The organism is Muriicola sp. E247 (genome assembly GCF_041358175.1).
Classification (GTDB): Bacteria; Bacteroidota; Bacteroidia; order Flavobacteriales; family Flavobacteriaceae; genus Muriicola.
The window spans coordinates 1-57,671 of sequence record NZ_JBGKBE010000013.1 but is presented as its reverse complement, the minus strand read 5'-3'; the positions used below and the strand labels follow the sequence as shown (position 1 = coordinate 57,671).

At 43.2% G+C, this 57,671-nt stretch carries 55 protein-coding genes and 1 tRNA gene (1 of these 56 running past the window's edge); 29 read left to right on the top strand and 27 right to left on the bottom strand.

Annotated elements, in window-relative coordinates; genetic code table 11:
- Both ACA086_RS14335 and ACA086_RS14330 read left to right on the top strand, forming a co-directional pair.
- Positions 1–953, top strand: the 3' portion of a protein-coding gene (locus ACA086_RS14335; RefSeq protein WP_371004031.1) for a hypothetical protein. The gene continues 247 nt to the left of window position 1, outside the view; only the last 953 of its 1,200 coding nucleotides appear in the window; the start codon falls outside the window, past its left edge; it ends in the stop codon at positions 951–953.
- Between the two features lie 77 nt (positions 954–1,030).
- Positions 1,031–1,249, top strand: a complete 219-nt coding sequence (locus ACA086_RS14330) for a hypothetical protein (RefSeq protein ID WP_371004030.1) — start codon at positions 1,031–1,033, stop codon at positions 1,247–1,249.
- A 1-nt stretch (position 1,250) separates the two neighbouring features.
- Here the strand turns inward: ACA086_RS14330 and ACA086_RS14325 are convergent, their stop codons facing one another.
- Together ACA086_RS14325 and ACA086_RS14320 are read right to left on the bottom strand one after the other, a co-directional pair.
- Positions 1,251–2,153, bottom strand: coding sequence for a universal stress protein (locus tag ACA086_RS14325; RefSeq protein ID WP_371004029.1), 903 nt, complete (start codon positions 2,151–2,153; stop codon positions 1,251–1,253).
- Positions 2,154–2,300: 147 nt separating this feature from the next.
- Positions 2,301–2,990: a Crp/Fnr family transcriptional regulator gene (locus tag ACA086_RS14320; protein ID WP_371004028.1), complete on the bottom strand. Its 690-nt coding sequence runs from the start codon at positions 2,988–2,990 to the stop codon at positions 2,301–2,303.
- A 181-nt stretch (positions 2,991–3,171) separates the two neighbouring features.
- On the opposite strand from ACA086_RS14320, the gene ACA086_RS14315 reads away from it, so the two are divergent.
- The 13 genes from ACA086_RS14315 to ACA086_RS14255 all read left to right on the top strand — a co-directional run bounded on the left by ACA086_RS14315 (position 3,172) and on the right by ACA086_RS14255 (position 15,650).
- On the top strand, positions 3,172–5,547 hold the full coding sequence (locus ACA086_RS14315; protein WP_371004027.1) for a heavy metal translocating P-type ATPase: 2,376 nt from the start codon (positions 3,172–3,174) through the stop codon (positions 5,545–5,547).
- Positions 5,548–5,616: 69 nt separating this feature from the next.
- Positions 5,617–5,835 (top strand): cbb3-type cytochrome oxidase assembly protein CcoS, encoded by a 219-nt coding sequence (gene ccoS, locus ACA086_RS14310; protein WP_371004026.1) that lies wholly within the window; start codon positions 5,617–5,619, stop codon positions 5,833–5,835.
- 2 nt (positions 5,836–5,837) lie between these two features.
- Positions 5,838–8,039: a cytochrome-c oxidase, cbb3-type subunit I gene (gene ccoN / locus ACA086_RS14305; RefSeq protein WP_371004025.1), complete on the top strand. Its 2,202-nt coding sequence runs from the start codon at positions 5,838–5,840 to the stop codon at positions 8,037–8,039.
- Positions 8,040–8,042: 3 nt separating this feature from the next.
- Positions 8,043–8,222 carry a CcoQ/FixQ family Cbb3-type cytochrome c oxidase assembly chaperone gene (locus tag ACA086_RS14300; RefSeq protein ID WP_129602018.1) on the top strand — a complete coding sequence of 60 codons (180 nt, stop codon included), beginning with the start codon at positions 8,043–8,045 and terminating at the stop codon, positions 8,220–8,222.
- Positions 8,223–8,228: 6 nt separating this feature from the next.
- A complete protein-coding gene (locus tag ACA086_RS14295) occupies positions 8,229–9,173 on the top strand; it encodes a cbb3-type cytochrome c oxidase N-terminal domain-containing protein (protein ID WP_371004024.1) in 945 nt (314 codons plus the stop codon).
- Between the two features lie 20 nt (positions 9,174–9,193).
- Positions 9,194–10,609, top strand: coding sequence for a cytochrome c oxidase accessory protein CcoG (gene ccoG / locus ACA086_RS14290; protein WP_371004022.1), 1,416 nt, complete (start codon positions 9,194–9,196; stop codon positions 10,607–10,609).
- A 21-nt stretch (positions 10,610–10,630) separates the two neighbouring features.
- Complete coding sequence (locus tag ACA086_RS14285; RefSeq protein WP_371004021.1) at positions 10,631–11,077, top strand: FixH family protein; 447 nt, start codon at positions 10,631–10,633, stop codon at positions 11,075–11,077.
- 8 nt (positions 11,078–11,085) lie between these two features.
- Positions 11,086–11,793, top strand: coding sequence for a sulfite exporter TauE/SafE family protein (locus ACA086_RS14280; RefSeq protein ID WP_371004020.1), 708 nt, complete (start codon positions 11,086–11,088; stop codon positions 11,791–11,793).
- A gap of 49 nt (positions 11,794–11,842) precedes the next feature.
- Positions 11,843–13,114 (top strand): acetyl-CoA hydrolase/transferase family protein, encoded by a 1,272-nt coding sequence (locus ACA086_RS14275; protein WP_371004019.1) that lies wholly within the window; start codon positions 11,843–11,845, stop codon positions 13,112–13,114.
- A 12-nt stretch (positions 13,115–13,126) separates the two neighbouring features.
- Positions 13,127–13,768, top strand: coding sequence for a deoxyribose-phosphate aldolase (gene deoC, locus ACA086_RS14270; RefSeq protein ID WP_371004018.1), 642 nt, complete (start codon positions 13,127–13,129; stop codon positions 13,766–13,768).
- A 10-nt stretch (positions 13,769–13,778) separates the two neighbouring features.
- Entirely contained in the window at positions 13,779–14,477 is a 699-nt protein-coding gene (gene deoD, locus ACA086_RS14265; protein ID WP_371004017.1) for a purine-nucleoside phosphorylase, read from the top strand.
- A 38-nt stretch (positions 14,478–14,515) separates the two neighbouring features.
- A complete protein-coding gene (locus ACA086_RS14260; RefSeq protein WP_371004016.1) occupies positions 14,516–15,022 on the top strand; it encodes a DUF1643 domain-containing protein in 507 nt (168 codons plus the stop codon).
- A gap of 184 nt (positions 15,023–15,206) precedes the next feature.
- Positions 15,207–15,650 carry an Rrf2 family transcriptional regulator gene (locus ACA086_RS14255; RefSeq protein WP_369746839.1) on the top strand — a complete coding sequence of 148 codons (444 nt, stop codon included), beginning with the start codon at positions 15,207–15,209 and terminating at the stop codon, positions 15,648–15,650.
- A gap of 99 nt (positions 15,651–15,749) precedes the next feature.
- Here ACA086_RS14255 and nrdD read toward each other — a convergent pair whose 3' ends face one another.
- Both nrdD and nrdG read right to left on the bottom strand, forming a co-directional pair.
- Complete coding sequence (nrdD, locus tag ACA086_RS14250; RefSeq protein WP_369746838.1) at positions 15,750–17,642, bottom strand: anaerobic ribonucleoside-triphosphate reductase; 1,893 nt, start codon at positions 17,640–17,642, stop codon at positions 15,750–15,752.
- Between the two features lie 8 nt (positions 17,643–17,650).
- The gene (gene nrdG, locus ACA086_RS14245; RefSeq protein WP_369746837.1) at positions 17,651–18,100 is read right to left on the bottom strand and encodes an anaerobic ribonucleoside-triphosphate reductase activating protein; all 450 of its coding nucleotides are present in this window, start codon (positions 18,098–18,100) and stop codon (positions 17,651–17,653) included.
- A gap of 659 nt (positions 18,101–18,759) precedes the next feature.
- Here nrdG and ric point away from each other — a divergent pair.
- Both ric and ACA086_RS14235 read left to right on the top strand, forming a co-directional pair.
- Positions 18,760–19,509 carry an iron-sulfur cluster repair di-iron protein gene (gene ric, locus ACA086_RS14240; RefSeq protein ID WP_369746836.1) on the top strand — a complete coding sequence of 250 codons (750 nt, stop codon included), beginning with the start codon at positions 18,760–18,762 and terminating at the stop codon, positions 19,507–19,509.
- Positions 19,510–19,578: 69 nt separating this feature from the next.
- Positions 19,579–20,457, top strand: coding sequence for an alpha/beta hydrolase family protein (locus ACA086_RS14235; RefSeq protein WP_371004015.1), 879 nt, complete (start codon positions 19,579–19,581; stop codon positions 20,455–20,457).
- Between the two features lie 175 nt (positions 20,458–20,632).
- Here the strand turns inward: ACA086_RS14235 and ACA086_RS14230 are convergent, their stop codons facing one another.
- The 10 genes from ACA086_RS14230 to ACA086_RS14185 form a co-directional block, all read right to left on the bottom strand.
- A complete protein-coding gene (locus tag ACA086_RS14230; protein ID WP_369746834.1) occupies positions 20,633–21,841 on the bottom strand; it encodes a hypothetical protein in 1,209 nt (402 codons plus the stop codon).
- Positions 21,842–21,870: 29 nt separating this feature from the next.
- Positions 21,871–22,653 carry an ABC transporter permease gene (locus ACA086_RS14225; protein ID WP_371004014.1) on the bottom strand — a complete coding sequence of 261 codons (783 nt, stop codon included), beginning with the start codon at positions 22,651–22,653 and terminating at the stop codon, positions 21,871–21,873.
- Positions 22,646–23,356 (bottom strand): ABC transporter ATP-binding protein, encoded by a 711-nt coding sequence (locus ACA086_RS14220; RefSeq protein ID WP_369746832.1) that lies wholly within the window; start codon positions 23,354–23,356, stop codon positions 22,646–22,648. Before ACA086_RS14220 ends, ACA086_RS14225 begins: the two co-directional genes overlap by 8 nt.
- Positions 23,353–24,588 (bottom strand): nitrous oxide reductase family maturation protein NosD, encoded by a 1,236-nt coding sequence (locus ACA086_RS14215; protein ID WP_371004011.1) that lies wholly within the window; start codon positions 24,586–24,588, stop codon positions 23,353–23,355. Before ACA086_RS14215 ends, ACA086_RS14220 begins: the two co-directional genes overlap by 4 nt.
- A 74-nt stretch (positions 24,589–24,662) precedes the next feature.
- Entirely contained in the window at positions 24,663–24,857 is a 195-nt protein-coding gene (locus tag ACA086_RS14210; RefSeq protein ID WP_369746830.1) for a hypothetical protein, read from the bottom strand.
- Between the two features lie 130 nt (positions 24,858–24,987).
- Positions 24,988–25,419, bottom strand: coding sequence for a nitrous oxide reductase accessory protein NosL (locus ACA086_RS14205; RefSeq protein ID WP_369746829.1), 432 nt, complete (start codon positions 25,417–25,419; stop codon positions 24,988–24,990).
- Entirely contained in the window at positions 25,416–26,060 is a 645-nt protein-coding gene (locus ACA086_RS14200) for a hypothetical protein (RefSeq protein WP_371004010.1), read from the bottom strand. Before ACA086_RS14200 ends, ACA086_RS14205 begins: the two co-directional genes overlap by 4 nt.
- Before the next feature lie 128 nt (positions 26,061–26,188).
- On the bottom strand, positions 26,189–28,144 hold the full coding sequence (gene nosZ, locus ACA086_RS14195; RefSeq protein WP_369746827.1) for a Sec-dependent nitrous-oxide reductase: 1,956 nt from the start codon (positions 28,142–28,144) through the stop codon (positions 26,189–26,191).
- A 35-nt stretch (positions 28,145–28,179) separates the two neighbouring features.
- A complete protein-coding gene (locus ACA086_RS14190) occupies positions 28,180–28,764 on the bottom strand; it encodes a fasciclin domain-containing protein (RefSeq protein WP_371004009.1) in 585 nt (194 codons plus the stop codon).
- 11 nt (positions 28,765–28,775) lie between these two features.
- Positions 28,776–29,279 (bottom strand): cytochrome c, encoded by a 504-nt coding sequence (locus tag ACA086_RS14185; protein ID WP_369746825.1) that lies wholly within the window; start codon positions 29,277–29,279, stop codon positions 28,776–28,778.
- A gap of 114 nt (positions 29,280–29,393) precedes the next feature.
- Here ACA086_RS14185 and ACA086_RS14180 point away from each other — a divergent pair, with 114 nt between their 5' ends.
- The gene (locus ACA086_RS14180; protein WP_369746824.1) at positions 29,394–29,843 is read left to right on the top strand and encodes an Rrf2 family transcriptional regulator; all 450 of its coding nucleotides are present in this window, start codon (positions 29,394–29,396) and stop codon (positions 29,841–29,843) included.
- A 98-nt stretch (positions 29,844–29,941) separates the two neighbouring features.
- Here the strand turns inward: ACA086_RS14180 and ACA086_RS14175 are convergent, their stop codons facing one another.
- The 3 genes from ACA086_RS14175 to ACA086_RS14165 form a co-directional block, all read right to left on the bottom strand.
- Entirely contained in the window at positions 29,942–30,763 is an 822-nt protein-coding gene (locus ACA086_RS14175; protein WP_371004007.1) for a universal stress protein, read from the bottom strand.
- 17 nt (positions 30,764–30,780) lie between these two features.
- Entirely contained in the window at positions 30,781–32,142 is a 1,362-nt protein-coding gene (gene hemN / locus ACA086_RS14170; RefSeq protein ID WP_371004006.1) for an oxygen-independent coproporphyrinogen III oxidase, read from the bottom strand.
- A gap of 95 nt (positions 32,143–32,237) precedes the next feature.
- The gene (locus tag ACA086_RS14165) at positions 32,238–33,599 is read right to left on the bottom strand and encodes a Gfo/Idh/MocA family protein (protein WP_371004005.1); all 1,362 of its coding nucleotides are present in this window, start codon (positions 33,597–33,599) and stop codon (positions 32,238–32,240) included.
- Positions 33,600–33,699: 100 nt separating this feature from the next.
- Between ACA086_RS14165 and ACA086_RS14160 the strand changes: the two genes are divergently transcribed.
- Both ACA086_RS14160 and ACA086_RS14155 read left to right on the top strand, forming a co-directional pair.
- A complete protein-coding gene (locus tag ACA086_RS14160; RefSeq protein WP_371004004.1) occupies positions 33,700–34,584 on the top strand; it encodes an NDP-sugar synthase in 885 nt (294 codons plus the stop codon).
- Positions 34,585–34,604: 20 nt separating this feature from the next.
- Positions 34,605–35,657, top strand: coding sequence for a phosphotransferase enzyme family protein (locus ACA086_RS14155; protein ID WP_371004003.1), 1,053 nt, complete (start codon positions 34,605–34,607; stop codon positions 35,655–35,657).
- 6 nt (positions 35,658–35,663) lie between these two features.
- Here the strand turns inward: ACA086_RS14155 and ACA086_RS14150 are convergent, their stop codons facing one another.
- The 5 genes from ACA086_RS14150 to ACA086_RS14130 all read right to left on the bottom strand — a co-directional run bounded on the left by ACA086_RS14150 (position 35,664) and on the right by ACA086_RS14130 (position 40,141).
- Complete coding sequence (locus ACA086_RS14150; RefSeq protein ID WP_371004002.1) at positions 35,664–36,842, bottom strand: acyl-CoA dehydrogenase family protein; 1,179 nt, start codon at positions 36,840–36,842, stop codon at positions 35,664–35,666.
- Positions 36,843–36,919: 77 nt separating this feature from the next.
- Complete coding sequence (locus ACA086_RS14145) at positions 36,920–38,023, bottom strand: SRPBCC family protein (RefSeq protein ID WP_371004000.1); 1,104 nt, start codon at positions 38,021–38,023, stop codon at positions 36,920–36,922.
- A 135-nt stretch (positions 38,024–38,158) separates the two neighbouring features.
- Positions 38,159–38,818, bottom strand: coding sequence for a tRNA1(Val) (adenine(37)-N6)-methyltransferase (locus ACA086_RS14140; RefSeq protein ID WP_371003998.1), 660 nt, complete (start codon positions 38,816–38,818; stop codon positions 38,159–38,161).
- Between the two features lie 88 nt (positions 38,819–38,906).
- Positions 38,907–39,437: a ribosome maturation factor RimM gene (rimM, locus tag ACA086_RS14135; RefSeq protein WP_371004056.1), complete on the bottom strand. Its 531-nt coding sequence runs from the start codon at positions 39,435–39,437 to the stop codon at positions 38,907–38,909.
- A gap of 14 nt (positions 39,438–39,451) precedes the next feature.
- The gene (locus tag ACA086_RS14130) at positions 39,452–40,141 is read right to left on the bottom strand and encodes a 30S ribosomal protein S16 (RefSeq protein WP_371003997.1); all 690 of its coding nucleotides are present in this window, start codon (positions 40,139–40,141) and stop codon (positions 39,452–39,454) included.
- A gap of 281 nt (positions 40,142–40,422) precedes the next feature.
- On the opposite strand from ACA086_RS14130, the gene ACA086_RS14125 reads away from it, so the two are divergent.
- From ACA086_RS14125 to ACA086_RS14095, 7 genes are all read left to right on the top strand, one after another.
- On the top strand, positions 40,423–40,878 hold the full coding sequence (locus tag ACA086_RS14125) for a PA2169 family four-helix-bundle protein (RefSeq protein WP_371003996.1): 456 nt from the start codon (positions 40,423–40,425) through the stop codon (positions 40,876–40,878).
- A gap of 140 nt (positions 40,879–41,018) precedes the next feature.
- Positions 41,019–45,401 carry a DNA polymerase III subunit alpha gene (gene dnaE / locus ACA086_RS14120; RefSeq protein ID WP_371003995.1) on the top strand — a complete coding sequence of 1,461 codons (4,383 nt, stop codon included), beginning with the start codon at positions 41,019–41,021 and terminating at the stop codon, positions 45,399–45,401.
- A 99-nt stretch (positions 45,402–45,500) separates the two neighbouring features.
- On the top strand, positions 45,501–45,818 hold the full coding sequence (trxA, locus tag ACA086_RS14115; protein ID WP_371003994.1) for a thioredoxin: 318 nt from the start codon (positions 45,501–45,503) through the stop codon (positions 45,816–45,818).
- 78 nt (positions 45,819–45,896) lie between these two features.
- Complete coding sequence (locus tag ACA086_RS14110) at positions 45,897–46,826, top strand: DUF58 domain-containing protein (RefSeq protein ID WP_371003993.1); 930 nt, start codon at positions 45,897–45,899, stop codon at positions 46,824–46,826.
- Positions 46,827–46,999: 173 nt separating this feature from the next.
- Positions 47,000–47,073: transfer RNA gene (locus ACA086_RS14105), tRNA-Asp, on the top strand.
- A 461-nt stretch (positions 47,074–47,534) separates the two neighbouring features.
- Positions 47,535–48,575 carry a PfkB family carbohydrate kinase gene (locus ACA086_RS14100; protein ID WP_371003992.1) on the top strand — a complete coding sequence of 347 codons (1,041 nt, stop codon included), beginning with the start codon at positions 47,535–47,537 and terminating at the stop codon, positions 48,573–48,575.
- A 5-nt stretch (positions 48,576–48,580) separates the two neighbouring features.
- The gene (locus ACA086_RS14095) at positions 48,581–49,249 is read left to right on the top strand and encodes a bifunctional 4-hydroxy-2-oxoglutarate aldolase/2-dehydro-3-deoxy-phosphogluconate aldolase (RefSeq protein ID WP_371003991.1); all 669 of its coding nucleotides are present in this window, start codon (positions 48,581–48,583) and stop codon (positions 49,247–49,249) included.
- 59 nt (positions 49,250–49,308) lie between these two features.
- Here ACA086_RS14095 and ACA086_RS14090 read toward each other — a convergent pair whose 3' ends face one another.
- From ACA086_RS14090 to ACA086_RS14070, 5 genes are all read right to left on the bottom strand, one after another.
- Positions 49,309–50,214 carry an alpha/beta hydrolase fold domain-containing protein gene (locus ACA086_RS14090; RefSeq protein ID WP_371003990.1) on the bottom strand — a complete coding sequence of 302 codons (906 nt, stop codon included), beginning with the start codon at positions 50,212–50,214 and terminating at the stop codon, positions 49,309–49,311.
- An 86-nt stretch (positions 50,215–50,300) separates the two neighbouring features.
- Positions 50,301–53,354 carry a DNA polymerase III subunit alpha gene (locus ACA086_RS14085; RefSeq protein ID WP_371004055.1) on the bottom strand — a complete coding sequence of 1,018 codons (3,054 nt, stop codon included), beginning with the start codon at positions 53,352–53,354 and terminating at the stop codon, positions 50,301–50,303.
- Between the two features lie 58 nt (positions 53,355–53,412).
- Entirely contained in the window at positions 53,413–53,790 is a 378-nt protein-coding gene (locus ACA086_RS14080) for a four helix bundle protein (RefSeq protein WP_371003988.1), read from the bottom strand.
- A gap of 39 nt (positions 53,791–53,829) precedes the next feature.
- Positions 53,830–55,044 carry a DNA polymerase IV gene (dinB, locus tag ACA086_RS14075; RefSeq protein WP_371003986.1) on the bottom strand — a complete coding sequence of 405 codons (1,215 nt, stop codon included), beginning with the start codon at positions 55,042–55,044 and terminating at the stop codon, positions 53,830–53,832.
- Positions 55,045–55,311: 267 nt separating this feature from the next.
- The gene (locus tag ACA086_RS14070; RefSeq protein WP_369746795.1) at positions 55,312–55,482 is read right to left on the bottom strand and encodes a DUF6747 family protein; all 171 of its coding nucleotides are present in this window, start codon (positions 55,480–55,482) and stop codon (positions 55,312–55,314) included.
- Between the two features lie 355 nt (positions 55,483–55,837).
- On the opposite strand from ACA086_RS14070, the gene ACA086_RS14065 reads away from it, so the two are divergent.
- The gene (locus tag ACA086_RS14065; protein ID WP_371003985.1) at positions 55,838–56,224 is read left to right on the top strand and encodes a hypothetical protein; all 387 of its coding nucleotides are present in this window, start codon (positions 55,838–55,840) and stop codon (positions 56,222–56,224) included.
- 314 nt (positions 56,225–56,538) lie between these two features.
- Complete coding sequence (gene fabD, locus ACA086_RS14060) at positions 56,539–57,417, top strand: ACP S-malonyltransferase (protein WP_371003984.1); 879 nt, start codon at positions 56,539–56,541, stop codon at positions 57,415–57,417.
- Positions 57,418–57,671 lie beyond the last annotated feature (254 nt).

Here is a 57,671-nt window from a genome sequence, read left to right as displayed (position 1 = left end):
ATGCCCTGGCTGCGCTGGCTTTTACAGCAGATGGAAACCTCTCTGGTGCAGAACAAATACTCGACTATTTCGATAATCGTCTGCAGAGTGAATTCAACGCAAATAATGGCGGATTTTTTCAATATCGTGACACTTCAGGTGAACAAAGTTCGCGAATCTGGATGGGCGATAACGCGTGGTTACTGCTTGCCGTAAATCATTACCACGAAAAGACACAGTCTAACAAATATGAAAACCTTGCCCGGGAATTGGAAACCTGGTTGCGTTCATTGCAGGAGGAAGATGGGGGATTAAAAGGTGGAATTAATGAAGATGGATCCTTAATCCCTAAAGTGACAGAAGGTATCATTACAGCTTTTAATGCTGTAAAGGGATTTGACGATTTCCACAGAAAAATCCTCTTATTTCTGCAGCAACAGCGATGGGATGTAAACGAAAAGGTATTGATAACGGACACTGAAAATCCTGCTTATAATCACGCTTTGGATCTTTACACTCTGGGGTATATGATTCTGGAAGATTTCCCGGAAGAAGTATTGAACAAAGCCCATCGATTCTATAACTCCCAGAATTCTACAACCCATGAAAAGCTTATCAGCGGATACTGTTTTGACGATGATAAAGACGTTGTATGGCTAGAAGGTACGGCCCAGATGGCTATGGCCTTCAATGAAGCTAATCAGGAAGGGAATGCGCAAAATACCATTTTAAATCTGGAGGAAGCCTTTATCTCAAGTACTTCTAATGTCTCCACGGCCGGACTCCCCTACACTGCTAATTTTGGAACAAATTTTGGAGCAAACCAACTTTGGGAGCATACCGATATTACACCAACCATTTCATCAAGTGCCTGGTACCTTTTTGTTAAAAACGACTTTAATCCGTTTCAGCTGGAAAAAGAAAAAAATATCCCTGAGGAGCTAAAATTCTGGACTGATTCCGGAGTGAATTAATATCGTAAGATCAATTATTTTGCAAATTCCTTAACAGCCGGTCTGCAGCATTACAAGTATTTTTACATAAAAATGCTATGAAAGACTCCGCAATGTTTTGGGTAGGAGCCACCACCCTCATTTTATTGACAGTGACCATTATGGCCGCGATGAATTTCCCCTTTAATTGGGTATTCTATGTAACTGTGATCGGGCAGATTATGATTGTCTTTATGGTCTATAAAGTCCTGACGGATAACTACACCACCTCCAAAACCTTTAAGGATTTCTACGAGGACTATCCTATCAAAGAGTAGTTTATTTTACCAGTTGCAAATCTTTTTTTGGTCTGGAATGTTTAGGTCCGTTCATGCCTAATTCAGGAATCACCAGCAGAGGCACCTGCGTATGGAAAGCCAGGGATTTAACAACTGGCTCCCGAGTCATTCGCTCCATATAACTGTGCTGATAATTTAACATGGCCAGCAGGTGAATATCCAATTCATCCGCGAAGACCTCCAGTGTTTTGGAAACGGTGTTCAACTCTGACACCGTGTGGATATAGTGATCTATGCCTTTAAAATACTTCCTGAGGATATTGAGGTTGAACTGCTGTATTTCAGTTAAGGCTTTGATTTGGTCTTGAACGTAAACTATGCGGATGGTCGCCTTAAAACTTTTGGCCAATTCTAAGAGGGGTGTCAATTCGGATTTACTGTAATATCGCTTAAAATCGGTTGCAAACACAATTTCCTGCGGTCTAACATACTTAAAATTCTTTGGAATAGTAAGGATTGGACACTCCTTGATCGCCTTGATGATCCTAACAGTATTGCTCCCAAGAAATACCTCCTCAATTCCCGAAGCGCCTTTTGTTCCGGTTACGATAAGATCAATACCTTCCTCCTCGATTATATTTCTGATCTCCTCAACAAGGAGGTTAAAAGATGATTTTATCTTAAAAGTGTGATATTTATTACTGTAAGATTTCCTGATTCTCGCGAGGATATCTTTTAAGCCTTTTAAGGAATTCTCTTTACTGCCATCTTCAAGTACCTTCCCCTGAAAACTGGATGCCATAAACCGACTATTGGGTATCACCGGAGTATAGGTATTCAGTAAATGAAATGTACATTCCTCCTTCTTTAGTAATTCAAGGATATACGCAATGGCATTCCATGAATTTTCTGAAAAATCGGTGGGTAACAGGATATGCTTCATAGGAATTTTAAACAGTAACAGGGGTAAAAGTAGAAATGACATTCGGCTGAAACAATGACTTTTGTCAGGTTTACAGGAGGTTTGAAGGGGACAATCAATTATTGATGACCCTTGAAGGGAAAATACTCTTGAAAAAAATGATGTTATTCAGAACCCATCGACCAGGTCTCGTAGCTTCTTTTCATCCACTACACCAATCTTTTTTCCGGAAGTTTTGATGTATTTCTTTTTCTTGAATTCAGAAATAATCCTGATGCAAGATTCGGTTGCCGTACCTACCACATTGGCAATATCTTCACGAGACAGGGTTACGTTGAGGAAGCCGTCAGTATCAGCCCCAAAATTATCTCTTAAGTATAAGAATGCTTCAGCGATACGCTGTTTTACTGTCTTTTGAGACATATTGACTATTACATCATCGGCTTCCCGTAAATCGTGGGCCATATGACGCAATACCTCTACCGTAAAGTTTGGATTCTTATGAAGGGCATCCACAATCCCCTCCTTAGGAATAAAGCAAACCTCCATATCGCTTACGGCAACTGCGCTAAGATTTGTTGATTCCTCAGCAATTACAGATCTCTGACCCATCACTTCCCCTTTGCTGGCAAGTTTTACAATCTGGTCCTTGCCATTGGCACTAAGCTTGGAAAGTTTTGATACCCCATCACGAACACAATAGACACCATTGAGTTTTTCACCCTCTTCGAAAATAGCCTGCCCTTTCTTTATCGTCCTGGTAATCTTGGAGTCGGAAACCCGTTTTAATTCCTCCTTGCTCATTGCCCGCAAAGAGTTGAATTGTCTGACAATACAGTTCTCACATCTGTTTTTCATGAGGTACGGCTTTCATCCCTCTAAGGTAAGATAATTTATAAAGGTCGCCATAGCACTTTCAGGATTTTTCCCTATCTCACCATTCAATTGTGTTTGATTGTTTTTAATTTTTTACCTGATAAATGTCATTTTTTACTGACAACTGAGGTTGCATCTTTGCTCCCAGGTATTTGACAAGTGTATGGATAACATGAATTGTTTTCATTGCGGGGATCCCTGTGATGATGATACAATCTTATTTCAGGACAAAGCTTTCTGTTGCAACGGATGCAAAACGGTCTATGAGATCTTCGACTCGAATGATCTCAAGTATTACTACGATCTGCAATCCGCTGCCGGGAGTACCCCAAAGCTGATGCCCGGGAAATTCGACTTCCTGGAAAATACAGAGATCTCAGAGCAACTAATCGAATTTAACGACGGGAAACATCAGATCATCAACCTGTTTATCCCCACCATCCATTGTAGTTCATGTATCTGGGTTCTTGAGAACCTTCAGAAATTGGCTCCCGGAGTGGTGCAGTCGCAAGTCGACTTTCCCCAAAAGACCGTAAGGATATCTTTCGATGCTACCGTTATTTCTCTGAAAGAGATAGCTGAAATCCTCGCAAAAATTGGATATGAACCCACTATCTCCCTGGCTGATTCGGATGTAAAAAAGAACAGAGATGATAAAAAAATCATCTATCAGCTGGGCGTAGCAGGATTTGGTTTCGGCAATATAATGTTCCTCTCCTTTCCCGAATATTTTGATGTTAATGAGTATTGGTTAGAACAGTACAAAATCCTGTTCAGATGGCTTATGTTCGCCTTTTCCGTACCTGTAGTCTTTTACGCCGGGAAAGACTACCTCATATCAGCATACAAAGGAATCCGGAGTCGTTTTCTCAATATAGATGTACCCATTGCTTTGGGAATACTGGTCCTATTTCTCCGCAGTACCCTTGAAATTTCCTTTGATTGGGGAAGTGGATTTTTCGATAGTCTCAGCGGACTTATTTTCTTTCTGTTGCTGGGTAAATATTTTCAAAAGCGAACCTATTCCTTCCTTTCTTTTGAACGGGACTACAAGTCCTATTTCCCGGTGGCAGTTACACGTATTCTCCAGGATGGAAAAGAGGAAGTGGCTCAGGTAAATGAGGTGAAAAAAGGTGACCGACTACTTATACGCCATGGGGAACTGATCCCTGTTGACGGAGTTTTAAAAAACGGGGCAGCAGAGATAGACTACAGCTTTGTTACCGGGGAAGCCAGGCCTGTACATGTGGAATTAGGGAAAAAAGTCTTTGCGGGCGGGAAACAACTCAGAGGACCGTTTGAAATGGTTGCCGATAAAAAAGTTTCTCAGAGCTACCTAACACAGTTATGGAGCCATTCAGTCTTTGGGGAAAACTCAGATAGCAAGTTTAAATCGCTCACTGATAGTATTGGTAAACGCTTTACCTATGCTGTTTTGTCTATCGCAATGATTGCATCTCTCTACTGGATGTTTACAGATCCTGAAAAGGTCTGGAATGTTTTCACGGCGGTACTTATCATAGCCTGTCCTTGTGCCATAGCCCTGGCCGCACCCTTTACGCTGGGGAATATGCTCAGGATTTTTGGCAAAAAAAAATTCTACCTCAAAGATATTTCTGTCATTGAGAAAATGGCCGGCATCAATACGGCAATTTTTGATAAAACCGGAACGCTCACCACAAGTAAACACGATCAGATCCTCTATGAAGGAAGCCAACTAACTACTGAGGAAAAATCGCTGCTGAAGAGTACCCTCAGGGCATCCAACCACCCTTTGAGCAGGTCACTTTACGCCTTGCTGAAGGAACACAATATTATGAGCCTGGATCAATATGAGGAATTTATTGGTCAGGGTCTCTATGGAAGCAAAGGAAATGCTAATATTAAAATTGGAGCAGCCAGCTTCGTTGATAACTGCAATGAAAATAGCCCCGGTACAGCCGAAGTTCATTTAAGTACAAATGCGGAGTACAAAGGACGCTTTGTTCTCGAAAGTCAGTATCGCCATGGTATATCCCAGCTGATGACTGAACTGACACAGCAGATGGATGTGGCCGTCCTATCGGGCGACCACGACGGGGAAAGAAACAGGCTCGAAGCACTGCTTCCCGGCTTAACCCCTATGTACTTCGATCAAAGTCCGCAAGACAAGCTGTTTTTTGTGAAAGAACTACAGGATTCAGGAAAGCGGGTAATGATGGTTGGTGATGGTCTTAACGATGCAGGGGCTTTGGCCCAAAGTGATGTTGGAATTGCCCTGGCGGAAGATATCAACGTATTTTCTCCGGCCTGTGACGGCATACTGGATGCGAGTAAATTTGAATATCTCAGTTCCTATCTCCACGCTTCTAAAAAGGCCATGGGGATTATCAGACTGAGTTTTGTCTTGTCTCTTCTTTATAACATTGTAGGCTTATATTTTGCAGTAACGGGCCAGTTACAACCGGTGATAGCCGCCATTCTTATGCCCCTCAGTTCCATAAGTATTGTAGCGTTCACAACGATAACAACGAATTGGATTGGAAGAAAAATTAAATAATAAAACCTGACTTATGTCATTTTTTAGGGATAACAGCAAACCTAGTTTTGCATCTGAATTCAGGTAGGTATGAGTGTAATTTATGTGTTGCTGACCATTAGTATTGTGGTAGCCGTAATATTTTTTGTTGCCTTTATCCATTCTGTAAAGAGTGGACAGTATGAGGATTCCTATACCCCATCTGTCCGTATTCTCTTTGAGGATGAGTTGATCAGGTCCAAAAAAAATACTTCAGATCAAACCGTTCCAATATCCAGTAAAACCAATACAAAAAGCAAACAAATTTAATTATGGAAGTACAGCAATTTAGTTACGACAACCAGATCGTAAAGAAATTTATCTATGCCACCCTTTTCTGGGGGATCATTGGGATGCTGGTGGGTCTGCTACTCGCCTTTATGTTCTTATTTCCCAATGTTACAGATGGCATATCCTGGCTAAGTTTTGGTAGGTTACGCCCTCTGCATACCAATGCCGTTATTTTTGCCTTTGTCGGGAATGCAATTTTTGCCGGGGTATATTATTCAACTCAACGGCTTTTAAAGGCAAGGATGTTCAGTGACTTTCTCAGTAAGCTGAACTTCTGGGGATGGCAGGCTATTATTGTGGCCGCCGCAATCACCCTGCCACTGGGATACACAACTTCCAAGGAATACGCCGAACTGGAATGGCCTATCGACCTGGCTATTGCAGTAATCTGGGTGGCCTTTGGCTGGAACCTGATCGGTACCATGCTCAAAAGAAGACAGAGGCATTTATACGTCGCCATTTGGTTTTACCTGGCCACTTTCGTTACAGTCGCCGTTTTACACATCTTTAACAGCCTTGAATTACCCGTAAGCGCACTAAAAAGCTATTCGGTCTATGCAGGAGTACAGGATGCCCTGGTGCAATGGTGGTACGGCCACAACGCCGTAGCCTTCTTCCTAACCACTCCTTTCCTCGGCCTGATGTATTACTTCGTCCCTAAGGCCGCCAACAGACCTGTGTATTCCTATCGCCTGTCTATTGTGCATTTCTGGTCCCTGATCTTTATCTATATCTGGGCCGGACCTCACCACCTGTTGTATTCCTCCTTACCCGACTGGGCTCAGAATCTGGGTGTGGCTTTTTCTGTAATGCTGATTGCACCTTCCTGGGGTGGGATGATCAACGGGCTTTTAACCCTCAGGGGAGCCTGGGATAAAGTACGGGTAGACCCAACTCTGAAATTTATGGTGGTGGCAATTACCGGTTATGGGATGGCAACTTTTGAAGGTCCTATGCTTTCCCTGAAAAATGTAAATGCCATTGCCCATTTCAGCGACTGGATTATTGCACACGTCCATGTAGGTGCCCTGGCCTGGAACGGCTTCCTCACTTTCGGGATGATCTACTGGCTGGTGCCCAAAATGTTTAAAACCAGACTCCATTCAACACCCATGGCCAATTTCCACTTTTGGATAGGTACACTGGGTATCATTTTGTATGCTCTTCCAATGTATGTGGCCGGATTTACCCAGGCGCTTATGTGGAAAGACTTTAATCCTGATGGCAGTCTGGTCTACGGAAACTTCCTTGAAACCGTTAATGAGATTATGCCGATGTACTGGATGCGTGCCATCGGAGGATCACTTTACATTATAGGTTTTATCGTAATGCTGTACAACATTGTGGTAACCGTCCGTTCGGGAAGCGCAGTGACAGATGAACAGGCTGAAGCTCCGGCCCTAACCAGGGTATCGTCAAGACGTACCCTTGGAGAAACTTATCACACCTGGCTGGAAAGAAAGCCCATTCAACTTACCATCCTCGCTACCATTGCTATTCTTATCGGTGGTGTTATTCAGATTGTACCAACACTGCTTGTAAAATCGAATATCCCTACCATAACAAGTGTCAAGCCCTATACTCCGCTGGAACTGGAAGGACGTGATCTGTACATCCGGGAAGGCTGTGTAGGCTGCCATTCACAAATGGTTCGCCCCTTCAGAAGTGAAGTGGAGCGATACGGGGAATACGCGAAAGCAGGAGAGTTTGTCTACGACCACCCCTTCCTCTGGGGAAGTAAACGTACCGGACCCGACTTACTTCGAGTAGGCGGGAAGTATTCTGATAGTTGGCATCTGAATCATATGTATGATCCTCAAAGTATGTCCTCAGGTTCCATTATGCCTGCCTATCAGTGGCTGGTAAGAGATAAACACGATCGTTCTGATGTAGAGGATAAAATGAGGGCCATGGTTACCCTGGGGGTACCGTATACCGAAGAGGACATCATCAATGCACAAACGGCAATGGAAGAACAGGCAAAACAGATCGAGGAAAGCCTGTATTCAGATCCCGATTTTGCGAAGACCTATGAAGAAGACAAATCCAGGGCCCTTTCCAACGGGCAGGAATTTGTTGAAATGAAAGACCGTGAAATAATCGCTCTCATCGCCTATTTACAGCGCCTTGGGACCGATATAAAAGTAAAAGACACAGATCAACTGTTATCAGAAAATCAATAGATCATGCTAAAATTTGTCAAAAATCATATGGAGAGCATCGAAGGGATAGCCACCTATCCCATGATCTCATTACTCATCTTTTTTGTATTCTTTTCCCTCTTATTCTGGTGGGTATTTACCGCCTCGAAAGAACATATTAAGGAAGTAAGTGAAATTCCCTTAGAAGATAATCAACCAAAATAATATCCCATGAAAAATACATCACCCTGGTGGATCCGAATCCCATTTTTTTTCTTTCTTATTTTCGGCCTCACCGAATTTTATATCGAATCAGGAGATAAGCCTGCCTTTATAGAATATCCCATGGTACAATTGTTCCTGGTGATGATCTTATTGATCCTTATCGCCATTGAACTCATTGTGAAATCCGTTGAAAATGTAATGTTCCAGACCCTCTCGGAAGAAGCCAAAGAAAGGTATCTGAATGCTAAGACAAAAAAGTGGGAATGGGCATGGGCCAGCAGGATTTATAAGAAATTACTCGGGAGTAAACCTATAGAAGAAGAGGGTGAAATAATCCTTGACCACAATTATGACGGGATAAAAGAATTGGATAATAAACTTCCACCATGGTGGGTATATCTGTTCTATGCTACTATTCTATTTGGTGTTGTTTATCTCGCCCGCTTTCATGTATTCAATGACTACGATCAGGATCTCGAATACGAAATGGAAGTAGCGGAGGCACAGGCTGCCATTGAAGAATACCGTAAAACAGCGAAAGATCTGGTGGATGTCAACACGGTTACCTTGCTCACCGATGCCTCGGACCTCAAGGCGGGACAGGTGATCTTTGATACCAATTGTGCCGTGTGCCATATGACCGACGGGGGTGGAGGAATAGGTCCTAACCTTACGGATCCTTACTGGATACTGGGAGGGGGTATTAAAAATGTATTTAAAACAATTTCCGAAGGGGGACGCGACGGGAAAGGGATGATAGCCTGGAAACAAACCCTCAAACCTTCAGAAATGGCTCAGGTAGCTAGTTATGTCCTCAGTTTTCAGGGTAAAACATCTGCGAATCCAAAAGATGCAGAAGGCGAGCTGTGGATCGATGAGAATGCTGACGAAGAGGAAGAGGCCCCTGAAGAGATGGCCTCGGATACCACTACGGTGGCCATGAATGAATAACTCACTTAAGATTTACCAGTGTGGCAAACGATGAACGTTTCCGTGATTCCATAGGGACCATAAATGAAGAAGGCAAAAGAGCCTGGGTATTCCCTAAAAAACCCTCCGGTAAATTTTATAAATACCGCAAGTGGGTGAGCTACGGCCTGTTGTTATTTCTGATTGCAGCACCATTTGTAAAGATCAACGGGAATCAGTTTCTGATGTTTAATGTGCTTGAAAGGCGATTCAACATCTTTGGATATCCTTTCTGGCCCCAGGATTTTCACCTCTTTGTGATCTCGATGATCACAGGGGTTATATTTATTGCTCTTTTTACAGTTGCTTTCGGACGTATTTTCTGTGGCTGGATGTGTCCCCAGACTATTTTTATGGAAATGGTTTTTCGCAGAATTGAATACTGGATTGATGGAGATCGCGGAGCTCAGATAAGGCTCGACAGACAGCCCTGGAATGCACAGAAAATCAGAAAACGCCTCATAAAATGGAGTATATTTTTTCTGATCTCCTTCCTCATTGCCAATGTATTTCTCGCCTATTTGATTGGCAGTGATACCCTTGTTCGATATATAACCGATGGCCCGATGCAGCATGTCAGCTCCCTGATATCCCTGCTTATTTTTACCGGGGTCTTTTACTTCGTCTTTGCCTGGTTTAGGGAGCAGGTGTGTATCATTGCTTGTCCTTATGGGAGGTTGCAAGGTGTACTACTCGACAACAAGTCGATCGTAGTGGCCTATGATCATAAAAGGGGTGAGGGGGAAAAAGGAAGAAAGAAATTCCGAAAAGGAGAAGATCGCCAGGCTCTTGGACATGGGGATTGTATCGATTGTTTTCAATGTGTTCATGTTTGTCCAACAGGAATCGACATAAGAAATGGAACACAGCTCGAATGTGTTAACTGTACAGCCTGTATTGACGAATGCGACACCATTATGGAAAAGGTGAATCTTCCCAAAGGTCTGATCCGTTATGCAAGCGAAGACAACATAGAGAAAAAAACCAAATTTTCTTTTACCCCAAGGATGATGGGTTATTCCTCGGTACTGGTGGTTCTCATAGGAATACTGATCGGGATGCTTTTCCTCAGGAACGATTTGGAAGCTACGGTGTTGCGTTTACCGGGGCAAATGTATGAACGTAAAGAAGGTAATATAATCAGTAACGTCTACACTTTTAAACTGATCAATAAAACGACAAAAAATGTAGAAAACGTGAGTTTTAAACTCTTATCCCACAACGGAAAAATAGAAGTGGTAACGCACAAAAATTTTGACGTGCCGGCAGAACAACTTACAGAAGGCACCCTCTTTATTGAAATTGATGCCGGGGAACTGGGCAGCGATAAGGACAAACTTAAAATTGGTGTTTACAGTGACGAAACCTTATTGGAAACCGCAACAACGCGTTTCCTGGGGCCGAGAAGTTATTATTAGAATACAGAAAAGAAAAGAAATATGAAAATTAACTGGGGTACTGGAATTGTGTTGTCGTTTATAGGTTTTATAGCCTTTATCCTCTTCTTTGTCGTCAGGATGAGTATGGACGACAGGGCTAATCACGATCTGGTTACGGAAGAATATTACAAAAAGGAACTGTCGTACCAGAAGGAGATTGACGCCATGGAAGTGGTAAGCAAATTACCCTATCCTCCACAACTGATCAGAACCGACTCTGGAATGACTGTCAGGTTTCCCGAAAATATGATCCCCTCAAAAATAAATGGAAAAGTGTCCCTTTACAGACCGTCCAATAAACACTTGGATTTTGACTTTCCAATAAGTTTATCCAATACACATTTGCTCATACCTGACAAACGTTTGTTGGATGGTCGCTGGGACATTGATGTTAGCTGGGATTATGAAGGTGAAACTTATTTGTTCAGAAAAAGTTTTACCTATTAACTGAGAAAATGGTTTATACAGCTTTTTTATTGGGACTACTCGGTAGTCTTCACTGCGTTGGGATGTGTGGGCCTATAGCCTTTATGTTACCTCTGAGCAGAGATAACAAGACCAGGATGTTCGGCCAGCTCTTTCTTTATCATTTTGGCAGGATACTTACTTATAGCATTATGGGTCTTGCCTTTGGTTTCTTTGGCAAAGGATTGTATCTCTTCGGGGCACAACAAAACCTGTCGATCATTATTGGGGCCATCATCATCCTTGCTATTGTTATTCCGGAAAAATATATGAGAAAATTCAGTTTTTCCCGCCCGATATACACGGGAGTATCGAGGGTTAAATCAGCTTTAGGGGAAGCGCTGAAAAAGAGAACTCCGGATACCTTTCTCACCATAGGCTTCCTCAATGGTTTTTTACCCTGTGGCCTTGTCTATATGGCCTTATTCGCTTCCATTGCTATGGCATCACCATTTAGCGGAGCTATGTATATGGCCCTGTTTGGTTTGGGAACAATCCCGCTGATGACCACGGCTGCTTATATTGGAGGCCTTTTGCAACCTCAGATACGACAAAAAATCCGAAGACTAATCCCTATCTTCGTCGTGGTGATCGGCATCCTTTTTATCTTACGCGGAATGGGTCTGGGAATTCCATATTTATCCCCTAAACCTGCATCGCCTCAAATAACAACACAAATAGAATGTCATCAACCCTGAACCCTCTCCTCTAATCCGGGGAAATTACAGGACCTTAACTTATTAAAGAATGAAAATTGTTTCGAAATCGGAAGCCGCTGCCCTGATCAAATCGGGCGACCGGGTTTTCCTGCAGGGAGCCGCCATGACTCCAAATACCCTTATGAATGCCATATGCGACCGATATGAGGACTTATCGGATGTGGAAATCATATCTATTCATACTGAAGGCAGCGTTCACTATGCCACCCCCCCTTACAATAAAGCATTTAGTATTAATAGTTGTTTTGTTGGGGGAAATGTCAGAAAGGCCGTCAATACCAATAAGGGGGATTATATCCCTATATTTCTCAGTGAAATCCATCTGCTCTTCAGAAGGAATATTCTTCCTCTTGACGTTGCACTGATCCAGGTTTCCCCTCCTGACAAACACGGATATTGTTCTTTAGGAGTTTCCGTAGACGTTACCCTTCCGGCTATTCAAACGGCTAAACTCGTTATTGCCCAGATTAATCCCTGTGTACCAAGGACACACGGAGATGGCATTATCCATTTCAGCGAGATTGATGCTGCCATAGAGGTGGATGCCCCCCTGCATGTTCATCCCATGGGTGCCATATCTGATATCGAACATCAGATCGGCCGGCATGTGGCCGAGCTAATCGAAGATGGTGCCACCCTGCAGTTGGGAATAGGTAATATCCCGAATGCCGTGCTCACCAATCTGGATAATCACAATAGACTGGGCGTACATACAGAGATGTTTTCCGACGGTTTACTTCCCTTGGTAGAAAAAGGGGTGATCACCGGGGAAGAAAAAACCTTAAAATCGGGACGTATCGTTACCTGTTTTGCGGCTGGTTCACAGGATTTATACGACTTCGTGGATGACAACCCCATTGTCAACTTCAAAGAAGCTGCTTATACCAATGATACGAATGTGATTTTACAAAATCCAAAAGTTACTGCGATTAACAGTGCAGTTGAAATCGACCTTACCGGACAGATCTGTGCCGATAGTGTGGGTACCCGACAAATCTCCGGAGTGGGCGGACAGATGGATTTTATCCGTGCTGCTTCCCTTTCTGAAGGAGGTAAACCTATTTTTGCTTTCACTTCTCAGACAAAAAACGGGATTTCCAAAATTACCCCTACCTTGAAACACGGGGCGGGCGTTACCACTACACGGGCCCATGTGCATTATGTGGCAACAGAATTTGGAGTGGTCAACCTTTTCGGGAAAAACCTGCACCAAAGGGCAAAGGCCTTGATCTCCATCGCCCATCCCAACCATAGAGAAGAGCTTTCCAAGGCTGCCTATGAAAGATTTGAACGTGACTAATGAAAACATAAAATGCATTTGAATCAATACATAGACCATACTTTGCTAAAACCCACGGCCACGGAAGACGATATTAAGGCCTTGTGTGAAGAAGCAGTACACCATAATTTTTACGCGGTCTGTGTCAATAGTTGCTACCTTCCACTGGCTCGGGAAATACTCGGTGCCACAGAAGTTAAACTGGCTGCGGTTATAGGATTTCCACTGGGCGCAATGGCAACAGAGGCCAAGATCAACGAGGCGAAATACTGCATAAAACAGGGAGCAGACGAAATTGATATGGTCCTCAACCCTGGATGGTTTAAATCAGGTCGACATCAACAAATAATCACCGAAATTAAGAGTATTAAAAGTGTAATTCAAAAAGGGGTCCTCAAGGTGATCCTTGAAACTTGCTATCTTTCCGATGAAGAAATCCGGACGGCCTGTGAATTATGCCTCGAAGGGGGGGCAGACCTGGTTAAAACCTCAACCGGTTTCGGACCCGCGGGCGCTACACTAAAGGCAGTTAAAATCATGAAAGAAAGCGTTGGGGATAAAGCCGGGATTAAAGCCTCAGGAGGCATCCGGGAGCGGGAAACTGCCTTGCAGTACATCAAGGCAGGAGCAACAAGAATCGGCACATCTTCAGGGGTAAAAATGATGGAGGAATAAAACACATACTATGAGTACACATATCAATGCGAAGAAAGGTGATGTTGCTGAAACCGTATTACTCCCGGGAGACCCACTCAGGGCAAAATGGATAGCAGAAACCTACCTGGATAAGGCTGTTTGCTACAATCAGGTTCGCGGGATGCTGGGATATACAGGATTTTACAATGGGAAGCGCGTTTCTGTGCAGGGAAGTGGTATGGGGATCCCGTCAGCAATGATCTATTACCACGAGCTGATAAATATGTACGGGGCTAAAAATCTCATCAGGGTTGGGACGGCTGGCAGCTATCAGAAAGAGATTGGTATCAGGGATGTGATCCTTGCCATGTCTGCCTCCACTACATCTTCTATCAATGAGCAGCGATTTAACGGGGGACATTTTGCCCCCACTGCGAATTTCGAGCTCTTTGAAAAAGCACAAACCTATGCAAAGGCCAACAATATTTCAATTAAAGCAGGGAATATCCTTACGCATGACCTCTATTATGAAGATGATTTAGACGATTACAAAAAGTGGGCTGATTACGGAGTCTTATGCGTGGAGATGGAAACAGCCGGACTCTATACAATTGCAGCTAAGCACAAAGTGAAAGCTCTGGCCATCCTGACCATTTCAGATTCCCTTGTAACCGGTGTAGCTACAAGTCCGGAAGAACGAGAAAGTAGCTTTAATGACATGGTGGAAATAGCCTTGAATATCGCTTAATAATTTCTGAACCAAGTAAGTACTTTATTCTCGGTAACATGACATACAGACATCTACCACATATTGAGGTAAAAGGTGTATTTTCCGACTGCAGGCAATTTCGATATTTACTGACTTTAAAAAATCTCCACAGGAAACCTGGCAAAACTGTCTGTGTCATCATGCAAAATCCAAGTGTGGCTGATGAAGACATCGCTGACAAGTCGGTTCAATTTCTGGAAAAACTCATTTTTGAAAAGGAATTACCAGAATTCAGAGAGGTAAACCAATGTATTATTGTCAATCAGTTTGCCCGTATTCAAACCCGGGACTTTGAGGGAAAGAAAGAGGATATTGGGAAACAAAATGACATCTATCTTGAAAGAGCTATCCGTGATGCCGATATAGTCCTTCTTGCCTGGGGGAAAAGGAATCCGTTTTCTGAGCGCCAGCAGATGAGCCACAATATGCTCAAAAAATTCGGAAAGAAAGAAATTTTAATGACGAGGAAGCATCCTTCCAGAGGAAGGTATACTGATTTCATAGAGCCCTTTGAGATCCATTGAGAGCCATATGACTTAAGTAGATAACCTTTCCAACATGTACATACAGGAATTGAGATAGGGCTATTTCTGAACTGAGGGTGGTCTGTATTTTTGGAAATCCCGATCGTTCTAATCAGGAATCAGCATAATTCCTTATTTTTAGATCATAATACCTTTTTATTGTTTACTTAATCCTGTATTAATTTTGCTGACAAACGCTTGTAAATATGCCATTAGAGCAGTAATCTACCTCGGAATGAAGAGCAGTGAACAGAACAAACTGAAAGCTCAGACTATTGCAGAGGAGTTGGAAGTTCCACAGCCTTTTTTGGCGCAATTGCTAAGAAAGCTAACTGTTGATCATCTGGTCTCATCTTCCAAGGGGCCCGGAGGTGGATTTTTTCTCAACGAGGATAACCTGTCCAATACGTTGTGGGATATCATCGTTTCTATTGACGGGGAATTCAAGTTTGACGATTGTTTTTTGGGCCTGGTCAAATGCAACAACGTCAATCCCTGCCCGGTACACCATATCGTCTCCCCTTTCAAAGAAAATTTATTGGCCCATTTTAAGGAGAAGAGCATTGTTACTCTGGTCGAGGAAATGAAAAAGGACGGGACTATAATTTCCTTAAAAGGAATTATTTAAACTTCAGGAACCCCATTAAATATTGGAAAAGACGATCCCCGACAAATAAATTCGTCAGGGATATCCTTTTGGCATGACATAGTCCTCCTGTCGATCTACCTATCGTCTGTCTGCCATATTCACCTCCTCCGTAATTGCTCCATTCTTATCCCCAACTTTATGGGCCCTTAAACTTTGTTGGAGCTCTTCCCTCCTGTTATTGGCAAGGCTACTTTTATTCTGGGTGTGATAATGCCGGAGCTGATGTTCTTTCTGCCTGCCCGAACTATAATTTGAAATACGTTTCAGATACCCGATCACCCGGGTAGCATGATCAATATTAGACGATCCGCAGCCACTACATTGCCATATGGTCCTCTTGTCGATATGTGAACAATCATTACAGATCGTAATTCTGATATTAAAACAGAAGTAATTACACCCGGCCCTGGCCGTGGCGTGGATAAGTTTTAAAAACCCTTCCTTGTTAGGCGTTTCCTCCAGGTTCAGGTGTAATGCGGAACCACCATCCAGATACTGAATGATCTCTTTTCCATGCAGAATGATCTTATCCAGTGAATTTGTATTATCATCCTCCACGACATAAAAGTAAGAGTTATAGCAATCCCTGGGCACAAACAATCCATCCTCCCTGTCCCACTTGGCATTTTTTACCCCCAGATTCTCTGCAGGCACGAACTCCGTGTTGAACATGTATCCATATTGCTCTTTGGCTATCCTGTTTTCCTGATAGATCGCTTTCAGATATGTATTGACGAAATTTTTGTACGATGCATTGTTTCCTACCTCGATTCCTCTGCTTTCCGCGGCTTCCACCATGCCATTGATTCCAATAGTAAGAAATTGTTTATCGAGGGAGATAAACCCCGATCGGTAAACCGGTAGCATGCCTGCTGTATTGTATTCATCAATTAGCTTTCTGAAAGCGACCTGGTATTTATGTACCTTTCTGACCTCCTCTGTTATATCCGCATTTTGCTGTATAAGCCTATTCATGTTTAAGGTAATAACATTGATAGAGCCCGTGGCCACGCCCCCCGCACCCAATGAATAACTGAATGTTTTGTCACTGATTTCATTACGCAGCCTGCAGCAGGATGCAAGGCTATCCGCATTTTCAGACTGATAGATAAAAAAGGAATTTCCCTCACTGAGTTCTTTTGCACACATCTCGGAGAATTCACTATCTGCAGGGTTCCCGTCCTTAACCAGCATAGCCGCTGTCACCACAGGGAAGGTCAGAACAGCCTTCGTGCGTTCCTCGTTGAACCATTTCATGAAATAAGCCTGAAGGTTTTTGACGCTTTCCCATTGGGGACGCACCATATCCGGAAATACAAAATCGCCGAACATACTCTCAAAATAAGGCCTGTCATATAGGGAAATATTCCAAAATACAGATTGGTACCCCCTGGCGGCAGCGGGCTGGTTGATGGCGTATATCACATGTTGCAAATGGTTGGCAATAAGTTTCTCATGGGTTTCCAGATAGTTTTTTCCATAGTCCTTGGCTGCAAAATGGTCGAAGTACATCAGGAATTCTACGGTCGCCAATGCGCCGGCGAATTGGGAGCTTACAGCAAATACAAGGTTGACAAACTCTCCACAGAAGCTCTCCAGGTGCTTGGGTGCCTGGCTTTCTCCCCCTAGTTTGGTGAGGCCATCCAGCAGGAAGGGGTACATACTGATGGAGGCACAGTAGGGTTTTAATGAGGTTTCATCATGTACATAGATTTCGTGCGACTCGATCTGCCTTATATATTCTTCCGCCAGCTCAGGCCCGAACAGGGAAGAGATCTTTTGTTTTACCAATATCCTGTTTACCTGAATATTGATATCCTTGTTCAATTCGGCTTCCATGGTGGCGATGTTTTTTGAAGTAACGTTAGCGTTGGCATCTACCTTGGAACCATCTGCTGCATTATCTGAATGCAGATAATGGGTAATAAATTCGATTTTGTTTGTAATCTGTTCTTCTGTGAGTCGTATCATATCTATATTTAATTAGTGATGAATAAAGAGTTTAGTACTTTGTTGCTTTTTACCTCCCGAAAAACCTGATTTGTCGTTTTGCTGTTGAGACCACCCCTATTTTTATCCCACCTACCAGTCTTCACCCAGGTTAAGTGTTCCAGGATTTTTTCATCCACATCCTCTGCACCGGAATAGAGACATGTTTTATATCCCTGGTTACGAGCATACTTCAGTTTTTTGATCAGTTCATTCCTATGCCATTCCCCTCCCATGAACACTACACACGTGGCAAAACCAAAATATCGCTTCAGTATCTGTTTATAGGTTCGGGAGGTTATTTTTTCTCCATTCCTTTTTTTCCACAAGAAAGGGGAATGGCATCCTTCGCAGCGCAGGGGACAACCCGATATGGTAAAACAGAGACTTATCTCCCCAGGAACTTCCTGGAGAACAACGTGAAAATCATAACAATACATAATACAGGATTAAATGATTATTTTATCTTTTTTAAAATTAATTTCAAAAGTTATAAAATTTGGTGTTATCCTATTGAGTTATTAAAAGGTTTTCAACAATGCTTGAGACTGGGAATATTACCCTGTGGGTCAGACATTAACACTGTCGGATATGCCGCCGCCTGGGATTGAGATGAAGATTTTGGTACTTGATTATTTCCTAATACCCATGCTGTCCTCTACCCCGGCCTGTGAAAACAGGTAGGTGGGTAACAGGACTATTGTTTTATCAAGGAAAGTTCAGGTAAGTATTCCGTTTCATAACTGATCACTGACAAGGCATCGTCATAGGTCTAAAAACCGATCATTCACACTCCTGCTAGACAAATAAAAAAACAGTAGGGGCTGCCACAGATTTTTAGTATTCATTCAATAATCAATGTTTTTTTGATGCCATTAGTGGCAGTATCCATTTTTTGAACTTTCATTTTGTGTATACCTTCAATTATTTGATTTATGAATATGCAACCATGATTTCAATCATTCCTTTTTAGTTATTATTTGGATTCGGAATAGATTTACACCATCAAAGAAAAAAATTTTCATTTATATAACTATAATATGACCTTTTTATATTTTATTATTTATATTTGCTCTAAATAATTTATAGGTCAATCATTATGAATAGTTTATTAGATAAAGAAGTTGGTCAAATAGTAGCAGAGGACTACAGGAGCGCGGCAGTTTTCAGCAAATATGGTATTGATTTTTGTTGTAATGGAAATCGTAACCTTTACGAGGTGTGCAGCAAAAAGAAAGTAGAGGTGGAAATAGTGGTGAAAGAGATTGAAGCCTTGACAAGCGATGGCGAAAAGCAGGGGGACAATTTCAACACATTGCCCCTCAATGTCTTGGCAGATCACATTGAGCAAAAACATCATCGCTATGTAGAGGAACGAATTCCAATATTAAAGCAATATCTGCACAAGATCAATACAGTACATGGTGAAAGGCATCCTGAATTAAAGGAAATTTACAGGTTGTTCTCAGAGTGTGCTGGCGAACTCACCATGCACATGAAAAAGGAAGAGCTCGTCCTGTTTCCCTTTATCCGGAAAATGGTCCTTTCCTTAAAGCATAATGAAGCTGTAGAATCACCCAGATTCCTCACCGTTACCAACCCCATTCAGACCATGCGGGACGAACATGAAAGCGCCGGAGATATTTTCAGTAAAATATCCAGTCTTACCCATTCCTATACCCCTCCGTCGGATGCATGCAGCACATACAAAGTAGCCTTTTTAATGCTAAAGGAGTTTGAAGAGGATTTACATCTGCATGTCCACCTGGAAAATAATATCCTTTTTCCAAAGGCTGAGAAGTTGGAGCGGGAGATGGTGCTAAAAATGCCCAGAAATCAAGCCATATGATTATTTAGTTGACTAGTTAGCAGTATTTTGCTTATTCTCGTTACAAAAGGAAATAACATATTCTTGAAAATGAGAACATCATTCAACAAGAGAAAGACAGGAATTCTTGCCACTTTAGTTGCGGTTCTTGCCTCAATGGCCCTTTCCTATGGACAATCACCATGTGATACCCTTTACTTTGATAGCCATGGGTATGAGATCAGAGGATATTTCTACAAATCAGGTACTCCGGCTTCCCCTACCCTGATCTTTAGCCAGGGTTTCATGGAAACAGGGGATATTTGGAATATCGGGAAAACCTTGTCAGCAAAGGGGATCAATGTGTTTACCTTCGATTTCAGGGGATGTTTTGAGAGTGTCGGAAAGCAAAGCCTTTCAAACTCCCTGGAAGATATTGGCGCAGCATTGAGCTTCATAAAATCAGATGACCTCGCTGCAAAATACCCTTTAGATACTACCCGACTTGTCGTTGGAGGCTACAGTTTTGGGGGGCATATGTCCATGATCCAGGCGGTGAACGATCCGAGTATAAAAAGGGTTATTAGTATCTCAGGAGGAGATTTAGGGATATTTGCTCAACAACTGGATGCCAGCCAGGATCTGCAAATAGCCTATTCCGGGTATTTCAGGGAAATCGAAAAGCCAGATGGTCCGGTAGATTTTGAATTTGAGGTGCCTATCAAGGAACTACTTCTAAATCGGGAACATTTTGATATTTACAACCAATCCGCAAAATTGGCCGATGTGGATATTCTGATGGTCGGTGGCCTTGATGATTCTACGGTGAGCATGGAGGACCATATTCTTCCTCTATACCGGCAGCTAAAAAAGAACAAATCTCAAAATATAAGGTGTCTCATCTACCAGACCAATCACTCCTATAAAAATGTGTCTGGCCAACTGATGCATGACCTATATGACTGGATCATGTACTCGAAGTCCAGGTGAATACCCTGCTGAAACCCTCACAATTGTATTTAAATCAAGATAGGTCAGAACCCATTTATGTCATGTTTCCAACAAAGACAGGGTTTCCAGAGATCGGAATAAATTTTTCTCACTTCTATAGTTCCCCATTACTCTCAATGCAGGTATTTGGTCGGTTGCCGGCTGCCGATGGAAATCATCTGTTTCCGAAAATGCCAGATCGTATATTAGATACCAAAATACTAACAATGCCCAAAGCAAGAAATAAACTGGCCAGGGATAGTGCCATGGAGAAATTCCCGAAAACCGGAAAATTGAGCCAGCTCGCCATCGCCCGGTAAAAGATCAGTCCTTCCGTTAAAGCAAAGCCCGATAAGTACATAATGTACAACCCGCGGGGTATTTTTATCATCTTCCAATATTCCAGCACCAGGAATATACCCAGGGTAATGAGGCCCAGAAATGTTAAATGAAGGTATCCGATGGTAAAATCCAATATACGTACTGCCAAAGCTGAGAAGTAGGGAATTGCACCTATTCCCTGCAAAATGAGTTTGAAAAATACGATCAGACCCATGATTCTCATAAGTCTTCTTCTGAAGACGGGAATCTGAGACTTGCGGGCAAAGTCCCAGCACATCTTCAAAAACAAAAAGACAGCAGCAAGCTGAAGTATTGCCCCCAAGGCCCCTAAATAGTTGAAAATCAGCGGCGGTTCTACCCATAGCGCAGACAAAAGCAGTGTAAGGATAACCCCGATGTTTAATAACCAGTAGAGTGGCCTGAGGATTATATTCGGGAACTGCGTTTGTCTTTGCTCCAGAATGAATAACACTAACCCAACCAAGGATAAAATCATCCACCCATTGTATTGGAAATGCAGATAAAAATAGATAGCCATACGATACCAGATGGACGCGGGGCCCAAAGTTGCGATTATCCCTCCCAGGGCCCAGGGACCCGCACTGGAAAGCACCATATACCAGAGGGAGGCCTTGATGAATTTATAGCTATATCGTTCCTTAAGTTCCTTTTTAACATGTTTTGAAAAAAACCAGAAGAACCAGTAGGATGCAAAGAGGAACAGGGTAGAAAATGCAATAGAAAATGCGCCATAGCCCTGAATAGGGAATGTCAGCAGCATCCCGCAAAGGGTAAGCTGGGTAAACCAGAAAAGATAGCGATAGTTCGTACTCTGCCCTTCAGGGTTCAGGAAAGTCTTAACCAAAATGGTGGTCAATGCAAGATAAACCCAACCAAGGAGGGCGATGTGCGAATGGGTATGTACAATGTACTTGTATTCAACTGCCCAGCCAAAGAGCCCGAACGACCTTAGGACGACTCCCAGTATAGCCGCTATGGCAAAATAGAACAGCGCTGTATGGATATGGTTCCTTAGATTCATGACAGCCGTTCCCTGAGCATTCTTTTAGCTTAAAAATCCTTGCGTTTTGACAAATAACTAAGGTGCCAAACAGGCAGAATGGTCCAAAGCAGAAGGGCGGTCATGGAAATTATGAAACCCAGATTGGTGCCAAAGAAATTTTTAAAGACGGCCCCCGTATAGCCCAATAGGGCAGAAATGTCTAGTTTGAGCAGGATCAGTGTCCTGGAGAGATCAACAGGATTGAACATGGTAGCGACAAGGGAGAAAGTGTCCAGGGGATATTCCTCAAAAACAATGAGGGACATGAGGAACAAACCATCGTAGATAACGGCCAGGAACAACCAGACCAGGATGGCATACCCAAAACCCTTGATCCTGTTTTCATGCATCAGTGCGAGGTTAAAGGACAGTGCGGTGAAAATCAGGGTCAGAAATGTTCCGTTCATCAGCAAGAGGGAAAAATCAAAGATTACGGTGCTTTTTAATAATCCATATGCTACGAAAGGTATTCCCAGTCCCAACAGCAAGCTCAAGGTTAGTGAGAGGGCTACCCCGAGGTATTGTCCCAAAAAGATCGAAGATCTTTTTATTGGCTGGGCCAACAATAGTTCTGTAAACTCTCTGGAATTGTAATAATACATGATTCCGAAAATGGTCCCAATAAGCGGGACCAGCACAATGATGATATTCATTAGGGTAATTATCGCTTTAGATACATCGTTATTCAAAAAAAGCAGGACAAAGCCCAATGCCAGGTAGAATAAAAAATAGAAATAGCTCCAACTGCTCCTCATCAGGTCAAAAAAACTGTATTTAAGGATTTTAAACATGGGCTGATTTGTTTGCAATGGCCGCTATGGCATGTTCAACATCGTTCTGTTTGGTCTGTTTTTTCAGTTCTTCCACACTTCCTTTGAAATAGATCTGGCCTTCAAGCAGGTAAATAATCTCATCGGCCATTTCTTCCACAAAGTGCATGATATGCGAGGTCAGTAAAATGGTCTTCCCATTGGTCCTTTCGTAACGGATCAGTTCCTTAAGCCGGATCAGGGCATTGGGGTCCAGGCCTGTTGTAGGTTCGTCCAGGATGATCAAGGGCTTGTCAAACATAAAGGTGAGTACAATATTCACTTTTTGCTTGGTTCCGCCTGATAGCGTTCCCAGTTTTTTGTCGAGAAAAGGTTGCAGCCCGAACAGATCGATAAGCTGTTCTTCATTAGTCGTGGTCTGGTGGAGGTCCTTTATCATTTCTATGAGTTCTTTTACCTTCAGGTTGCCCGGGAAATTCGCGATCTGAGGCAGATATTCGATTTCCTTGCGGTATCGCCATTGGTTTCTGATGTTTTTTCCGGAAATCGAAATAGATCCCTTATCAGGCAGTACCATGCCCAGGATAGATTTGATAAGTGTGGTCTTTCCGGAACCGTTTGGCCCCAGGATAGCGACTATTCCTCTGGAACTGATTTCCAGATCAATGCCGCGGAGCACCTCGTTCTTTCCAAATTTCTTATGGAGATCTTTTATGTGGATCATGGGTTCTTTTTCATTAAAGGGTTAGCGTCAAACAGATTGTCTGGTGTAAATACGGGGGATACTTTTTCCGAGAAATCGATGATATCCATAAACAGACTTCTTAGAAGAATAATCGTTTCTGGTGTTCGGTTCACAATATAGGAAAACAGTTTTACGGGTCTGTAGGGGACATCTCCCACACCGTTCTTGTCCAGGTCGTATCCTGTATAGTTACTCCAGTAATTTCTGTCGAACACATTGTCATTCAATCGGCTGTTATAGGAAATGTCAAAGGAATTATAAAGAAAATTATTTCGGGTAAAGGTATTGGAATAACATGCCCCTAAAACCTTTATTGCCCATCCGTTATTCCTGAAATCATTTCCCTCATATACGATGCGGTTGGAGCCCTCGATGTTGATTCCAACGGTGTTCTCTTCAAAGGTATTCCCTTTAATTTCGGCATCATTGATCTCCTTCAGGAGCATCCCGTAGGCTGCCGCACCCCAGTTTTTTCGAAAGGTATTTCCATACATCTTTATCCTTTTGGAGAACATTACGGCCACTCCTGCCCCATTCCGCTCAAAGGTATTATCAGTATACATGTCATCATTGGAAAACATAAAGTGAAGGCCATACCGGAGATTATCCAGGCTATGGTTATCCCTTATGGTAATATAGTCAGAGAACTCCAGATAGATCCCATCCCGTGTGCCACTGACAATGTTTCGTTCCACCTCCACGTGTTTGGAATACCAAAGCTGGATCCCGTTGCCTGAATTATACTCATCCCTGGCATCCCCGATGATCTTGTTGTGATAGATCCTGCCGCGTTCCGATTTCTCAATATAGATCCCAAAGAAAAGATTTTCAAGTACGACATTCTGGATCAGGAAATCAGTGCTTTTTACCACCCTGATTGCCGCATAATCTGAAGTATAACTTGTCCCCACATTAATAATATAAAGGCCGTCAACAGTAACATGGTCTGAGGCAATCCTGATGATCTCCCCTTGTTCCTCTCCATCGATGACCGGGTATCCCCGTCCTAAGATGGTTAGGGGTTTGTCTACCAGGATATTGAATTCCCTGTAGGTTCCTTCAAGGACCAGAAGTGTGTCATATTCCGAGGCCAGGGCAACTCCCTCGCGAATAGTCTTAACGGGGCAGGACTCACAGACCTCAACGGTCCGGGCCTGGGCAGACCAACAGAACATCAGGAACAAGACCGAAATTACTTTATTTAGATTCATCTATTCATTTTCCTTACAATACTGTGTGCATGATCGAAGCGTTCACCGTATAATCTAAGTCCATAAAGATACCATTATAGTTTTGATACATGGGGGTCCAAATTCTGCATCAGGGTAAGCGTGTTGCCGTCATTGGTCACAGCCTTTGCTCTGAACCTGTCATTTCTGATATCCATGGAACAATGTGCACAGTGGTCATATGAATGAGCGAGAACATGGGTAATAAAAAGGCATAGGAATCCTGAGAAAACTATTCTTAAGCGTTTCATGCTGGTATTGATATTTTATGTGATAAGGTTAATCTTCGGGTGGTGTTTGGTTCAGGATTTGGCTTCGGGCCCAATTATTGTCTGTTTCTTTTGGCAGGGAAAAACCGCTGAACCTTAATAATCATTTTTTTTAGTTTTCAAATCTTACTTTTAATTCATCCCAGGTGTAGAGCTCGCCTCCATTTACATTTTTTGCCTCCTGAGCATTCTCAGGAGTTTTGAAAGCTGTCAGAAATTCCCCCATAGGGCTGGGAATATTTTTACTGATCAAAAATGTCGCTTTGGTGGCATCTATCAGTGTGCCCGGGCTATCATAATCATTGACCAGAAACAATTCCAGCTCTACCTCTTCAAAATCCTTCAATTGATTGAGCATACATTCAGTGGCATCGAATTTATACACCCTTCCTTTTTGGGTAACAATCTCAGCCGCATGCTGCCGGTCAACAATGGTCATCCTGCAATAATGACAACCATCCGAACCATAATCAATGGGTTTTGGTCCCCTAGAGCATCCGTATCCAATGATCAGGAATGTAATCAAAAGCCATACTTTTTTCATGAGGCAGCTAAAGGTTTTGTCTTTCTGACGTTCGATATTTTTTTGCTTTTCCAACCCATGTAGGAAGCAACCAGAGTAAGCATCATTCCGGTAAACATCATCCAGGCGCCTGTTGATGGGAGGGATGACACATCAAAGTTGAGCATCTTGGCATATCCGAACAGAGGTGGTTTATAAGACATAGGTGTACCGTCAGGATTGGCCAGTTTCATAATAGCATTAGGATCTAGATTCGTGCCATAGTCTACCATCCATTCGTTGAAGTCGTACATCCCCAGCACCCCGAGAACAGACATCAAAACAAACCAGCCTAAAAACCATCGAAAATCGACTTTTTTTAAATACCCGAGAATCCCCACAAGTACTCCAAGACCAATCATTATCCCTATAACAATTGGGAAAGTACTAAACTCCCACATTTCCTCAGGTTTGGGAAGGGTTTTCATACCAATGTAATGATTTAGTCCATCGATATTCTGGATATCAAATTCGTTGACATCCCTGATCCCATTTATATGAATATTCATACCAAGAGGATCCGGATATTGCGGAGCACCAAGCATGATCGTCCACAATGGAAAAACATATAGTCCTAAGAGAAATAAGGGGCCTATAATCATCAGTATACTTGCCTTTTTCATTTCATTCATCAATTAGTGCAGATTCAATAAAGTCCTGCTTTTATTAATTTATTCGTTTAGGAAAGAAGAAAGCGAGCAGGTCAATAATAACGCTGCCCGCTTTCATTCAGAAAAAAACCAATTAAACCTTACTCTCCCAGGGTCCAGCTGAGTTCAATATTTGAACTGGCCGGTGATACTCGAACATAGCCTTGCATTTCCTGATGCAATGCCGAACAAAAATCGGTACAGTAGAAAGGCCATACTCCTACCTTTTTAGGTTCCCATACCGAGGTTTTAGTCTGCCCTGGCATAACCAACAATTCAGAAGTATTTTGTCCTATCATAGAGAATCCATGAGGTACGTCAAAATCCTGTTCATGATTTGTGATATGGAAGAAAACCTTATCCCCAACCTTTACACCTTCAATATTGTCGGGTGTGAAATGACTTCTGATTGTTGACATATAGATATGAACTTCATTCCCATTCCGCTCTACCCTTGCCTGATCGGGTGAAGTGACTGCATAAGGATGCTTATTCTCATCGAGGCGATAGATCTTTTTGGAGTTTGCACGAAGTAAATCAGCCGGGCATCCGGCCGCATAATGAGGCTCACCGTGTGTCGGAAAGTCGTATATCAACTCCATTTTCTCTCCGGAAATATCATAGATCTGGGCAGAGTGCTCCATTTCAGGTCCGGTAGGCAGGTATCTATCTTTTGTGATTTTATTCATTGCGACGACATACTTGCCAAATGGTTTTCTGGAATTTCCTCCGGGAATCATTAGGTGACCTACAGAATAATACGTAGGTTTTCTGTCAATAACTTCCCAGGACCCTACATTCCATTTAACGACTTCAGAAGAAATAAAGAAGGTAGTATATGCATTTCCTTTATCGTCAAATTCAGTATGTAACGGACCAAGGCCCCCACTTTTTACTACTCCAGCCATCACGTCCTCAAACTTGAGAATCGGAATGCCGTAAGCTTCACCGTCAAATTTTTGCTGCTCAATAGCAGCAAGCATATTAGTGAAGGAGTGAACAGTAATATCAGCAGATAGTTTACCCGCGCCAATTATATATTCCCCGGTGGGGTCCACATCACATCCGTGAGGTGATTTAGGAGTAGGAAGGAAGAATACCGCTCCAGGTACTTCGGTAGGATCTACGGTTAGCACCTCTTTTTTCATAGTAGTGGTTCCCATATGGGTTTCCTCGTCGTAGACATTGTGGGCATAATTTGCGGCCATCTTGGTTCCACCGCCGTTGTTCACATATTCTTCGATCTTCTTCCAGTTAATGGCTGCGATAAAATCCTTGTCATTTTGAGAAGAATTGACTTCCATCAAAGAGTTGGCTTCTTCCGTATTATAAGTGCTGAAGAAATGCCATCCATGGGAAGCTCCTCGCCCAGGGTGAGAAAGGTCATAGTTAAATCCGGGCATCATCACCTGGAATTTAATATCAAGCCTGCCAGTTTCAGGATCAACACTGATAAAACTTAATGCCCCTTTAAAATTGCCTTTATACTCGTTAATTGGCATATCCCTCTGTGGGACAGGTACTGAAAAACGTGTTCCGGCGATTACATACTCGGTGTTTTCCGTAATGAAGGAGGAACTGTGATTTCCTGCACTATTGGGTATCTCAATGATCTCCTCGGTCTCGAAAGTGCTGAGACTTACCCGTGCTATCCTGGGGGTATTGTTTCCATTGACAAAAATCCACCGGCCATCGAGTTCGCCATTAGTTTGTGAAATATCCGGATGGTGAAGATCATCCCAAGGAACAAAGCCAAAGGAAGTATTCAGCATGGGTTTGGTTTCTTCAGAATATCCATACCCGGAGGTAGGAAATTGCGAGAAAACAGGGATCTCTTTAAACATACGCCCTGAAGGCAGTCCGTAAACGGTAAGGTTGCCACTATAACCTCCTGAAAGGAAGGCGTAGAATTCGTCCTGTTCTCCCGGAGCTACGTATACTTTTTCTGCTGCGTTGGACGACAGGGCGCCATTAGAGGATTTTCCGGAGTCATTACATCCGGTTATCACCAGCGCCAACCCTAAAAATGTCAGCAAGGAATATCTTAGTTTTTTCATTGTAGTTGTTTTTAGTATTTATTTCTATAGTTAGATTATTCTTCGGAAGGAGGTAAAATTACTTTGTCTACCACATGCACAATTCCATTACCTGCTTCAACGCTGGCAACAATTTTTGCGCCACCTACAAAGACGTCATCGCCTTTGACTTCCACAGTTGTATTCTGATCGTTAGCCTGGCCAAGTTTTTTAAACTTCTTCAGGAAATCCTTGGAGTAATTACCGGGGGTAACATGATGTTTCAGGATATTTGCCAACGCGCCCTTATTTTCGGGTTTTAAAAGATCCTCCACCGTCCCTGCCGGAAGGGCATCAAATGCCTCATTGGTTGGGGCAAAGACCATTAATGGCCCTGCATTTACCAGTACGTTTTCCAGATCAGCAGCCTGTACTGCAGCTACAAGGGTAGAGTGATCTGGCGATCCTATGGCAATATCCAGCACTGTTGGCTGAGATTCATCATCTTCAATAAAGGCCTGCCCTTGTTCTTTTGCCTCTGAAGTAGTTGTGTTGTCTGTGTTACTTGCATTTGTGTTTTTGGCTTCGTTCTTACATCCTATCGCAACAATCATTAATAGTGCAGTGAGGAAAGAAAAACCCAGTTTAGTTATTGTTTTCATATTTGGTTTAATTATAAGGTTCTGAAATATTCTAGAATTGCACGGGCTTGTTCCACAGTCATATTCTGATTGGCCATGGCAGCTCCATTAAATTCAACCAACAGATCTTTAGCACAGCGGTCCTGTTCAGTCATGAGCTGAGGATCCAGAATCATATTCATAATCCATTCGGGGCTCCTCCTTTCCATGATACCTGTCGGTGAAGGGCCAATAAATCGCTTGTCAATTTTATGGCAGGCGGTACAATTGGTTTTGAAGATGGCGGCTCCTTCTTCAGCCATTCCCTGATCAATTTCGGGATCAAGCGGAAGGGACTTGATTTGCCCAACACCCTTGTTGTCTAATGTAATTCGTTGAGAAGCAGGTACCTCATCAGATACTTCCTGGGTTTGCTCTGTTTTCGTGGTAGATTTGGCACGATCTACGCTAAACCCTTCTTTCTTTTCCTCCTTACCCCCACAGCCCAAAAGCATTAGGGCAAATAAGACTGAAAAACTACTTTGGATTGTTTTCATAATCTTCAATGGTTATTGTTTTTAAATTAAACTTAATAATGCACAAATTTAGGGGGGTAGCAGGGCGGCAAATATGATATTTGTCATATTTAGGATAAAAATATCTTTTAATCTTTGAAGTCAGATAAATTACGCATGCTCAGCAATTCTTCTAAATATGCAATTAAAGGTGTACTCCACCTGGCCAACCATTCTAATGAAGACCAAAAAATTATGGTCAGAGACATATATGATACGATTAATGTTCCTGAGGCATATTTAGCCAAGCTTTTACAGCAACTTTCTAAACATCAGATTATTTCATCTATGAAAGGACCTAAGGGTGGATATTATGTTACCGATGTAAACCGAGAGCAGACGGTTTACAGAGTGATCGAAATTATTGATGGAAACCATAGACTGGAAGCCTGTGTCTTAGGTATAGAAGATTGTAATGCTGAACATCCCTGTCCCCTTCATGAGTATGTAAATCCAACGCGAGCAGTCTTGTTAAATACATTGAAAAAGATGACCATTGGAGAGCTTGCCAATAAGCTTGATAAAGGCTATTCATTTCTCTCCTGATAAATGTTCTCCCAGGGCACAATACTTACCCAAAATAATACACTGGTCCGACCCTCATCACGGCGTTATAAATACTTTAATTTGTATTAAGAAGGCTCTTAAATCTTAAAGGTCATCACGGGGATTTTTGAATGATTTGCGATGTCCTCCCCAATACTTCCCATAAAGAAATGTGAAAGTCCCTTTCGTCCGTGAGTAGGAATTCCTATTAAATCTGCATTCATGCTCTCGCTGAAATTGAGCACCCCTTTTTCCACACTGTAGTCATTGTAGATAGTAACATCCTGTCCTGCCCCTGCCATTTCAAGATACTTGTTAATCTTTTCATGGGCATCGTTGTTGCTCAGGAAATTGTCTCCTGGAGTATTGATATAGACCATATGTAATTTAGCCCCAAATCTGGATGCAAAATCCTTTGCTTTTTGAAAGGCTCCAAGGCTTTCACTCTTAAAATTACAGGCGAAGACAAAATCATCGATTTTAAATTCAGGAAGTTCATTTTTTACAACGAGTACAGGCACATCGGAGAATCGAACCACTTTTTCCGCATTTGATCCAATAAAGATCTCTTTGAGTCCGTCAGTTCCATGAGACCCCATCACAATCAGCTCGGCATTGTGCTTTTCAGCAATCTCGTTCACCTCGCCAAAAACCTTGAAGTGTTTTATGACCGGTGTGATTTTAATTCCTTTTAAATAGTCTTTATCCAAAAATTCATTCAGTCTCTTTTCTGCGACCTTGAGAAGGAATACCGTCTGTTCGGGATGGAATCCTTCCGTAGAAGTGATCATTGCCTCATTCAATTCGAGCATATGCAACACCAGAATCTCAGCTTTTTGCTTTTGCGCCAGCGATGCGGCTACCTTAAGCGCATATTCGGATTGTTCGGAGAAATCTACTGGGACGATAATTGTTTTCATGGCTTAATTTTAAAGGGTTAAATAGTCATTGAAAATACTCTTTTTTCCGGAGCTTTTCTATGCATCAGAAGATCAAATGCCATACATACATTTCTGACGAAAGGCCTACCTGCTTCTGTAACGCTCAGCTGATTATAATTAGTATTGATAAGTCCGTCTATTTCCATTTCTTTTAAATGGCCCAGGACCAGATCGAGTTCATTAAATTTCAGGGAAGGATCTTCCCAGGAGGTTTGCAACCTGCACATTAAGTTAAGAATATGCCGGCGTATGACCAAATCCTCCTCAGTAAGGATATGTCCTCTGTAAATTGGGATGATATCGTTTTCTACCAAATGTTGGTATTCTTCTATGCTTTTAACATTTTGTGCAAAACTGTACCAGCTATCGCTGATACTCGATGCCCCCAACCCGATCATGAGCTGTGTTCGGGATGAAGTATAGCCCATAAAATTCCTGTGCAGTTTCTGAGTTTCAAAGGATTTATACAAACTATCACTCTTCAGGGCAAAATGGTCCATCCCAATTTCAAAATACCCTGCTTCTGTCAGCAATTTTTTGCCGTATTCGTATTGCTGCCTTTTTTCTGAGGGGGTTGGGAGATCTTCATCTTTAAATCCCCTTTGCCCAAGTCCTTTTATCCAGGGAACATGTGCATAGCTGTAAAATGCCAGTCGGTCTGGCAATAATTCCTTAGTCTTTGAAATAGTCTCTTCAATATCTTCCATCCGCTGATGTGGCAGACCAAAAATAAGGTCGTGCCCAACCGAGGTATATCCGATTTCCCTGGACCATTCCGTTACGTTTTTTACATTTTCAAAAGGTTGAACCCTGTGTATGGCCCGTTGTACTTTATCGCTGTAATCCTGCACTCCGAAACTCACTCTTCTGAATCCCAGATCATACAATGTTTGTAAATGTTCGCGTGTTGTATTGTTCGGATGGCCTTCAAAACTGAATTCATGTTCGTCTGCTATCTCGGCATGTCTGAAAATCCCTTCCAGCAGCATTTCCAGATGTTGAGGGGAAAAAAAGGTGGGAGTTCCTCCCCCGAGATGTAACTCCTTAATTTTAGGTTTATCTTCAAATAGGTCACAATATAATTTCCATTCTTTTAAGACAGACTCGATGTAGGGAACTTCCACTTCATGCCTCTTAGTTATTCGTTTGTGACACCCGCAAAACGTGCACATGCTTTCACAAAAGGGTAAATGCAGGTACAGGCTAATGCCGTCCTTATTATTGCTTTCTTTAAAACTCTTTTTTAGTGTTTCCTTCCATGCTTTTCCCGAAAAAGTACTGATATCCCAATAGGGAACTGTTGGGTAACTGGTATAGCGGGGGCCTTGCACGTTATATTTCTGGATAAGATTCAGCATTGTAATTGATTTCTATCAAAAATACAGAGGCTTCAGACAGAAAAATATGATAAAAATCATCTACGCTTTGAATGAAACACTTACGGGATATGGAATTAATAGGTATCCTTTATCCAGGAATAAGGTTCTCGTTTGATCCAGAGTCCACGTGTAAAATCAGGAAACTTTTGTGGTTCTCCCTTTTGGTGTATAGAGGCTTCCGACAGGGGAGTGACCGCACTCCAGGCCGCTGCGTCATAGGCATCCAGAGGGGGAGCGATATTAGCTTTTGCCGATTCCACAAATGCGTGTAATACGAAGAAATCCATACCTCCGTGGCCGGCACCAGCGGCGTATTCGCCATATTTTTTCCAGAGGGGATGATCGTACCTCGCGAGCCAGTCATTGGCATCATCCCATTGATGTGGCTCCGATTTACCTTCGATATAGATTCGATTTCCGTCAACTTCCCACAGTCCGTTAGCTCCCTGCACTCTGAATCCCAGGGAATAGGGCCTGGGCAAATTACAATCGTGTGTAATGATGATTGTTTCTCCCCGGGCGGTATCAATAGTGGTTGTTATCACATCGCCCTGCTTAAACTCTACATCGGCATTGGGATGATCCTCTCCCCCATTTTTAACGATATAATTGTGCAACCCTATCGCTTTACTCGCATGAGATGTAAGCGACAAAAACCTGTTGCCCCTGTTTATATCCGCCATCACGGCTACAGGACCGAGCCCGTGAGTGGGGTACACGTCTGCATTTCGTTTAACCGAATGCAGGGTACGCCAGCGAGCCTCTGAAATAGCCTTTTCTCCAAATTCAACCCCTCCGCCATAAGGCTGTTTCCCATTATTGAATTTAACATGCCTGAGATCGTGCTGATACCCGCACCTGAAATGCACTAATTCCCCGAATACTTCCTGTTTGACCATATTTAACACGGCCAGCACATCGCGCCTGTAATTTACATTCTCAAGGATCATCATATGGGTGCCGGTGGCTTCATGTGTATTTACCAGATCCCAGCATTCTTCGAGGGTATTGGCGGCAGAAACCTCTACTCCGGCGTATTTCCCTGCCTTCATGGCATCTACGGTCATACGGGTATGCCAGAGCCAGGGGGTTGCGATAATCACGGCATCAACCTCTTTAGAATTGAGAAGATTGAGGTAATCATAAGGGCCTCCTTCAAAGATGAGGGGAGCGCTTTTACCTGCTTCTTTGATCAGATTCCTGCATAAGGCAATGCGTTCGGCATCAATATCACAAAGGGCAGTAACCCTAACATCATTTCGCAAGATCAAATTCTGTAGATGATTGGTCCCTCGGAGTCCGACTCCAATGAGTCCCACTTTTAATTCTTCAAGTTTATTATTTGATTTTTGTGTTGCTGACACCCAATGAGGAACAATACTCATCCCTGCTCCTGCTATGGCCGTATTGCGGATAAATTGCCTTCTGCTGGTCATGGTTTTTAATGGTTTTAGATGTTATCAATTTATGAAATTCTCCAGGTCCTCCTCCATATTGTTCCCTAAAAACTTATTTTTGCTCGCAAATTCGCATTTTATGACCTTATTACTAATGGCTGCCGGAAGGGGTAGCAGGTATGGAGCCCTTAAACAATTCGATGGCCTTGGCCCTCAGGAAGAGTTTCTGATGGAGTTCAGTATTTACGACGCTCTTGAAAATGGATTTGACCACATCGTTGTGGTAACACAAAAAGACAACGTGAGCTTTCTTGAGGAATACCTCTCAAAAAGAATTCCCAAGGGGGTTAAGCTCGATGTAGTTTCACAACAGGTAACAGATCTTCCCGATGGAATTACCTATACGGGAGAGCGCACAAAACCATGGGGTACTGCTCATGCGGTATGGTCGGCCAGAAAGGTTATTGACGGACCTTTTTCTGTGATCAATGCAGATGACTACTACGGGAAGCAAGCTTTTGAAAATGCGGCTAAATATGTATCCAGGGATGCTGATCCCAACTCCTTTGGTTTGGTAGCCTATACCTTAAAAGATACCTTGTCGCCGTATGGTTCTGTCTCCCGAGGAGTATGTAAACAGGATGGGAATTCATTGATCTCCGTAGAAGAACGAACAAAAATAGAAGAAGGAGAAAATGGAATTTTGGATGCTGATTCCGGACTGAAATTCTCTGGTGAGGAGTTGGTGAGTATGAATTTTTGGGTTTGTAAACCGGGAATTTTTCATCAGATAGAACAAGATATCCGCAATTTCTTTAAAGAAGAGGGAAATTTGGAGAAGGGAGAGGTTTACCTTCCCTTTGTTATTCAGGCCATGCTAAAACAGGGGACAACTCAGGTAGAGGTTATTCCTTCGGAGAGCATGTGGTTTGGCGTTACCTATGCCAATGACAAAGAAACGGCAATGTCCCATCTGAAGAATATGACCAGCCAGGGGCAGTACCGCACCCCGCTTTGGAATTAATTTTTTAAAACCCCTGAAAAATGGAGGTGGCAGCAGCAAAGGCGCTGAAGCATTTTGTCATTGAACAGAGAGATTATAAGATACGCTCTGTAGGACAGGGGTACATCAATACCACCTTCCGGGTTCAGGAAGAGAACCTTACCGTTTACATCTTACAATGTATCAACAACAAGGTTTTCCCGGATGTTCCGGCTTTGATGGAAAACCTTCGAACCATTCTACCGCTGCTGGCAGCCGAGGATTACCATCCAATCTCATTTATGCCTTCCAAGGCCCGGCTGCCGTATTATAAGGATGAAGAAGGGGCCTTTTGGCGACTACTCACCTTTGTCCCGAACAGTGTAGCTTTTGATTTAACCCATGAGCCCGATATAGCCTTTGAGGCAGGAAGGATACTGGGTTTGTTTCACAGTTGTCTGGAGAATTTACCGGCTGCTAGTTTCAAAGAGGTGCTACCCGGTTTTCACGATATCAGCTTACGGAGAAAAGAATATCTTCTTGCCCTTAAACAAGCTAATTCGGAAAGGTTGCAGTCTGCTTCGAAAGAAATCGAATTTGCGGAAGAGGCCTTCTTCAAATTAGATGTAGGATTTGAAAACCTGCCTGTTCGTATATGCCACAACGATACAAAGCTCAACAATTTCCTCTTCTCTAATGTGACCGGCAAGGCGCTCTGCCTAATTGACCTGGATACAGTCATGCCGGGGTATATAATTTATGATCTTGGAGACGCGATAAGGACCCTGGCCAATCCTGTTTCCGAAGATGACACAGATCTTAAAAAGATCGGCTTTGATCTGGATATGGTCACTGCATTTCTCAGAGGAATTAAGAAAAGTAAACTAAAGCTTAGCGATTCAGAGAAACAGGCAATCCCCTCAGGGGTGGCACTTATGCCTTACCTTCATGGGCTGAGGGCACTAACAGACTACCTCAACAATGATGTCTATTACCAGATTTCCTACGCCGATCAAAACCTGGATCGATGCCGTAATTTGTTCTGTTTTACCCGAATAGTCTTAGAAAAAAAAGACGCTATTTCAAAACTTGTCAAATCGGTCCTTGGAAAATAGCCCTCTCTATTTAAAGGCCTGATGTCCTGTGATATCTGCCCCTGTGATCAGGAGATGAATATCATGGGTGCCTTCATAGGTGAGAACAGATTCGAGGTTCATCATATGCCGCATAATGGGATATTCTCCCGTTATTCCCATTCCCCCAAGAATTTGTCTTGCTTCCCTTGCAATAGTGATCGCCATTTCAACATTATTCCTTTTGGCCATGGAAATCTGGGCCGTAGTGGCCCTTCCTTCATTCTTTAACTGCCCCAAACGGAAGGCAAGCAATTGGGCCTTGGTAATCTCAGTGACCATTTCGGCCAATTTCTTTTGTTGCAGTTGGAATGCCGCTATGGGTTTTCCAAACTGAACTCTTTCTTTGGCGTATCGCAGCGCAGTATCATAGCAGTCCATGGCAGCTCCGATAGCCCCCCAGGCAATTCCGTATCGCGCAGAGTCGAGACATCCCAGTGGAGCTCCCAATCCGTTCTTCCCTGGTAACAGATTTTCCTTGGGAACTTTCACATTATCAAAGATCAATTCACCGGTGGCTGAGGCCCTTAATGACCACTTATTATGTGTTTCCGGGGTGGAGAAACCTTCCATACCCCTCTCAACGATCAGGCCGTGTATCCGCCCTTCCTCGTTCTTTGCCCAGACGATGGCAATGTCTGCAAAAGGAGAATTTGAGATCCAGAGCTTAGCGCCATTGAGCAAGTAATGATCGCCTTTATCCTTAAAATTGGTGGCCATCCCACCGGGATTAGATCCATGATCAGGCTCTGTTAAGCCAAAGCACCCCATAAATTCCCCTGAGGCGAGCTTTGGCAGGTATTTCTTTTTTTGTTCTTCAGACCCGTACGCATAAATAGGATACATAACCAGGGAGGATTGAACCGATGCCGTAGATCTTACTCCACTATCCCCTCTTTCAATTTCCTGCATGATAAGGCCATAACTGATCTGATCTAATCCTGCACCTCCGTATTCTTCAGGAATATATGGTCCGAAGGCACCTATTTCGGCCAATCCCTTTAGTATCTGAGTTGGGAATTCAGCTTTCTGAGCGTATTCTTCAATGATGGGTGACACGTCTCGTTTTACCCACTGCCTCGCAGCATCACGCACCAGCAGATGTTCTTCGGTTAGCAGGTCATCCAATTGATAATAATCGGGGGCTTCAAATAGGTCGGGCCTCATAGTGAAATAGTTTTTCCAAAGGTATTTAAAGTCGCATAACAAACCAATGGATGGAAATAGATATTAGCAAGATTCATTTAGGAAGATTCAACTTCCCCGTTCAGGAACCTCGCAAGCAAAGAATGAAAATGGTGCACTCCTCTTTCACGGGTGGGGGAAAATCTTCCGGCCTTGTAATAATGAGATCGGATTCCCATATTTACGCTTTCTACCACTGCTTCGTCTTCCATCTCAACCTTATCGAGACCTGACCCAGCTCCTTTATTTAATTTGGAAGCATCATATACATAGGTGATAAAGGAAACTTTAGTTTGGGAAATCGATAGGGGCTGGACTAGATTAACAGAAACTCCCCAGGGATAAAAATTGAACATCATGTTGGGAAAGACCCAGAAATAGTAGGCTGCGACATCTTTCCCATAATCGATATGATCTTCAGGAAGCTTAAATACCTCATCAGTCCCTTCTGCGTAACCGATTTGAAGATTGCAATAGTCTGATAAAACCGTTTCATAATTCCCGTAATCTAAAACTTCGTTCAGGTCATTGTGGACAAAAGGGATATGAAATCCTTCCAGGTAGTTGTCGCAATATAAGGCCCAGTGTGCCTTGATCTCATAATCTTTATCGAGTTCCTTTGATCTGGTAAAATCGTCAAGGGGTAAAAACCCTATCCGCTGGTCCATAAAATCAATCACCTTCTGAAAGTCGAAAACCGGACTTAACCCGGCAAAGAAAAATGAACCCCATTTTTTCAATGGAAATGCGTGCAAATTATCACAACTTCCGGGGAAATCTTGTGCCTCATTAAACTCAGGCATGAATTCAAACTTCCCATCGAGACCAAACCTCCTTCCGTGATAGCGGCAAGTTAATTTCCTTTGTTGCCCCGCTTCTTCAACAACGATATTTCCCCTGTGGGTGCATACATTACTGAGGCAATTAACCTTTCCGTTCTTATCCCTGGAAAGGACCATCGGTTCATTGAGGAATTCGGGGAGGAGTATAAAGGGAGATACAGATCCTTCTTTTTCCAGATCCATTATATCCCCAACCCACTGCCATGAACCATAAAAAACTTTCTGCTTTAGCGCTTCAAATGTTTCAGAGTCGCTGTAAAAAGAGGAAGGCAGGGTTTTTGCCCTGGTAATATCCGGATCAATATAGAATTTTAAAGCCACGCGGTGCACAGTTAGTCCATTTTAAAAATATGGATTTCTTTCGGATAAATCTGCGCTATGGGAGTTTATAGTGAGAATGTAAAGCCTTATTGCAGGGGCGGAAGCAGTTTAAAATTGAAACCGAAAGTCCAACTATTACATCTTCAGATAAAAATCTCTACAAAGATGTTGATAATCCTCAGTATATAAATGACGATCTTTTTCGATGATCAACTCATCTTCAATAACTGTTTGACTAATGCGTGAGAACGCCAGTAAGCTTCGTTTTACCTCCGAATGAGCATTTCCTTTTACCCTGGTAATTTTAAAAATATGTAAGTTGGCTTGCCTTGCTAAATCAATAAAAGATACTTCTTGCTGAAAGGGAACAATAGTGGTAAAAATGCCCTCGGGTGACAGAAGCTTATCAACGCTGCATAGCAGTTCATCAAAAGGGAGAGAGTTGTTTTGTCTGGCTAAGTCACGCGATTTATCTCCGCTGGAGACTCCTTCTACATGAAAGGGTGGGTTGGAGACAATCAGCTGATACGTTTCTTCCATCTCTTCAACCATTTCGTCTAAACCCGCATGGTAACAAAACAATCGGTCTGCCCAGGGTGAAGCTTCAAAATTTTCGACACATTGTTCGTAGGCCGCCTCTTCAATCTCGATGGCGTCAATGGTTTCTGCATTGCTGCGTTGTGCGAGCATCAGGGCGATCAGGCCGGTGCCAGCCCCTATGTCAAGAATATTTATTGGTCTATGGGCAACAGCTGTCCAGGCTCCCAGGAGCACTCCGTCTGTTCCTATTTTCATAGCACATCGATCCTGATGGACCTCAAATTGCTTAAATCGAAAAGGTTTGTTCAAAGCTTGCTGGTCTGTATTAATTATAAGCTATCCCCTAATCATTCAGATAAAGGGAAACCAGACCTTCCGGGGTTTCTACGAAAATGGTCTTTTTTTCCCGATCAATGCTAGTTATTATGTCGTCATTTATAGGGATCAGGAGCTGTTTACCTTCCTTTTCGGCCACAAATAATGCCTGAGAGGCAGCGTCATTTATCGAAACCAGGGTCCCAATATTGCCATAGTTCTTATCTATCAAAGTAAAACCAATGACTTCGTGGTAATAAAATTTCTTCCCGCTTAATTTTGGGAGAAGTTCAAGCGGAAGGTAGATTTCAGACCCCAGGATACGGTCAGCATCAGGTTCATCATTAACCTCTTCAAATCTTACCCGTAGTAGGTTGGATCTGTGAAGCTGACTCTTTTCAATAAAGAAAGGAACCAGACTATTTCCTAGGGAAATAAGTACTGATTCCAGATTATCGTATAGTTCAGGTTCGTCGGTGTCTAGTTTTATAAGCACCTCCCCTTTAAAGCTGTATTTAGAAACGATCTTGCCCAGGTAGAAGCATTCTTCCTTCCGCATCGATCGATGTCCCATTATTCTTTATCTGCAGCGGGTTTAGGATCTTCTTTTGCAGGGGCTTCCTCTGCCGGAGCTTCTTCGGCCTTAGCCTCAGGAGCTGCTTCTTCAGCTTTAGCTTCAGGGGCAGCCTCTTCAGCAGGTGCTGCTGCTTCTACTTCCGGTTCCTGTGCTACAGATTCCTCTGGAGCGGGAGCGGTTTCAAGAGCTTCTACTTCCTCTTCAGCAGAAACTGCTTCCGGAGTTTCAGGTAATTCTGCTTCTGCAGCCGCCTGGGCTCTTTTTTCGGAAACTTCTCTTTCTGCTTCCAATGCTTTTTTCCTTGCTTCCTGTTGAGCCTTGCTGAGGTTTTCCTCTTTCTTGGCTACTGCTTTGGATTTTTCTTCCAACCAGGCCTGGAATTTCTTTTCAGCTTCTTCTTCAGTAAGGGCTCCCTTGCGAACACCGGCCATAAGGTGGTGCTTTAAAAGAACTCCTTTATATGATAATATACGTCTTGCCGTATCTGAAGGTTGTGCTCCGTTGAATAACCATTTTACTGAGTCGTCAACATTTACTTCGATAGTTGCAGGATTGGTATTCGGGTTGTAGATCCCTAATTTTTCAAGGAATTTTCCATCTCTTTTTGCACGGCCATCGGCAGCTACGATCCAATAAAATGGCTTACCTTTTTTTCCGTGTCTTTGAAGTCTGATTCTTACTGGCATATCACATTAATTTTGTAGGGTACCCGACCCTCGGTTATTAATTCTACTCTCCCCTGTTTAGAAAGAGCGTGCAAATATACACTTTATCATTAAATCCACAATTATTCTCTGGCTACTTTTTACCTAAAAATAATACCAAATGAGCATTTAACACTTCTTATGAAAAATCGTTAAAAGCCTTATAAAGTCCCGTATTTACTTGAATAAGCGAGATTTTATTGTATCTTATATACAGTTGTTGAGAGTCAACAACGGAATAATTTAAAAATGAAGATTGATTAATGAAGTATTCAGAAAAAATTTCAAATAAGCTAAACGATTTATTAATTCTTACATATGACGCTAAAAGGGGATATTCCCTGGCTGCTGATAAAGTTGAAAGTCCGACCGTAAAAAGTTTCCTGGAAGACAAAGCTAACCAGAGGTATAACTTCGGGCAAGAACTCAAATCAGAGATCCTCACCTATGGTGATCTCCCGGAAGACAGCGGAAGTATTAAAGGAGATTTCCACCGAGCGTGGATGAAATTCATATCAACAGTAAGCTCCAATGAGACGGAGAAATTGCTGGATGAAGTAGAACGAGGAGAAAAAAAGATTCTCAGTGCATACAAGGACTTGCTGGAAAATAAAGAATGGATCCTGCCAAACTCCACACGTGACCTCCTGAGCAAACAGCGGGATGCAATCGAAAAAGCGCTGGAGACCTCCAGAATGTATGAAGAAGTAGTCTCCTAGAACACTGTAATATTAATAAAAGAAAATCCGGTATTCGCCGGATTTTTTTATTGGTTAATAACTCCTAAAAAGAAGGTTTTTTTAAGCATTCTTAAATCCATATTTTTAACCCCTTAGTTTTCTGCATTTAAAACACCCCTATGTATTTAATTTTTGATACCGAAACCACCGGATTACCCAAACGCTGGAATGCGCCAGTTACGGATGTGGACAACTGGCCGAGATGCGTACAGCTTGCCTGGCAACTCCACGATGAAATGGGCAATCTTCTGGAGCAACACGACTTTCTGATTAAACCGGAGGGTTATGATATCCCTTATGATGCAGAACAAATACATGGGATTTCTACCCAATTGGCAGAAAAAGAGGGTATTCCTCTCGCAGAAGCACTGGAGTTATTCAATACTGCCCTGGGTAAGACGCGTTTTCTTGTCGGGCAGAATGTAGGCTTTGATATTAATATTACAGGAGCAGAATACCACAGAATTGGATTTGAATCTGAGCTTTTAAACTTGCCCGTGCTCGATACCTGCACCGAAGACACAGCTCAGCTATGCCAGATCCCGGGAGGCAGAGGCGGTAAATTTAAACTCCCCACCCTCACAGAATTACACGAACATCTGTTTCAGGAGCCATTTTCAGAGGCGCACAATGCTGCAGCCGATGTAGAGGCTACCAGCAGGTGTTTCTTTGAACTAATTCGCAAGAAATCCTTCACTGCACAGGAACTTCAAGCAGAGCCCGATTATTTTTCGCGATTTACTGAAGTAAACCCTGATAAAATACAACTCCTCGGACTTAAGCATCGAAATTTAAAAGAGGCTTCTGCGGCCCTTCAGTCTGAAGAAGAAGTAACTGAACCTGAGATTTCGCGGGAGGAGATCAAAGCTAACCTGGAAAGCCTTGAAGATGTTCCCTTTGTACACCTTCACAACCATTCTCAATTTTCGGTCCTCCAATCAACTATTAAGATCAAGGATCTTGTAGCGATTACGGCAAAGCATAAAATGCCGGCGGTAGCCCTGACAGACCATGCCAATATGATGGGTGCCTTTCATTTTGTAAAGGAAGTGAAAGCTCACAATGCAGGAATAAAAACCCGAAAAGAGAAGGCAGAGGAAGCTGGGGAAGAATTTGACGAACAGCCTATTCTGCCCATTTTGGGTTGCGAATTTTTCGTCTGTGAAGACCACCTCAACAAGAATCAGAAAGACTATGGTTTCCAGATGGTTTTTCTGGCCAAGAATAAAAATGGATACCACAACCTGGCTAAAATGGCTTCCTTGGCCTATACGGATGGATTCTATTACGTCCCCAGGATCGATCGAAAAATTGTTGAACAATTCAAGGATGATCTTATTGTCCTCACAGGAAATCTCTACGGTGAAATCGCCTCAAAAATCCTGAATACAGGAGAAAAACAAGCTGAGGAAGCCCTGCAATGGTGGCATTCCATCTTCGGGGACGATCTCTATGTGGAACTGATGCGCCACGAGCAGGAAGATGAAAACAGGGCCAATCCGGTCCTACTGGATATGGCCCGGAAAATGGGAATCAAAGTATTGGCAACAAACAATACCTATTACTGTAAAAAAGAGGATGCCGAAGCCCATGATATCCTGCTTTGTGTGAAGGACGGGGAAAAACAGGCCACGCCTATCGGCCGGGGAAGAGGCTACCGTTACGGCCTGCCCAACCAGGAATACTACTTCAAATCCTCAGAGGAGATGAAGGCACTCTTCAAAGATATTCCCGAAGCCATCCTTAATGTTCAAGACGTGGTAGATAAAATTGAACCCTTCGATCTTGCCCGGGAAGTATTGTTGCCGCAATTTGAAATTCCACAGGAGTTCATAGTTAAAGAAGATGAATCAGATGACGGAAAACGAGGTGAAAATGCCTATTTGAGACATATCACCTATGAAGGGGCCAGGGAGCGTTATGATGAAATAACTCCGGAGATTGAGGAGCGGATCGACTTTGAACTTAAGACCATAGAGAATTCAGGTTATCCGGGATACTTCCTCATCGTGGAAGATTTTATAAGGGAGGCCCGTAATATGGGGGTTTCTGTTGGCCCGGGAAGAGGGTCGGCTGCCGGGTCGGTAGTAGCTTATTGCCTTAAGATCACCAATATTGATCCTCTGAAATACAATCTACTTTTTGAGCGTTTCCTCAACCCCGACAGGGTTTCCATGCCCGATATCGATATTGATTTTGACGATGAAGGCAGGGGAAAAGTTATGGATTATGTCATCCAAAAATACGGAGCCAATCAGGTGGCACAGATTATCACCTACGGTACCATGGCTGCCAAATCATCCATTCGGGATACGGCCAGGGTGTTAGACTTGCCCCTCCCCGATGCAGACCGGATTGCGAAACTTATTCCAACCATGGGGAAACTCGGGAAAATCTTTGAGGTTCCTGAGGAAGAACTTCGCAAGAAATTCAGGTCAGATGATCTTGATAAGGTCCATCAACTCCTGAACATATCCGAGGGGGATGACCTGGAGGCGCAAACGGTAAACATGGCCAGGGTCCTGGAAGGTTCCCTGAGGAATACAGGGATCCATGCCTGTGGAGTGATCATCACCCCGGATGATATCACCAATTTTGTTCCAGTTGCGACCGCTAAGGATTCTGACCTCTATGTCACCCAGTTCGATAACTCAGTGGTGGAAAGTGCAGGGCTGTTGAAAATGGACTTCCTCGGACTCAAGACCCTGACATTAATAAAGGATACGGTTAAGATTGTAAAGGCCAAACACGGTATAGACCTGGTTCCGGATGATTTCCCCTTAGACGACGAAAAGACTTACGAACTATTCCAAAGAGGAGATACCGTGGGGATCTTTCAATATGAATCCCCGGGAATGCAGAAACACCTGAAGGAACTTAAACCTTCTGTTTTCGACGATCTAATCGCTATGAATGCCCTTTACAGGCCCGGGCCCATGGAATACATTCCCAGTTTTATCGCACGGAAACACGGGAATGAAGAGATTTCGTATGACCTTCCTGAAATGGAGGAATATCTGAAAGATACTTACGGAATCACCGTTTACCAGGAACAGGTGATGCTTCTCTCTCAGAAACTCGCCGGTTTTTCAAAAGGTGAGGCCGATATTCTGAGAAAGGCAATGGGGAAAAAGATCTTTGCCCTGCTGCAAAAACTAAAGCCTCAATTTCTCGACGGGGGAGAAAAAAATGGCCATCCAAGGGAAGTTCTTGAAAAAATATGGAAAGACTGGGAAGCCTTCGCCTCCTATGCTTTTAATAAGAGTCACTCCACCTGCTATGCCTATATCGCTTATCAGACGGCGTATCTAAAAGCCCACTACCCTGCTGAATATATGGCAGCCGTATTGTCTAACAATATGAACGACATCAAGCAGGTGACTTTCTTTATGGAAGAATGTAAGCGAATGGGGCTGGAAGTATTGGGTCCTGATGTTAATGAATCATATTACAAATTCGCGGTCAATCAGGAAGGAGCTGTTAGGTTTGGTATGGGGGCGATAAAAGGAGTTGGTCAGTCTGCCGTTAAAACCATCGTTGAGGAACGCAAGTCTAATGGGCCATTTAAATCTGTTTTTGATCTGGCCAAAAGAATCGACCTCAGGGCGGCAAATAAAAAGGCTTTTGAGAATCTTGCTCTGGCGGGTGGATTCGATTCCTTTGGAGATACGCACCGGGCACAGTACTTTCATCTGGAAGGCGAAGGAGTAACCTTCCTGGAGAAGGTAATCCGCTATGGCGCCAAATTTCAGGAAAATGAAAATTCTGCTCAGGTAAGTCTGTTCGGTGAAGCCAGTGAGGTTCAAATACCCGAGCCCGTAGTTCCACCTTGTGTGGAATGGGGAACCATGGAAAAGTTAAGAAAGGAAAAAGAAGTGGTAGGCATTTATATCTCAGGGCATCCCCTTGACGATTTCAATGCCGAGATAACTGCCTTTGCCAATGCCAATGTTTCCTTCTTCCATAATCTCGAAGATCAGATCAACAGGGAGCTAAGTTTTGCCGGAGTGATCACCGATGTACAGCACCGGGTTTCCCGTAATGGGAAGGGATGGGCACTTTTCACCCTGGAGGACTATACCGATTCTTTCGAATTTAGGATTTTTGGGGAGGAATATCTCAAATTCAGGCATTTTCTGATGATCAATTCCTTTGTCTTTATAAAAGTATTTGTAAGGGAAGGATGGGTAAATCGGGAAACCGGAAAAAAGGGAGGTCCCAGGATGCAATTCAATCAATTTATACTTCTGCAGGAAGTCATGGAGAATTACGCCAGAAAACTCACTATTAAGCTCGATATTGACCAGTTGAAGAAAGAAAAAATTCTCGATTTAAAAGACACCTTGAGATCACACAAGGGAAAACATCCACTACAATTTACGGTATACGAGATGCAGGAAGAGATCAAAGTAACCCTCTCCAGCAGAAAACAAAAAGTACAAATCAGCAGTGAACTTCTGGCAACCCTCAAAGACAAGGAAGTCCATTACAAGTTAAATTAATAGCCTGCGATAATGGTATCATAGGGAAAACGTATCTTTCCGCCGTAAGGATTTAGGAAAATATTTGTCTAAATTTGCATAATCAAAATTCAAAATAAGATGGCATTAGAAATAACAGATGCTACTTTTGACGAAGTAGTTTTAAAAAGTGATAAACCTGTAGTGGTCGACTTCTGGGCGGCCTGGTGCGGACCCTGCAGAATGGTAGGACCTATCATTGACGAAGTCAGTAATGAATACGACGGTAAGGCCGTTGTTGGAAAAGTAGATGTGGACAGCAATCAGGAATACGCTGCAAAATTTGGTGTCAGAAATATTCCTACCGTGTTGGTTTTTAAGGACGGTGAGATTGTTAGCAGGCAAGTAGGGGTATCGCCAAAGAAGGTGTACACCGATGCAATAGACGCTGCATTATAATATTTTTTTAATCATATATACGAAAGGCCCGGGTGAAAATTCGGGCTTTTTTTGTTCTCATATCCGTATCTTCGGACAATGGATCTGCAACAACATCTGGAACAAAGCGGACTATTTCAAAACCTGGAATTGCTTGCCAAACAGGTAGTGGAAGGATTTATAAGTGGGATACACAAAAGTCCGTTTCACGGATTTTCAGCGGAATTTGCAGAGCATAAAATTTACAATACCGGGGAGAGCACCAAGCATATCGACTGGAAGTTATACGGTAAGACAGATAAGCTCTACACCAAGAGATATGAGGAGGAGACCAACCTCAGATGCCATATGATCCTAGACAACTCGGCTTCTATGTACTATCCGGAAGTAAAAGAGCTGAATTTAAACAACCTCAACAAAATAGGGTTTGGAGTACTGGCGATTGCTGCCCTGATGAACATCCTGAAAAAGCAGCGCGACGCCGTGGGTCTCAGTATTTATTCTGATGTCTATTCTCATTATTCCCCTGAAAAAGGTAGTGAACGACATCATCAGATGTTGCTGGCCCGTTTAAACGAAGTAGGTGTAGGTGGAAAAAAAGGAGGAGGAACAAAAACCTATACCTATTTGCACCAGATTGCAGAAAAATTAAAGCGACGCAGCCTGGTATTTTTGTTTACCGATATGTTTCAGACCGAAGCAGAGGATGAGCAGTTATTCGATGCACTCCGGCATCTGAAATACAACAAACACGAGGTGGTTGTATTTCATTTACTGGATATGGAAACCGAATTATCCTTTAATTTTGAGAATACACCAAAGCGATTTAAGGACGTAGAAACAGGAGTTCATGTTGATCTTTTTGCCGATACGATAAAAGAGGCCTATGAAAAAGAGGTCCACGCCTTTATGAATGAATTAAAACTTACCTGTGCCAAGTATAAGATCAAGTATGTCCCAGTGGATATCAGGGAGCAATTTTCCAAAGTCCTGAATACTTTTATGATTGAAAGGCAGGCATTTGGATAGGCCATTTTTATTTTAAAAAAATTGTTTGTGTAATTAAAGAAGCAACGTATATTTGCATCCGCCTACGCACCACTTAGGTGCAGGGTTAAACAAACTCGCTTTTTTAAAGCAGTTGTAGCAAGATTTGAATCTGACTGTTGTCAGAGTTTCGCTTAAGTCGGGATAAAATCATTGGTCTGGTAGTTCAGTTGGTTAGAATACCTGCCTGTCACGCAGGGGGTCGCGGGTTCGAGTCCCGTCCAGACCGCAGAGAAGCAGAGCCCTTCACACGAAAGTGTGGAGGGTTTTTTCATTTCGAAGCACTTGAGCTTGCTCAAAAGTGCGAAGAAATGGAAAAAGACTACTGCCTGCGACAGCAGGCAGAAGGGCTCGGGCACGCTTCTCTGCTGGGCCACCCCTTTGGGAGGATTCCGATCCACCGAAGTGTTTCACGAAGGTGGGGAGGAAAACAATCCCGTTAAAAGGAAATTCCAAATGTCAAATTCCAAATTCCAAATACCAATCGTGGCCATGAAGCAAACAGGAAGGGCTCGGGCACGCTTCTTTTCAAAACATTTAATTTAGATTCGATCTACATGCCTTATGGTCTAAAGATTTGTGAGTCTATGACCTCGTTCAACTTTAATCATTTAATTCCGTAAATTAGGTGACAAGACTACCAATCCAATCACTAGCTTAATTTGACCAGGCTTAAATAACTCGTTTTTAATGAAAAAAGTAGCAACCTTTGGCGAGATCATGTTACGACTTGCACCTCAGGGATTTCTTAGGTTTTCTCAGGCAAACTCTTTTGATATTATGTATGGAGGAGGAGAATCCAATGTAGCTGTGTCTTTGGCCAATTATGGAGTTCCAGTCGATTTTGTAACGAGACTCCCTGAAAACGATATCGGGCATTGTGCCTTGATGGAAATGCGCAAAAGAGGGGTGGGAACCGACAAGATTATTTTTGGAGGTGACCGTTTGGGTATATATTTTCTGGAAACAGGAGCTGTAAGCAGGGGAAGTAAAGTAATCTATGACCGCGCCCATTCCGCCATGGCGGAAATTGAGAAAGGGATGGTCGACTGGCAAGCTGTTTTCAAGGAAGTTGAATGGTTCCACTGGACAGGTATTACACCAGCGATCTCGCAGGGTGCTGCAGATGCGTGTTTAGAGGCAGTGAAAGTCGCCAGCGATATGGGAGTAACTATTTCAACTGATTTAAACTACCGTGCTAAACTCTGGAAATATGGGGGAGACAGGGAGGCCATTATGTCTGAACTGACTTCCTATTGTGATATCATTCTCGGAAATGAGGAAGATGCAGAAAAGCATTTCGGAATAAAGACCGAAGGATTGGATATTACCACTCAGGGAGAGCATGTGAAAGCCGAAGCTTTTCTTTCGGTCTGCGAGCAGTTGATGAAGCGATTTCCAAAGGCTAAAAAGGTGATTATAACACTAAGAGGATCTCTATCTGCATCTCACAATACCTGGGCGGGAGTACTCTACGACGGGAAGACGATGTACAAATCTCCCGAATACCAGATCACACACATTGTGGATCGTGTAGGAGGGGGAGACTCTTTTATGGGAGGTCTTATTTACGGTCTTCTTGCCTATCCTGGTGATGATCAGAATGCGCTCGATTTTGCCGTGGCAGCATCCTGTTTAAAGCATACCATAAAGGGCGATGCCAACCTGGTTACCGTAGAAGAAGTTAATAAACTAATGGGGGGTGATGCCTCCGGCAGGGTCGCAAGATAAAAACTATGGCAAAGTATTCCAGAATAGAAGTTGCAAATGCAATGAAGGATACCGGAATGGTACCTTTGTTCTATCATCCGGATGTTGAATTGGGAAAAAAGGTTATCAAAGCCTGTTATGATGGCGGTGTGCGATTGATGGAATTTACGGCTCGTGGAGATTTTGCCTTCGAGGTATTTTCAGAATTGAACAAATATGCTTTAAAAGAATTACCGGGTATGATCATGGGTGTTGGCTCCATAACCGATGCCGGTGCTGCCTCAATGTTTATGCAAATGGGCGCTAATTTCGTTGTCACCCCATCTTTGCGTGAAGATATAGCCCTGGTCTGTAATAGACGAAAGGTCCTGTGGTCGCCTGGCTGTGGTTCCCTCACCGAAATCAACAAGGCTGAAGAAATGGGATGTGAAATTATCAAGGTTTTCCCCGGTTCTATCTACGGACCTGGTTTTGTCAAAGCTATCAAAGGTCCACAACCCTGGACAAGTATCATGCCAACTGGCGGTGTAAGCACCGATGAAGAAAATCTTAGGGCCTGGTTCGAGGCTGGGGTAACCTGTGTGGGCATGGGTTCTAAACTTATCTCCGCTGAGATTATAAGCACAAAAGATTTTGAAAGACTTGAAACAATGGTTCGTGATACCCTAAGAACTATTGCCGAGATTCGCTCCTGATTTGATATATAATAAGGGTAATAATCGCAGGGAAAATCTGCAATAAATGTGGTTATTCCTTAATCTATTAAAAGATGAGCGTCAATAAATGCACTTATCTGTTGCTGAAGGTCCAGGATATCTGCCTCGCTCCAGTCGTCTCCATGCCCTCCTTCATAAACGGTAAAGGAATGTGTGACTCCAAAGATGGTTAATGCCTCATCAAGGGCCTCTCCATTGCCCAGGGGCACGAGTGGATCCTGATCCCCATAGAACATGGCTACAGGACTACTCGATAAGCTCACATTAAAAACCGGACTGGTCGCCTCGGCATAATTGGTGCCCTGAGGGTACTGGCTTTCATCTACAAAGAGTGACAGGGCCAGATCAAAATTCGGGTCTTCAGAAAAGAAAGGGTGGGTAAAGTCTGTTGGGCCAACAATATCCACAACAAATTTCACCAGGTCTTCTATATCATAACCAAAATCGTACATCAGGGATAGGTGGGCGCCTGCACTAGTGCCTATTAAACCAAATTCTGGGAGGAGCTGTAATGTTTCTTTTTCAGCGGTAATTTTATCAATGACCTTTCCAATATCAAGGAACTGGTTGGGGAAGGCAGGGATAACCGGAGTTACACCGGCCAGGACATAATTCATATTAACGATCGCATGTTTTGGATGCCGTTCCTTAATCAGTTCAATAAAAGGTGTCATACTTGCCTTATCCCCCTCAACCCATCCACCACCGTGAACCAGAAGGATCACTTTGGTCTTCTCAGATGAACGGTTAGCAGGCAGATAGATATCGTAAATTTGCTGTGGGTTTTCTCCAAAAGACACGTCCAATAAGGACAATTCTTCCAGCGGCAGGACTACCTCTTCCTCAGGAATAATAGTATCATCCTCAAAGGAAGAAGAACAGGAAATGGCAAGCATTCCCAACAAAAGGATTACCCAGTTTTTAACTCCCTTATTATTCTTCATTTGATAATTGATCCCTAAACAGGTTTAATAATTCGCCTTCGATTATCAAAGATATCATTTGTCTGCTGTGATTCACAGCTTCTGGATTAGTTTTCATTTTTGCCCGATATATGGAGTTCTTCGTCTGTCAGTTGTTTATTTGTTTTAGCTAACGGACTCCTTTTGTTTGCTGTTTTCATCTCCGCATAGCGGGGGTCCTGAATATAATCCTGCTTTTGCATCTTTATCACCTCGATGCTCAGAAAACCAAATTCGCTCACCACCTTCCCGTAAAAACGGTAGATCCCCCTCCCCCTGAAATGGTATTTGGCCGCCACCGGGGGAAATAAGACCGTATCGAAAACCTCCCCGTGCTGGTCTACCAGGGTGGCAAAGTTCATGCGCTTACCGGTATGGGTCTTGGTGTTCTTTACCGTCACCAGGTAACCGTAGATATCGATATACCCACCCTCACAGGCAGGGAGGTCTTTGCTTCCGTTGTCATTTTTGGGAGCATCCTTTAGTAAATGGAAGGGACTGCAGAGGCAGAACCCCAGCAACTCCAGTTGGGTAAAGGCCATTTCCAGATCGGTAGTATGGAGTCTGGGGATCTCAAAATCCTGGTGGGTCGGGGGGAAGAGTTTGGGGTGGTCTATGGTATTCCCCTTAGAGAGGAAAAGGTGGGCCTGCCACAAAAGCTCATGCTTGTTGACCTCCGTAAAGCGAAAGGCGTTTATACGGATCAGGATACTGATCTGTTCAATGGAAATTACCACCCGGTCTAAAAAGTCCTCCAGGGAAGTGAACTTCCCATCCTCCTGCCGTTCTTTCAGGATGCGGTCCATCACACGGGACTCCAGTTCTTTCAGGTACATAAAGCCAAGGTAAATTTCCTTGCCGTAGATACAGTTTACTGCCATACTTTTATTGACGCAGGGGGCGTGGATAACAGCCCCCAGCATACGCGCCTCGTGTACGTAGAATTCAGAGCGGTAGAACCCACCGCCGTTGTTGAGTACTGCCACCAGATATTCGAGGGGGTAGTAGGCCCTTAGAAACAGACTTTGATAGCTCTCCACTGCGTAAGAGGCAGAATGCCCTTTGGCAAAGGCATAGCCTGCAAAACTGGCCACCTGATGCCAAATCTCATGGATCAGCGCTTCCTCATATCCCTTACTACGGCAATTGTCAACAAACTTGTCTTTGATCTTCTGAAATTCCTCTCGCGAGCGGTACTTACCACTCATCCCCCTTCGGAGCACGTCGGCTTCCCCCAGGCTAAGGCCGGCAAAGTAATGAGCCACCTTGATGACGTCTTCCTGGTAGACCATCACCCCGTAGGTCTCGGGCATGATATCGAGCATTACGGGATGTCCCTTCTCCTCTGCCCTCCCGGGGTTGCGATGCCTTAGTATGTATTCCCGCATCATCCCACTTTGTGCTACCCCAGGCCTGATAATAGAACTGGCAGCCACCAATCCCAGGTAGGTATCTACCTCCAGTTTTCTCAACAGCATCCGCATGGCCGGGGATTCTACATAAAAGCAGCCCATACACTGAGCCGATCGTATAATACTGTTGATGTTGGGATCTTGCTTGAATTTCCTGATATCGTGGATGTCGATACCGGCGTATTCTTCAGGCTGGTTGAGGGCCAGGATCTGTATGGCTTCCTTGATCTTAGCCAGGCCCCTTTGCCCCAGGATGTCGAACTTATACAAGCCTACGTCTTCAGCGATCACCATGTCGAACTGCACAGTGGGGAAGCCCTTGGGCGGAAGGTGGGTGGCGGAAAAACTATGCAGGGGTTTATCGCCGATCAGGATACCCCCGGCGTGGATACTCAGATAATTGGGCATGTCCTTGATGAGATTTCCGTACTTCAATACTAAAAGCGACACCTCATCTAAATCCTCAGGCTTGTAGTGCCCCTCACAAAGAAAGTCAATCTCCGCCTTGGGCAGGCCAAAGACTTTCCCCAGTTCCCGGATCACGCCCCTCGATTTAAAGGTGACGTAAGTCCCCAGCAGGGCTACATGCTGAAAGCGGTCAAAGATGTACTGCGTAATTTCTTCGCGGTCTTTCCAGGAGAAGTCGATATCAAAATCAGGAGGATTGGTACGGTAGAGGTTGATAAAACGCTCAAAGTAGAGGTCGAGCTCTATGGGGTCCACATCGGTAATCCGAAGCAGGTAAGCTACAATGCTATTGGCCCCGCTCCCCCGCCCCACATAGTAAAATCCGCGTTTACGGGCTTCGGTGACAATGTCCCAGTTGATCAGGAAGTAGGAAACAAATCCCTTTTCTTTGATGAGTTCCAATTCCTTGGCAAGTCGTTCCTGTATCTTGTCATCAACCACCGGATAGCGGTACGGCAGGCCCTTGTAACACAATTTTTCCAGGAGGTTTTCATCGGCCTCCCTGCTTTCCATGTAGGTGCTGAGGTTCTGGGATTTGCGTTCCGCCGAAAAATCGAAGCAGATACTACAGTTGTGCATGAGTTGCTCCGTATTCTTCAGGATAAAGGAATATTCGGAAAAGACATCGGCCAGGTTGCGCACGGGGAACATTTTGTCGTCGGGGGAAGCTTCCTCTTCCTTGGGGAGTTTGCTCAGCAAGACATTGTTATCTATGGCCCTAAGCAGGCGATGCGCATTAAAGTCTCGCTTATTGCGGAAGGTAACAGGTTGCTGCAGCAGCAGTTTGTCTTTGTGTTCCATAAGTCGGGAAAAGGGCAGCCTCCTCAGGTCTGTTACTGAGATACCGATGTATTCATGCTCATGGAAATGGTACTGGTCATTGAGCAGTACTTTTTCAAAGGGGTAAATGACAAATGCATCCCGAAAGGCCGGGGCCCGTTTCGGGAATTCCTTTTCCTGGTGGAGGTGTTCCGAGAGGAAATCGTTGAGTTCCCTGTACCCTTCGTTGTTTTTTGCGATACCTACAAAGCAGGCTTCCACCCCGTTCCGAAAATCGATCCCCAGGATGGGTTGTATCCCAAAATCGGGAGCCCTTCTTACAAAGTTGAGGCAGGCCGAGGTGTTGTTGATATCGGTAAGGGCAAGGCGTGTGACTTCGTTCTCCTTGGCGAGTTCCAACAGGGCCACTTCGGAGAAGGTTCCGTAGCGTAGGCTATAGTATGTGTGACAGTTTAAATACAAAGTATAAATTCCAAATCTCAAATCCCAAATTCCAATCAAGGATTTGGATTGATCTCGTTTACTTTAAAATGTCTTTAGTCCGTGAGGTTCTATTAATGATGGCAGAGAGAATCATTTTTAATTCTAAAGCTTCGTTTATTAATGTGTTTACTTCTTTATCATAGTTGGGATTGCTATCTTTTAACAACCTTAACCAATAATGTGTTTCTTTAGCTTCTTTTCTAGCTATTTTGAGTCTCATCGAAAAATCTCTCTCTCCTAGTTTTTCATTGGCTTCAATATAATTGGCTCCTATGGAGCCAGAAGATCTGATCAACTGCTTCCCATCTTCAATGTTGCTCAACGTATTTGGTAAGGACTTCACAAAAAGTCTGCAATCTCTTGCAAACAAATAAGTCCGTTCTTCCAGATCATATACTTTATTATTTTTCATCATTTCATTTTTTGGAATTTGGAATTTGGAATTTGGTGCTTTCTACTGTTTCCTGTGAGCCAACACAATGGGAGGCTGCCCATTAAAGGGGTTCACCATCCTCCCGATGGTCTTGGCTCCCATGCCCGAGGCGCGTATGACACTCTTGTCCCCAAAACGCTTCCGGAGGTGGTCCATGGCCGCGTACAGATTAAGGGCTTCCTCGGTGTCTTCGAACAAATTGATCTGGTAATTCCCCGGAACCAGATGACTAAACCTGATTCCGATGAGTCTAACCAGCATCCGTTTGTTGTACAGGGTATTGAACAGTTCCAGGATCCTGGGGATCAGGATATGGTCTGCGCTGGTATAGGGAATACGCATTTGTTTGGAATAGGTGTTGAAATCTGAGTAACGCACCTTTACGGCAATGCAGGCGGTTAATTTTTCCCCACGCCTGAGCTGGTAGGCCAGGTTCTCCGTCATGGCAATCAGGATTCCCCTCAGCTTGGCTACATCAATGGTGTCCCTGTCAAAAGTACGTTCGGTGGAGATCGATTTGCGGTCTGAAAAGGGGATGACGGGGGTATTGTCTACCCCATTGGCGCGTTTCCAGATCACCTTGCCGTTGGCGCCCAGTACCCGTTGCATGATATCGACGGGCATTTCCTGTATGGTCTTTACCTGCCGCAGGCCCAGGTTGCGCAGCGTCTGATAGGTCTTATCTCCCACCATGGGGATTTTTTTGATGGAGAGGGGGGCCAGAAATCGTTTTTCGTATCCGAAATCTATCTTTAGCTGGTTGTTGGGTTTGGCCTCGTTGGTAGCTACCTTGGAGACCACTTTGTTCACAGACAGCCCAAAGGAAATAGGAAGGCCTGTTTCTTTCATAATACTCCTCCGCAATTCGGAGGCGTACTGGTAGCAGCCAAAAAATCGGTCCATGCCCGAAAGGTCTGCATAGAACTCGTCAATACTCGATTTTTCAAAGACGGGGACTTTCTCTTTGATGATGTCGGTCACCAGGTCGGAATGTTTGCTGTAAGTACCTGCGTTACCCCGGATTACTACGGCTTCGGGGCAGAGTTCCCGTGCCATTTTCATGGGCATGCCCGAATGCACCCCAAAGCCACGGGTCTCGTAGCTGCAGGCAGCCACTACACCCCGGTCACTGGTACCTCCCACCAGCAGGGGTTTGTTCTTTAACTCACTGTTGATGAGTCGTTCTACCGACACAAAAAACGTGTCGAGGTCCAAATGTAAAATGGTCTTTTGCATACTATCCAAAAAGGATAGCTAAGTTATGGAATATTTCCAAATACATGGATTATTTCCATGTTAAAAATATATATGCAAAAAAGAAAGGCCGTACATAAAAGTACAGCCTGTATTGAAACTAAAAAAAGTTGGTTGATCTAAGTCAGAGCGACTGGAAAGCGTTGATGATCAGGAATACCATAAAGGAGATGAACAAACATCCCACCAGGATAAACAAATCAATGATATCAAACTTTCTTCGCATTAGGAATATCCTCTGGACTTACCTTAGTCGAATGGGAAACCAGTAAACAAGCGATACACAAAAGCGTACACTACTACCAGAAACATAATCAAACTAAACCATGCAAAAATTTTAAAAAATCTTCGAAGGAAGAAGTTCTCCAGAGCCTTGAAGGCTTCTACATAAATCTCCTTCATGAGTAAAATTGTTTTCATACCTGTCAATTTTTATAGGTTAAATTCAAATCGTTACTCACAAAGCTATGGGGTACATATAAGGGAGGAGGGAATTTTGGTTCAGGCAACAGAAAAAGAGGGTAAACGACCTGTTATAAACCGAATATCCATGAGAAACCGCGGTTTATCGAAGGCTACTTTTTATGCCTCATCCGATATGATACGTGGGATGATCGATAAACTGCATAAAACATTAATCAGGGTCAACAGGAACACAGAAATTTGCCTGAGCTGACATATATCATAGGCATTTTGAGCCGGCAATCTTAGATTTTGATCAAAAAAATAAAGGGCCTTCATTCAATTTCGTCCTACTATATTTTCAATACGAACCATGGGAAAAGGATATAAAATTCTGTTCTGGCTACCCAGGATCCTGGCCATCCTGGCCATACTGTTTATAAGTATGTTCGCCCTGGATGCCTTTCAACATGGAATAACGTTATGGCAGCAGATCGTAGCCTTTCTCATGCACCTCGTCCCCTCCTTTATCCTGCTTGCTGTGCTGATCATCGCCTGGAAACGGGAACTGCTTGGGGGCATTATATTTTTGATCCTGGGACTAGGGATAAGTCCGTTTGTCTTTCTCCACAATTACCAAATGAACCAATCAGTCTGGATGAGTCTTGGGATCATCTCAATGATCACATTTCCTTTTGTCCTTGTGGGCGTTCTGTTTCTTGTAGGTCACAGACCCAAAAAAAAGCAAGGTACTCGCTAAAGTTACCGCAAGATTGTATCTCCAGGTAACATCGCCTTCGTAGAGCTACTAAAAAAAGACAAGTTCAAAACTCGCAGGGATTGCTTTCTTTCAGAAAGCTTCCCTTCAAACTCGTTTTGAAAACCACAAAATGGTTCTTTTCCAGGGCAATCAACATGGTCATTTCGAATCAAAATTCAATAAATGGGTAATTTGCCATAAATTAAAAGGCTATTTATCGAATTTTCATGATAAATATCCGCCTAATGGGATTAATCCAAAAGGAAAATCTTAGTATTACTATCCGCTAATAATCTTAATGATCCATTCTAAATATGAATGCTTACTTATTCCCAGGTCAGGGCTCACAGTTTCCAGGAATGGGAAAAGATTTATATGAAAAGTCCAAAATTGCCAAAGAATATTTTGAAAGAGGCAATGATATTTTAGGATATTCAATTACTGATGTAATGTTTGAAGGATCTGCTGAAGATCTGAAACAAACAAAATTTGCTCAACCTGCAATCTTTTTACATTCGTTTATTCTTGCTAAAACTCTTGGCAATGATTTTAATCCCAACATGGTTGCAGGACATTCCATGGGTGAGATAACAGCACTTGCCGCTGCAGATGCATTAGATTTTGAGTCGGCTATAAAATTAATTTCGAAGCGTGCTTTATCTATGCAAAAAGTTTGTGAAGTACAAAATACCGGTATGGCAGTTGTAGTTGGATTATACGACGTCATTGTAAAGAATGTCTGTGACAAGATAGACGGAATTGTGGTTCCTGCTAATTACAATGCTCCAAATCAAGTTGTTATTTCCGGTGAAATGACAGCTCTTAAAGAAGCTTGTGAAAAATTAAGGCCAGGGGCTAGAAGAATTGTTTATCTGCCCGTTAGCGGCGCATTTCATTCTCCTTATATGAATCCAATAGTTGAGGAGTTCAGAGAAGCAATTGAGGAAACAAAATTTAGTAATCCGAAATATCCTGTTTATCAGAATGTCACTGCACGTCCGAGTAACACAATAGAATTAATCAAGAAAAACTTAATAGATCAATTGACACATCCTGTAATGTGGAGACAAACTATTCTCCATATGGTAGAGGATGGAGCAACGGAATTTATAGAAATTGGCCCTGGTAATTTTTTAAAAGGACTCGCTCTTCAAATCAAGAAAAAATTCCAAAAGGAAACACTGCAAAAGTAAGGGTTAGATTGTATCCTTTGGTAACATCGCCTTCGTAGAGCTGCCAAAAAAGACTAGATCACAAATCGAGGAAGATCAAGCTGCCAGAAGTAAGCATCAAAACTCTCAGGGATTGCTTTCTTTCAGAAAGCTTCCCTTCTAGCTCGTTTTGAAAACCGTAAAAGGAAACGCTACGGCAAATGAAGGAAGGTCAAGCGCTAAAAGTAAGCATCAAAACTCCCAGGGATTGCTTTCTTTCAGAAAGCTTCCCTTCT

Coding starts and splice junctions, on each gene's coding strand:
- rimM (WP_371004056.1), bottom strand. CDS start 39,437: ATGCGGAAGGAAGAATGCTTCTACCTGGGCAAGATCGTTTCTAAATAC.
- trxA (WP_371003994.1), top strand. CDS start 45,501: ATGGCATTAGAAATAACAGATGCTACTTTTGACGAAGTAGTTTTAAAA.
- ACA086_RS14100 (WP_371003992.1), top strand. CDS start 47,535: ATGAAAAAAGTAGCAACCTTTGGCGAGATCATGTTACGACTTGCACCT.
- fabD (WP_371003984.1), top strand. CDS start 56,539: ATGAATGCTTACTTATTCCCAGGTCAGGGCTCACAGTTTCCAGGAATG.
- deoD (WP_371004017.1), top strand. CDS start 13,779: ATGAGTACACATATCAATGCGAAGAAAGGTGATGTTGCTGAAACCGTA.
- ACA086_RS14155 (WP_371004003.1), top strand. CDS start 34,605: ATGGAGGTGGCAGCAGCAAAGGCGCTGAAGCATTTTGTCATTGAACAG.
- ACA086_RS14070 (WP_369746795.1), bottom strand. CDS start 55,482: ATGAAAACAATTTTACTCATGAAGGAGATTTATGTAGAAGCCTTCAAG.
- ACA086_RS14260 (WP_371004016.1), top strand. CDS start 14,516: ATGACATACAGACATCTACCACATATTGAGGTAAAAGGTGTATTTTCC.
- ACA086_RS14200 (WP_371004010.1), bottom strand. CDS start 26,060: ATGAAAAAGGCAAGTATACTGATGATTATAGGCCCCTTATTTCTCTTA.
- ACA086_RS14205 (WP_369746829.1), bottom strand. CDS start 25,419: ATGAAAAAAGTATGGCTTTTGATTACATTCCTGATCATTGGATACGGA.
- ACA086_RS14285 (WP_371004021.1), top strand. CDS start 10,631: ATGAAAATTAACTGGGGTACTGGAATTGTGTTGTCGTTTATAGGTTTT.
- ACA086_RS14215 (WP_371004011.1), bottom strand. CDS start 24,588: ATGAATCTAAATAAAGTAATTTCGGTCTTGTTCCTGATGTTCTGTTGG.
- ACA086_RS14225 (WP_371004014.1), bottom strand. CDS start 22,653: ATGTTTAAAATCCTTAAATACAGTTTTTTTGACCTGATGAGGAGCAGT.
- ACA086_RS14125 (WP_371003996.1), top strand. CDS start 40,423: ATGAAGTATTCAGAAAAAATTTCAAATAAGCTAAACGATTTATTAATT.
- ric (WP_369746836.1), top strand. CDS start 18,760: ATGAATAGTTTATTAGATAAAGAAGTTGGTCAAATAGTAGCAGAGGAC.
- ACA086_RS14320 (WP_371004028.1), bottom strand. CDS start 2,990: ATGAAAAACAGATGTGAGAACTGTATTGTCAGACAATTCAACTCTTTG.
- ACA086_RS14080 (WP_371003988.1), bottom strand. CDS start 53,790: ATGATGAAAAATAATAAAGTATATGATCTGGAAGAACGGACTTATTTG.
- ACA086_RS14275 (WP_371004019.1), top strand. CDS start 11,843: ATGAAAATTGTTTCGAAATCGGAAGCCGCTGCCCTGATCAAATCGGGC.
- ACA086_RS14160 (WP_371004004.1), top strand. CDS start 33,700: ATGACCTTATTACTAATGGCTGCCGGAAGGGGTAGCAGGTATGGAGCC.
- dnaE (WP_371003995.1), top strand. CDS start 41,019: ATGTATTTAATTTTTGATACCGAAACCACCGGATTACCCAAACGCTGG.
- ACA086_RS14280 (WP_371004020.1), top strand. CDS start 11,086: ATGGTTTATACAGCTTTTTTATTGGGACTACTCGGTAGTCTTCACTGC.
- hemN (WP_371004006.1), bottom strand. CDS start 32,142: ATGCTGAATCTTATCCAGAAATATAACGTGCAAGGCCCCCGCTATACC.
- nosZ (WP_369746827.1), bottom strand. CDS start 28,144: ATGAAAAAACTAAGATATTCCTTGCTGACATTTTTAGGGTTGGCGCTG.
- deoC (WP_371004018.1), top strand. CDS start 13,127: ATGCATTTGAATCAATACATAGACCATACTTTGCTAAAACCCACGGCC.
- ACA086_RS14300 (WP_129602018.1), top strand. CDS start 8,043: ATGCTAAAATTTGTCAAAAATCATATGGAGAGCATCGAAGGGATAGCC.
- ACA086_RS14210 (WP_369746830.1), bottom strand. CDS start 24,857: ATGAAACGCTTAAGAATAGTTTTCTCAGGATTCCTATGCCTTTTTATT.
- ACA086_RS14220 (WP_369746832.1), bottom strand. CDS start 23,356: ATGATCCACATAAAAGATCTCCATAAGAAATTTGGAAAGAACGAGGTG.
- ACA086_RS14175 (WP_371004007.1), bottom strand. CDS start 30,763: ATGAAAACAATTATCGTCCCAGTAGATTTCTCCGAACAATCCGAATAT.
- ACA086_RS14235 (WP_371004015.1), top strand. CDS start 19,579: ATGAGAACATCATTCAACAAGAGAAAGACAGGAATTCTTGCCACTTTA.
- ACA086_RS14130 (WP_371003997.1), bottom strand. CDS start 40,141: ATGCCAGTAAGAATCAGACTTCAAAGACACGGAAAAAAAGGTAAGCCA.
- ACA086_RS14095 (WP_371003991.1), top strand. CDS start 48,581: ATGGCAAAGTATTCCAGAATAGAAGTTGCAAATGCAATGAAGGATACC.
- ACA086_RS14140 (WP_371003998.1), bottom strand. CDS start 38,818: ATGAAAATAGGAACAGACGGAGTGCTCCTGGGAGCCTGGACAGCTGTT.
- ccoS (WP_371004026.1), top strand. CDS start 5,617: ATGAGTGTAATTTATGTGTTGCTGACCATTAGTATTGTGGTAGCCGTA.
- ACA086_RS14230 (WP_369746834.1), bottom strand. CDS start 21,841: ATGAATCTAAGGAACCATATCCATACAGCGCTGTTCTATTTTGCCATA.
- ACA086_RS14065 (WP_371003985.1), top strand. CDS start 55,838: ATGGGAAAAGGATATAAAATTCTGTTCTGGCTACCCAGGATCCTGGCC.
- ACA086_RS14330 (WP_371004030.1), top strand. CDS start 1,031: ATGAAAGACTCCGCAATGTTTTGGGTAGGAGCCACCACCCTCATTTTA.
- ACA086_RS14325 (WP_371004029.1), bottom strand. CDS start 2,153: ATGAAGCATATCCTGTTACCCACCGATTTTTCAGAAAATTCATGGAAT.
- nrdD (WP_369746838.1), bottom strand. CDS start 17,642: ATGATACGACTCACAGAAGAACAGATTACAAACAAAATCGAATTTATT.
- ACA086_RS14190 (WP_371004009.1), bottom strand. CDS start 28,764: ATGAAAACAATAACTAAACTGGGTTTTTCTTTCCTCACTGCACTATTA.
- dinB (WP_371003986.1), bottom strand. CDS start 55,044: ATGCAAAAGACCATTTTACATTTGGACCTCGACACGTTTTTTGTGTCG.
- ACA086_RS14295 (WP_371004024.1), top strand. CDS start 8,229: ATGAAAAATACATCACCCTGGTGGATCCGAATCCCATTTTTTTTCTTT.
- ACA086_RS14150 (WP_371004002.1), bottom strand. CDS start 36,842: ATGAGGCCCGACCTATTTGAAGCCCCCGATTATTATCAATTGGATGAC.
- nrdG (WP_369746837.1), bottom strand. CDS start 18,100: ATGTATTGTTATGATTTTCACGTTGTTCTCCAGGAAGTTCCTGGGGAG.
- ACA086_RS14165 (WP_371004005.1), bottom strand. CDS start 33,599: ATGACCAGCAGAAGGCAATTTATCCGCAATACGGCCATAGCAGGAGCA.
- ccoN (WP_371004025.1), top strand. CDS start 5,838: ATGGAAGTACAGCAATTTAGTTACGACAACCAGATCGTAAAGAAATTT.
- ACA086_RS14090 (WP_371003990.1), bottom strand. CDS start 50,214: ATGAAGAATAATAAGGGAGTTAAAAACTGGGTAATCCTTTTGTTGGGA.
- ACA086_RS14185 (WP_369746825.1), bottom strand. CDS start 29,279: ATGAAAACAATCCAAAGTAGTTTTTCAGTCTTATTTGCCCTAATGCTT.
- ACA086_RS14315 (WP_371004027.1), top strand. CDS start 3,172: ATGGATAACATGAATTGTTTTCATTGCGGGGATCCCTGTGATGATGAT.
- ACA086_RS14110 (WP_371003993.1), top strand. CDS start 45,897: ATGGATCTGCAACAACATCTGGAACAAAGCGGACTATTTCAAAACCTG.